General features: G+C 62.6%; 54 protein-coding genes (1 of these 54 cut by a window edge). 33 read left to right on the forward strand and 21 right to left on the reverse strand.

What is annotated here, in order from left to right; all coding sequences use genetic code 11:
- Positions 1–345, reverse strand: partial view of an SPW repeat protein gene (locus tag BUA38_RS23445; RefSeq protein WP_072821595.1) — the 5' portion only. Its footprint begins 72 nt before the window's first position; only the first 345 of its 417 coding nucleotides appear in the window; the start codon lies at positions 343–345; the stop codon falls past the left edge of the window.
- 243 nt (positions 346–588) lie between these two features.
- Here BUA38_RS23445 and BUA38_RS37005 point away from each other — a divergent pair, with 243 nt between their 5' ends.
- A complete protein-coding gene (locus tag BUA38_RS37005; protein WP_156898673.1) occupies positions 589–858 on the forward strand; it encodes a hypothetical protein in 270 nt (89 codons plus the stop codon).
- Positions 859–995: 137 nt separating this feature from the next.
- Here the strand turns inward: BUA38_RS37005 and BUA38_RS23455 are convergent, their stop codons facing one another.
- Complete coding sequence (locus BUA38_RS23455; protein ID WP_072821598.1) at positions 996–2,195, reverse strand: DUF2235 domain-containing protein; 1,200 nt, start codon at positions 2,193–2,195, stop codon at positions 996–998.
- Positions 2,196–2,442: 247 nt separating this feature from the next.
- Between BUA38_RS23455 and BUA38_RS23460 the strand changes: the two genes are divergently transcribed.
- Positions 2,443–3,648: a serine hydrolase domain-containing protein gene (locus BUA38_RS23460; protein WP_072821600.1), complete on the forward strand. Its 1,206-nt coding sequence runs from the start codon at positions 2,443–2,445 to the stop codon at positions 3,646–3,648.
- Positions 3,649–3,710: 62 nt separating this feature from the next.
- Here the strand turns inward: BUA38_RS23460 and BUA38_RS23465 are convergent, their stop codons facing one another.
- Positions 3,711–4,670, reverse strand: a complete 960-nt coding sequence (locus BUA38_RS23465) for an alpha/beta fold hydrolase (protein WP_072821602.1) — start codon at positions 4,668–4,670, stop codon at positions 3,711–3,713.
- Positions 4,671–4,824: 154 nt separating this feature from the next.
- Positions 4,825–5,298: a hypothetical protein gene (locus BUA38_RS23470; RefSeq protein ID WP_072821603.1), complete on the reverse strand. Its 474-nt coding sequence runs from the start codon at positions 5,296–5,298 to the stop codon at positions 4,825–4,827.
- A gap of 199 nt (positions 5,299–5,497) precedes the next feature.
- On the opposite strand from BUA38_RS23470, the gene BUA38_RS23475 reads away from it, so the two are divergent.
- The gene (locus BUA38_RS23475; protein WP_072821605.1) at positions 5,498–5,734 is read left to right on the forward strand and encodes a hypothetical protein; all 237 of its coding nucleotides are present in this window, start codon (positions 5,498–5,500) and stop codon (positions 5,732–5,734) included.
- A gap of 168 nt (positions 5,735–5,902) precedes the next feature.
- Here BUA38_RS23475 and BUA38_RS23480 read toward each other — a convergent pair whose 3' ends face one another.
- A complete protein-coding gene (locus BUA38_RS23480; protein WP_072821606.1) occupies positions 5,903–6,649 on the reverse strand; it encodes an SDR family NAD(P)-dependent oxidoreductase in 747 nt (248 codons plus the stop codon).
- Positions 6,650–6,836: 187 nt separating this feature from the next.
- On the opposite strand from BUA38_RS23480, the gene BUA38_RS23485 reads away from it, so the two are divergent.
- The 5 genes from BUA38_RS23485 to BUA38_RS23505 all read left to right on the forward strand — a co-directional run bounded on the left by BUA38_RS23485 (position 6,837) and on the right by BUA38_RS23505 (position 9,949).
- Complete coding sequence (locus BUA38_RS23485; protein ID WP_072821608.1) at positions 6,837–7,757, forward strand: LysR family transcriptional regulator; 921 nt, start codon at positions 6,837–6,839, stop codon at positions 7,755–7,757.
- A 75-nt stretch (positions 7,758–7,832) separates the two neighbouring features.
- Positions 7,833–8,228: a hypothetical protein gene (locus BUA38_RS23490; protein WP_072821609.1), complete on the forward strand. Its 396-nt coding sequence runs from the start codon at positions 7,833–7,835 to the stop codon at positions 8,226–8,228.
- Positions 8,229–8,298: 70 nt separating this feature from the next.
- Entirely contained in the window at positions 8,299–8,844 is a 546-nt protein-coding gene (locus BUA38_RS23495) for a hypothetical protein (RefSeq protein ID WP_072821610.1), read from the forward strand.
- Positions 8,845–8,888: 44 nt separating this feature from the next.
- Positions 8,889–9,413, forward strand: coding sequence for a hypothetical protein (locus BUA38_RS23500; protein ID WP_156898674.1), 525 nt, complete (start codon positions 8,889–8,891; stop codon positions 9,411–9,413).
- 104 nt (positions 9,414–9,517) lie between these two features.
- Positions 9,518–9,949, forward strand: a complete 432-nt coding sequence (locus BUA38_RS23505; protein WP_083587726.1) for a hypothetical protein — start codon at positions 9,518–9,520, stop codon at positions 9,947–9,949.
- 274 nt (positions 9,950–10,223) lie between these two features.
- Here the strand turns inward: BUA38_RS23505 and BUA38_RS23510 are convergent, their stop codons facing one another.
- Positions 10,224–11,219, reverse strand: a complete 996-nt coding sequence (locus BUA38_RS23510) for a DUF2778 domain-containing protein (RefSeq protein ID WP_072826367.1) — start codon at positions 11,217–11,219, stop codon at positions 10,224–10,226.
- A gap of 485 nt (positions 11,220–11,704) precedes the next feature.
- Here BUA38_RS23510 and BUA38_RS23515 point away from each other — a divergent pair, with 485 nt between their 5' ends.
- Complete coding sequence (locus BUA38_RS23515; protein WP_072821614.1) at positions 11,705–11,935, forward strand: hypothetical protein; 231 nt, start codon at positions 11,705–11,707, stop codon at positions 11,933–11,935.
- 52 nt (positions 11,936–11,987) lie between these two features.
- Here BUA38_RS23515 and BUA38_RS38520 read toward each other — a convergent pair whose 3' ends face one another.
- The 3 genes from BUA38_RS38520 to BUA38_RS23530 all read right to left on the reverse strand — a co-directional run bounded on the left by BUA38_RS38520 (position 11,988) and on the right by BUA38_RS23530 (position 14,936).
- Positions 11,988–12,905, reverse strand: coding sequence for a 3-hydroxybutyrate oligomer hydrolase family protein (locus BUA38_RS38520; protein ID WP_072821616.1), 918 nt, complete (start codon positions 12,903–12,905; stop codon positions 11,988–11,990).
- Between the two features lie 235 nt (positions 12,906–13,140).
- Positions 13,141–13,398, reverse strand: coding sequence for a hypothetical protein (locus BUA38_RS23525; RefSeq protein ID WP_072826368.1), 258 nt, complete (start codon positions 13,396–13,398; stop codon positions 13,141–13,143).
- Positions 13,399–13,487: 89 nt separating this feature from the next.
- On the reverse strand, positions 13,488–14,936 hold the full coding sequence (locus tag BUA38_RS23530) for a PLP-dependent aminotransferase family protein (RefSeq protein ID WP_072821618.1): 1,449 nt from the start codon (positions 14,934–14,936) through the stop codon (positions 13,488–13,490).
- 67 nt (positions 14,937–15,003) lie between these two features.
- Between BUA38_RS23530 and BUA38_RS23535 the strand changes: the two genes are divergently transcribed.
- Entirely contained in the window at positions 15,004–15,906 is a 903-nt protein-coding gene (locus BUA38_RS23535) for a DMT family transporter (RefSeq protein ID WP_072821619.1), read from the forward strand.
- Positions 15,907–16,016: 110 nt separating this feature from the next.
- Positions 16,017–17,663 (forward strand): acetolactate synthase large subunit, encoded by a 1,647-nt coding sequence (locus tag BUA38_RS23540; protein WP_072821621.1) that lies wholly within the window; start codon positions 16,017–16,019, stop codon positions 17,661–17,663.
- A 173-nt stretch (positions 17,664–17,836) separates the two neighbouring features.
- Here the strand turns inward: BUA38_RS23540 and BUA38_RS23545 are convergent, their stop codons facing one another.
- Positions 17,837–19,435: a porin gene (locus BUA38_RS23545; RefSeq protein WP_156898675.1), complete on the reverse strand. Its 1,599-nt coding sequence runs from the start codon at positions 19,433–19,435 to the stop codon at positions 17,837–17,839.
- 383 nt (positions 19,436–19,818) lie between these two features.
- On the opposite strand from BUA38_RS23545, the gene BUA38_RS23550 reads away from it, so the two are divergent.
- Both BUA38_RS23550 and BUA38_RS23555 read left to right on the forward strand, forming a co-directional pair.
- Positions 19,819–20,040 (forward strand): hypothetical protein, encoded by a 222-nt coding sequence (locus BUA38_RS23550; protein WP_072821623.1) that lies wholly within the window; start codon positions 19,819–19,821, stop codon positions 20,038–20,040.
- A 109-nt stretch (positions 20,041–20,149) separates the two neighbouring features.
- Positions 20,150–21,751: an ABC transporter substrate-binding protein gene (locus BUA38_RS23555; RefSeq protein ID WP_072821625.1), complete on the forward strand. Its 1,602-nt coding sequence runs from the start codon at positions 20,150–20,152 to the stop codon at positions 21,749–21,751.
- Between the two features lie 6 nt (positions 21,752–21,757).
- Here BUA38_RS23555 and BUA38_RS23560 read toward each other — a convergent pair whose 3' ends face one another.
- The 3 genes from BUA38_RS23560 to BUA38_RS23570 form a co-directional block, all read right to left on the reverse strand.
- Positions 21,758–22,723 carry a Bug family tripartite tricarboxylate transporter substrate binding protein gene (locus tag BUA38_RS23560; protein WP_072821627.1) on the reverse strand — a complete coding sequence of 322 codons (966 nt, stop codon included), beginning with the start codon at positions 22,721–22,723 and terminating at the stop codon, positions 21,758–21,760.
- A gap of 3 nt (positions 22,724–22,726) precedes the next feature.
- Positions 22,727–24,868, reverse strand: coding sequence for a carboxypeptidase-like regulatory domain-containing protein (locus BUA38_RS23565; protein WP_072821629.1), 2,142 nt, complete (start codon positions 24,866–24,868; stop codon positions 22,727–22,729).
- A 135-nt stretch (positions 24,869–25,003) separates the two neighbouring features.
- A complete protein-coding gene (locus BUA38_RS23570; RefSeq protein ID WP_072821631.1) occupies positions 25,004–27,349 on the reverse strand; it encodes a Tex family protein in 2,346 nt (781 codons plus the stop codon).
- Positions 27,350–27,750: 401 nt separating this feature from the next.
- Here BUA38_RS23570 and BUA38_RS23575 point away from each other — a divergent pair, with 401 nt between their 5' ends.
- Positions 27,751–29,004 (forward strand): Hsp70 family protein, encoded by a 1,254-nt coding sequence (locus tag BUA38_RS23575; protein WP_072821633.1) that lies wholly within the window; start codon positions 27,751–27,753, stop codon positions 29,002–29,004.
- A 139-nt stretch (positions 29,005–29,143) separates the two neighbouring features.
- Entirely contained in the window at positions 29,144–29,602 is a 459-nt protein-coding gene (locus BUA38_RS23580; protein WP_156898676.1) for a hypothetical protein, read from the forward strand.
- Between the two features lie 20 nt (positions 29,603–29,622).
- On the opposite strand, the gene BUA38_RS23585 is transcribed toward BUA38_RS23580, so the two are convergent.
- Positions 29,623–30,342 (reverse strand): FadR/GntR family transcriptional regulator, encoded by a 720-nt coding sequence (locus BUA38_RS23585; RefSeq protein ID WP_072821637.1) that lies wholly within the window; start codon positions 30,340–30,342, stop codon positions 29,623–29,625.
- 127 nt (positions 30,343–30,469) lie between these two features.
- Here BUA38_RS23585 and BUA38_RS23590 point away from each other — a divergent pair, with 127 nt between their 5' ends.
- The 11 genes from BUA38_RS23590 to BUA38_RS23640 all read left to right on the forward strand — a co-directional run bounded on the left by BUA38_RS23590 (position 30,470) and on the right by BUA38_RS23640 (position 39,737).
- Positions 30,470–31,858, forward strand: coding sequence for a UbiD family decarboxylase (locus BUA38_RS23590; RefSeq protein ID WP_072821639.1), 1,389 nt, complete (start codon positions 30,470–30,472; stop codon positions 31,856–31,858).
- 8 nt (positions 31,859–31,866) lie between these two features.
- Complete coding sequence (locus tag BUA38_RS23595; RefSeq protein ID WP_072821641.1) at positions 31,867–32,922, forward strand: ABC transporter substrate-binding protein; 1,056 nt, start codon at positions 31,867–31,869, stop codon at positions 32,920–32,922.
- A gap of 10 nt (positions 32,923–32,932) precedes the next feature.
- Positions 32,933–33,730 (forward strand): ABC transporter ATP-binding protein, encoded by a 798-nt coding sequence (locus BUA38_RS23600; RefSeq protein ID WP_072821643.1) that lies wholly within the window; start codon positions 32,933–32,935, stop codon positions 33,728–33,730.
- Complete coding sequence (locus BUA38_RS23605; RefSeq protein ID WP_072821645.1) at positions 33,730–34,512, forward strand: ABC transporter permease; 783 nt, start codon at positions 33,730–33,732, stop codon at positions 34,510–34,512. Before BUA38_RS23600 ends, BUA38_RS23605 begins: the two co-directional genes overlap by 1 nt.
- Before the next feature lie 89 nt (positions 34,513–34,601).
- Complete coding sequence (locus tag BUA38_RS23610) at positions 34,602–34,955, forward strand: cupin domain-containing protein (RefSeq protein WP_072826370.1); 354 nt, start codon at positions 34,602–34,604, stop codon at positions 34,953–34,955.
- 36 nt (positions 34,956–34,991) lie between these two features.
- A complete protein-coding gene (locus BUA38_RS23615) occupies positions 34,992–35,405 on the forward strand; it encodes a cupin domain-containing protein (RefSeq protein WP_072821647.1) in 414 nt (137 codons plus the stop codon).
- 180 nt (positions 35,406–35,585) lie between these two features.
- Complete coding sequence (locus tag BUA38_RS23620) at positions 35,586–36,320, forward strand: gluconate 2-dehydrogenase subunit 3 family protein (protein ID WP_072821648.1); 735 nt, start codon at positions 35,586–35,588, stop codon at positions 36,318–36,320.
- Between the two features lie 601 nt (positions 36,321–36,921).
- Positions 36,922–38,109 (forward strand): GMC oxidoreductase, encoded by a 1,188-nt coding sequence (locus BUA38_RS23625; protein ID WP_425304984.1) that lies wholly within the window; start codon positions 36,922–36,924, stop codon positions 38,107–38,109.
- A gap of 30 nt (positions 38,110–38,139) precedes the next feature.
- Entirely contained in the window at positions 38,140–38,502 is a 363-nt protein-coding gene (locus tag BUA38_RS23630) for a c-type cytochrome (protein ID WP_072821652.1), read from the forward strand.
- Positions 38,503–38,564: 62 nt separating this feature from the next.
- The gene (locus tag BUA38_RS23635; RefSeq protein ID WP_244553029.1) at positions 38,565–39,278 is read left to right on the forward strand and encodes a hypothetical protein; all 714 of its coding nucleotides are present in this window, start codon (positions 38,565–38,567) and stop codon (positions 39,276–39,278) included.
- An 18-nt stretch (positions 39,279–39,296) separates the two neighbouring features.
- Entirely contained in the window at positions 39,297–39,737 is a 441-nt protein-coding gene (locus tag BUA38_RS23640; RefSeq protein WP_072821656.1) for a hypothetical protein, read from the forward strand.
- Between the two features lie 15 nt (positions 39,738–39,752).
- Here BUA38_RS23640 and BUA38_RS23645 read toward each other — a convergent pair whose 3' ends face one another.
- The 3 genes from BUA38_RS23645 to BUA38_RS23655 all read right to left on the reverse strand — a co-directional run bounded on the left by BUA38_RS23645 (position 39,753) and on the right by BUA38_RS23655 (position 41,982).
- Positions 39,753–41,453: an alpha-amylase family protein gene (locus BUA38_RS23645; protein ID WP_072821658.1), complete on the reverse strand. Its 1,701-nt coding sequence runs from the start codon at positions 41,451–41,453 to the stop codon at positions 39,753–39,755.
- Between the two features lie 68 nt (positions 41,454–41,521).
- Positions 41,522–41,761, reverse strand: a complete 240-nt coding sequence (locus BUA38_RS23650) for a hypothetical protein (RefSeq protein ID WP_156898677.1) — start codon at positions 41,759–41,761, stop codon at positions 41,522–41,524.
- Complete coding sequence (locus BUA38_RS23655; RefSeq protein WP_156898678.1) at positions 41,758–41,982, reverse strand: hypothetical protein; 225 nt, start codon at positions 41,980–41,982, stop codon at positions 41,758–41,760. Before BUA38_RS23655 ends, BUA38_RS23650 begins: the two co-directional genes overlap by 4 nt.
- Positions 41,983–42,233: 251 nt before the next feature.
- Here BUA38_RS23655 and BUA38_RS23660 point away from each other — a divergent pair, with 251 nt between their 5' ends.
- The gene (locus BUA38_RS23660) at positions 42,234–43,172 is read left to right on the forward strand and encodes a L,D-transpeptidase family protein (RefSeq protein WP_072826371.1); all 939 of its coding nucleotides are present in this window, start codon (positions 42,234–42,236) and stop codon (positions 43,170–43,172) included.
- Between the two features lie 16 nt (positions 43,173–43,188).
- Here the strand turns inward: BUA38_RS23660 and BUA38_RS23665 are convergent, their stop codons facing one another.
- A complete protein-coding gene (locus BUA38_RS23665; protein ID WP_072821664.1) occupies positions 43,189–44,682 on the reverse strand; it encodes an MmgE/PrpD family protein in 1,494 nt (497 codons plus the stop codon).
- A gap of 195 nt (positions 44,683–44,877) precedes the next feature.
- On the opposite strand from BUA38_RS23665, the gene BUA38_RS23670 reads away from it, so the two are divergent.
- From BUA38_RS23670 to BUA38_RS23685, 4 genes are all read left to right on the forward strand, one after another.
- A complete protein-coding gene (locus tag BUA38_RS23670) occupies positions 44,878–45,312 on the forward strand; it encodes a MarR family winged helix-turn-helix transcriptional regulator (protein WP_072821666.1) in 435 nt (144 codons plus the stop codon).
- A gap of 75 nt (positions 45,313–45,387) precedes the next feature.
- The gene (locus BUA38_RS23675; RefSeq protein ID WP_072826372.1) at positions 45,388–45,897 is read left to right on the forward strand and encodes a (2Fe-2S)-binding protein; all 510 of its coding nucleotides are present in this window, start codon (positions 45,388–45,390) and stop codon (positions 45,895–45,897) included.
- Positions 45,894–46,880 (forward strand): FAD binding domain-containing protein, encoded by a 987-nt coding sequence (locus BUA38_RS23680; RefSeq protein ID WP_072821668.1) that lies wholly within the window; start codon positions 45,894–45,896, stop codon positions 46,878–46,880. Before BUA38_RS23675 ends, BUA38_RS23680 begins: the two co-directional genes overlap by 4 nt.
- Positions 46,877–49,195, forward strand: coding sequence for a xanthine dehydrogenase family protein molybdopterin-binding subunit (locus tag BUA38_RS23685; protein ID WP_072821670.1), 2,319 nt, complete (start codon positions 46,877–46,879; stop codon positions 49,193–49,195). The genes BUA38_RS23680 and BUA38_RS23685 overlap by 4 nt, the downstream gene beginning before the upstream one ends.
- 62 nt (positions 49,196–49,257) lie before the next feature.
- On the opposite strand, the gene BUA38_RS23690 is transcribed toward BUA38_RS23685, so the two are convergent.
- A complete protein-coding gene (locus BUA38_RS23690) occupies positions 49,258–49,542 on the reverse strand; it encodes a hypothetical protein (RefSeq protein WP_156898679.1) in 285 nt (94 codons plus the stop codon).
- A 57-nt stretch (positions 49,543–49,599) separates the two neighbouring features.
- Positions 49,600–52,929, reverse strand: a complete 3,330-nt coding sequence (locus BUA38_RS23695; RefSeq protein WP_072821674.1) for an AMP-binding protein — start codon at positions 52,927–52,929, stop codon at positions 49,600–49,602.
- Positions 52,930–53,177: 248 nt separating this feature from the next.
- Between BUA38_RS23695 and BUA38_RS23700 the strand changes: the two genes are divergently transcribed.
- Positions 53,178–54,968, forward strand: coding sequence for an adenylate/guanylate cyclase domain-containing protein (locus BUA38_RS23700; protein ID WP_072826373.1), 1,791 nt, complete (start codon positions 53,178–53,180; stop codon positions 54,966–54,968).
- Positions 54,969–55,086: 118 nt separating this feature from the next.
- Here BUA38_RS23700 and BUA38_RS23705 read toward each other — a convergent pair whose 3' ends face one another.
- Positions 55,087–55,896 carry a class I SAM-dependent methyltransferase gene (locus BUA38_RS23705; protein WP_072821676.1) on the reverse strand — a complete coding sequence of 270 codons (810 nt, stop codon included), beginning with the start codon at positions 55,894–55,896 and terminating at the stop codon, positions 55,087–55,089.
- A gap of 170 nt (positions 55,897–56,066) precedes the next feature.
- On the opposite strand from BUA38_RS23705, the gene BUA38_RS23710 reads away from it, so the two are divergent.
- On the forward strand, positions 56,067–56,513 hold the full coding sequence (locus BUA38_RS23710) for a DMT family transporter (RefSeq protein WP_072826374.1): 447 nt from the start codon (positions 56,067–56,069) through the stop codon (positions 56,511–56,513).
- The last annotated feature ends 1 nt before the right edge of the window (position 56,514 follow it).

Consider the following 56,514-nt stretch of genomic DNA (forward strand, 5'->3'; position numbering starts at 1 on the left):
CTCATGGCGCAGCCACAATTCGAGGCCGGCGAAAAACACGATCGCGGAGCCTATTCCAATGGCGAAGTGCATCGCCGGCGTATGGGCAAAGCCTAGCAGATAGGGCGAGACCACGAGCCACAGGCCGAGCGCCAGGTTGATCCACTCTTCCCAGGTCGAATAGGCGATCATCGCCGCGATCGAGACGACGATGATTGCCGCGGAACTCAGCCACAGGTCGAGGCCGGCGGTACGGCTCGCATGCGCAAAGAACCAGGGCGAGGCGAACAGCATCGCAGCCAGCAACAGGTTATAAAGATCGAGAACTGATTCGCTTTCGAGTCTGAGAATCGCGCGTCGCTGCATGGTATCTCTCCGGGGAAATCCGGTCTTGCCGGGAATCACCCGACTCATTCATGAAGTAATGCGGGAGAGATGCGTCCGTTCCGCCTTCGCACGGCTAGACTTTCGAACGAGGCGGATCAAAAGCGCGCGCGGACGTTGCCAGCCCACAACAGTCCACAGCAATTAGAAGCTGCAATTGATTCCGATGCAGACATCAGCGCCGGCCGCGCTAAATTCGAAAACGGGGAAAGTCGGCTGAGGTTCTTGACGAAAATGACGCATCATCTGCTCTTCAATCCGTTTCATTCGAAACAGGAAAACCACGAGCGTGCGCAGGATACGCGGCGCCACGTGCTGTCGACGCGAACCACGCCGGTGTGCGGCCATTGCCGTTCCGACGACATCACCTCGCAGGCGACCGTGCAGTGGAGCAATGAGAAGCAGGAGTGGGAGCTCGCCTCGACCTTCGCCCAGCCAGCGCACTGCAACACCTGCAACAAGCCGACCGAAATCGTCTGGTTGCCGTTGAACTAGGCGCACCCGGGCAGGCCGAGCCATGGCGAGGCCGTGGCGAACGGTGCAAACAAAAAAGCGCCGGCCTCATCCTTCGAGACGCGGCGCACGCCGCTCCTCAGGATGAGGGGAGCGTGCCACAGTATTTACGCTGCCCCTCACGTCACCGGCGCTACCGGATTGGGCTCGGCCGTATACGTCAAGGGCATGTTGACCGGCCGGTAGGACGGAACGCCCGCCATCCGGTCGATCACCGATTGATGGATGAGGGCGCCTTCGGGAATTGGCCGCGGTTCGCCGCGCGGCAGGTACCAGCCCAGAAAACACCGCCGCTCTTTCCACTCTCGCCATTTTTCCCGCTTCGGCAGCCATTCGAGAATCCACCACAGCCCGGTGAGGGAATCGTGCAGGGCTGCGGTCGCGCTCGGCGGGACATAGACGTGCGGGCTGCCCGGCTTCGGAAAACCCCAGCAGAGATGATTGACCATGTCGCGATCGACGCGCAGGCCGCACGCCACGGCCTGGTCGATCATCCATAGCAGCGGAAACTTCGAAGGCGCGCTTTCGGTTTCCGGATAACCGCCGCCGACGTCGCAATGCACGCCGGCGAACCAGACCTGGCGGATGTCCTGCTCGATCGCCGTCGAGCCGTCGAAAATATTCGGCCGGTATTTCTGCGGCTGGGTCCAGCGGTTGAGGCGGAACATTCGCCGCCGCTCGTCGATGGCGACGGCCTGGCGGAATGTCTTCACGCTCGGGTTGGTGCGCGTATAGACCAGCGTTTGCAGGTCGAACCAGAATTTGTCGGGCCGCGGCACGATCACGGAAGCGACCGTGTCCCACACGCCCATGAACTCGATTCCCACATGATAGCCGCCGGCGATGCGGCTGAAGTGCCAGGCCTCGTCGAGAAAATCCTTGTTGTCGCCTGCGCCCTGACTTTTGGCGCTGGCATTCTTGTAGGAGGTGAAGGCGTAAGCCGCGAGATCGATCTGGTCCGGCGGCAACAGCCCCATCACCTGAATGAAGGCGGCAAGCACGCGCACGGTGTAGGCGCCGCGGGAAAAGCCGAACAGCCAGATCCTGTCGCCCTTTTCGTACGTCTCGCACAGGAAACGATAGGCGGCGAGCGTGTCTTCATCGAGCCCTGCGCCGGTCGCAAGACCGCGGATGGCCCAGGCCTCCTGCTTGAACTGTCCCCAGGTGCTTTCCAGGCCGACGGTGCCGACGCCCGGGTGATAATAAACCCGCTGGCCCTCATCCTTTTGGACGAGGCGGAACAGCTTGAGCACATTCGAGATCGTGGTGTTGATCTCGTTGCCGGTGCCATCGCAGCAAATCACGATGTTCTTCGACATGATGCCCCCGCCAGACGTTTGAGCAGCGCATAAGGTCTGGCGACAAGTCGTAAGGCAACGCGCGGCCGGCATCAACCTGCAATTGAGGTATGCCGAGCTACCCCCGCGAAGTGGCGGACGCCGGTCATCTTGAATGCTATGGTCGCCGCCTCACGCAAGAACAGCGCCGGCTGGCAAAAACCGGGCGCGAGCAGGGGAGGCTTCCATGAACAGGACTGCCGTAATTATCTCGACGATAGGAGTAACGATGGCCGCATTGACCGGCACTGTAGCTGCGCAAACCTCGCCAGCATCAACCGCCCTCGATGCAAGCCTGAAAAGCGCGGTCGAACGCAAGGATATTCCGGGCGTGGTGGCGCTGGTGACCGACAAGAAAGGCGTGATCTATGAGGGCGCCTTCGGTGTCGCCGACGTTTCGAGCGGCCGTGCGCTGAAGACGGACGCGCTGTTTCGCATCGCTTCGATGACCAAGCCCATTACCTCGGTCGCGCTGATGCAGCTCGTCGAGCAGGGCAAGATTTCCCTCGACGATCCCGGCGAAAAATATTTGCCGGAGCTGAAAAATCCGATGGTCGTGACGTCGTTTGACGCCAAGACCGGCGACTACCAACTGCGCCCGGCCTCGAAGCCGGCAACGGTACGGAATTTCCTGACCCACACCTCGGGACTGGCCTATCCCTTCACCAGCGCGCTCTACCGCGACTTCAAGCCCAAGGCCGGCGAGACTTACGCGTTCGGTGGTCCGATGCTGTTCGATCCCGGCGAGCGCTGGCACTACTCGACCTCGACCGACGTCGTCGGCCGGCTGGTCGAAGTGGTTTCCGGCCAGAAGCTGGAGGATTACTTCCACGACCACATCTTCGTGCCGCTGAAGATGAACGACACCTCCTATAACGTGCCGGAAGCCAAGGGGCCGCGCCTCGTGGCCCAGCAGCAGCGCGACGGCGCCAAGATGGACGGACCCGTCGTGTTGCAGATCCCGCCGCTCGTAGGCCTCACGATCGCCAACCCGATCGGCGGCGGCGGACTGGCGTCGACCGCCGACGATTACGGCCGCTTCATGCGCATGGTCCTCAACGGCGGCGAACTCGACGGCGCGCGGATTCTGAAAGCCGAGACCATCGCGATGATGGAGCAAAATCAAATCGGCGCGGTGACGGTGCCGGCGCTCAAGACCGCGTTGCCGCGCAGCGCCGACTTCTCCTTCATCGCCGACGGCCGCGACAAATGGGGGCTCGGTTTCCTGATCACGGTGGACCAATTGCCCGGCATGCGCTCGCCTGGATCGTTGAGCTGGGGCGGCATCAACAACACCTACTTCTGGATCGATCCGGCGCGAGGGCTAGCCGGCACGATCATGATGCAGTATCTGCCGTTCGCCGACACCAAGGCGCTCGCCACCTATCGCACCTTCGAACTCGGCGCCTATCAATTGGCCAAGGCGGAGCGGTAAGAGGACTTACTATCGCCGGCCGGCGTCACGCCGGCCGGTGAAACATATGACACGCCGGCCGGTCAGAAGCCGCGATGTGACAAAAACTGCAAGATCAGCGCGGCGATCTCGTCGTTCTTCTCGTCGAGCGCGAAGTGCCCGGCGTCGAGCTGGTGGATTTCGGCCTCCGGCACGTCGCGCTTGTAGGCGTCGCCGCCGGCGGCGATGAACGACGGATCGTTCTTGCCCCACACCACGAGCGTCGGCGGCTTATGTTCGCGCAGCCAGGCCTGCCAGGCCGGATAGGCGGCGACGTTGGTGCGATAATCGTAGAAAAGGTCGGCCTGGATCTCGCGCTGGCCGGGCCGCGACAGAAAGGCGAATTCATCGGTCCACGTGTCGGGATTGTATCGCTCCGGATGCGAGGTGCCGAGCGTGTGGCGCTGTTCGGTGGTGGCGAACGAAGCAAAGCCTTCGATAACTTCCGGATGCGCCGCGCGGTCTTCCCAGTATTTCGCTCTCTCCGCCCACTTCGCGCCCAGCCCTTCCTGATAGGCGTTGGCATTGGAGACGATCAGGGCTGCAACGCGCTTCGGTTGCGCCATCATGACGCGGAAGCCGATCGGCCCGCCATAGTCGTGAAGGAAGAAGGCGCACTTCTCGATGCCAAGTTGGGTCAGGAAGTGATCGGTCGTCTCCGCCAGATGATCGAAGGTGTAGGTGTATTTGGACGGCGGCGGCACATCGCTGTGGCCGAAGCCCGGAAAATCTGGCGCAATGAGATGATAACGCGTGGCGAGCAGCGGGATCAGCGTGTCGAAACTGCGCGATGACGACGGAAAGCCGTGCAGCAGCACGATGGTCGCCGCATCCCTGGGGCCGGCCTCGCGGTAGAAGATCGTGAGGCCGTCGACGGTGGCGCGGTGATAGGTCGTCGTCGTGGAGTTCGATTCCATGGCTGATTCCGCGGGTCTGGCTGCGGCGTGGCCGGCCAGAAGTGATGCGGCGAAGGTTGCGGCGGCCACTGCGATTGGCTTTATCATCTGATAGCTCCCGGATGAAAGGCGAGTCGTCTAAGTCATCCGGTAGCACGGCAAGGCTCATCGCGCCGTGCCGGCTTTTGCAATTCTCAATTTCACATGGCGCGTGCTCTCGCGGTGCGCGCGCCCGCGATTTCCGCGCTTGCTTCGGTCGCGCTTACTTCTGCTCCTGCTTCTGTTCCTGCGGCGAAGGTGTCGGCTGCGCCGCAGCCGGACTGGCCTCGCGACGCTCAAGCGGAGCCGTCTGATCGCTGGCCTGGAGCCAGGTCGGCATGTGCACCAGCGAATTGTCGAGGTGATTGATGAGCCAGATGCCGCCGAGCGCAATCACGCCGGCGAGCATGACATGCGGCAGCGTGCGCACGAGAACGCCGAGCAGTTCGGCGAACGCGGCCAGGATCGCAGCGGCGGCGAAAAACAGTTCGCGGCCGACCCGATACAGCGCCCAGACCACGGCGGCGAGCACCAGCACGAGCAGGATTTCCTTCCACAGCGGCCATTGCTGCCATGGCGCGCTCGCCAGTCTGGAGATCTGGTCGACCGACCAGGTCCAGATCAGTTCGACGAAACGGAAGATCGCCGCGATACCGTCGTGCAGGAATTTCAGGAACTGTTCGAAAACCTGTTTCATGGTCGCACCTCGCTGCTGAACGAATGCGGGGAGGCGGGGTCGGGTTCCCTCAAGTTCGATATTGAATGATGGAACTTGGAGCGGTGGTGCTGCTTGCCCTTGATCCGACAAAATGGTGGCAGTAATTATCCCGTAAAGATCATCCGCTAAGCGAACGCCAAGTTTCGCGAGGATTGATTCGTACCATCGGGAGGACATCATGGAAAACGCACAGCAGTGCCGCGCGATCGCGCTGCTCTGCCGCCAGCAGGTAAGCTTTCATCCGCAGGATAGCTGGAAATGGCTGGCGCAGGCCGAACGCTGGGAACACCTGGCCGACGCGCGGCTGGTCGTGAGGGCCGAAACACCCATAGCTGCGAACTCCAAACCGGCGAGCTTAGCGCCCGCAAACCCTGTACCAGCGAACCCTGTCGGGACCGGCAGCGCCGCCGCCTAAATTCGCGTCATCATTTCTTCAGAATCCGCAGCTATGGTCCAACGCAAGTGATCGCTCGCCGGATGTACGCGGGTGGTTGGCGAGCCCCGGCATTTTGTGCTGGGGTTTTTCGTTTTTGTAGCTCGCCTGACTCCGGCATCGCGTGACGCTTTTGTTACGCCGTCTCTCTCACGACGCCGTCTTGCCGCCGTTGACGTCGATGATCTGTCCGGTGATGAACGCGGCCTTCTCCGAAGTGACGAACTGAATGGCGTCCGCGATCTCCTCCGGCCGGCCGAGCCGGTTCATCGGCACGGCCGCCTTCATGCCGGCCGTCTTGTCGGCGCCGCCGGTGAAGCGATCGAGCATGGCCGTTTCCACCGGCCCCGGCGCGATCGCGTTGACGCGGATGCCTGAGGCGGCCGCTTCCAGCGCCGCCGACTTCGTCAGTCCCTCGACCGCGTGCTTGCTGGCGGTATAGAGCGAGGCGTTCGCCGCGCCGCGATGGCCCATGGTCGAGGAGATGTTGACGATGCTGCCCGAGCCCTGCACCTGCATGACCCGCAACTCGTGCTTCATGCTGAGCAGTACGCCAAGCACGTTGGTGTCGAAGGTCGCGGCATAGCTTTCCGCATCCTGCGCGGTGATCGGACCGCGTACGCCTTCGGTGCCGGCATTGTTGACGGCGATATCGAGACGGCCGAACCGCGCGACGGCCTTGTCGACCAGCTTTTGCACGTCGCTTTCGTGACGAACGTCGGCCTGCACAAACTCGGCCTCCGCGCCGAGCGCGCGAAGCTCTTGCTCGAGCGCGCGTCCAGCCTCCTGCTTGCGGCCGGAGACGACGAGGCGCGCGCCTTGCTTGGCAAAGGCCAGCGCCGTGGCGCGGCCGATGCCGGTCAGGGCGCCGGTGATGAGAACAACTGATTGGGCCATGGTGTTCTTCCTTCTGCTATGCCTTTGGGGACTTTCGAGGCGGGTCTTGATTGGTTTGAACCGGTCGGCCCCTTGGGCGGATAATCGCTGCCATGGAAGGATAGATAGTTCGTGATGGCGACGAGCAGAAAGACTTTGTAGGGTTGAAGCCATACTTTTGAAGTCTGGCAACGTGGGTTATCTCCCAATGGAATTGCGTCACCTCCGGTATTTCGTGGCGGTCGCCGAGGAAGGCAGCCTGACGCTGGCGGCCGAAAAGCGGCTGCACACCGCGCAACCCTCGCTGAGCCGGCAAATTCACGATCTCGAACACGAGCTCGGCGTCGCGCTTCTGATCCGCGGGCCCCGCGGCATCGAATTGACCGCGGCGGGACGCGTGTTTCTCGATCATGCGCGCGTCGCGCTGTTACAGGTCGAGGCGGCGGCGGAAGCGGCGCGGCGTGCGGCGCATCCGGCACGGAACTCGTTTTCGATCGGCTTTCTGACCGGCTATGAACTCGACTGGCTGCCGGCGGTCATGGAAATCCTGCGCGAGGAACTCGCCTCTACCGAGGTCGTCATTCACAGCCAGGACTCGCCGGAACTTGCGACCGATCTGGTTCGCGGCCGGATCGATATCGCTTTCTTGCGGCCAGAGAAGCAGGCGCCGGGATTGAAATTCCAATTGCTGCGCAAGGATCCCTTGATGGTGCTGATGCCGCGCAATCATGCGCTGGCCTCGCGCGCCACCATTCGCCCGCGCGATCTCGCGGGCGAGACCTTCATCGGCGTGTCGGCGGTTCGCGCGCCGACCTTGCGCACGTTGATCGAGGATTATGCGCGGCAAAACGGCTTGCCGCTGAAAGCGGAACATCAGGCCGAGAATATCGCGATGGCGGTTTCGCTGGTCGCATCGACCGGCGGCGTCTGCCTGCTTCCGGCCTATGCGCAAAACCTGCTGCCGAAGACGGTCGTCGGCCGGCCGCTCCAGGGCGCGGCGCCGTCGATCGACCTCGTCATCGGCTATCGCGATGCGAACACGTCGCCGGTGCTGAAGTATCTCGTGTCGAAGGTCGACGAGTTGAAGTCGCGGGTGACGAAAGGCGGCAAGGAAGGAGGTAAGGCATAAGAAGCGGCCTATTTGGCTGGCATGGCGGGATCGGCCGCACTATAAATTCCCCGTGCACGCTGAATCGGAACATAGATGATCCGCCACACCGCATGGCGCCGTCTGAGCACGTGGCTGATCGGGCTATTTTTCCTGGCCCAGATCGGCGGCGTGGTTCAGATATTGGGCGAGCACACCGCGCATGTGACGGAAAGCCAGCTGACCGAGAGCCTGCTGACTGCGAGCCAGCTCGCGGTCGCGCAGGCGAGCGTCATCGCCAATGTGTCACACAGCCATCATCACGAGGGCGATGCGGATGGCGCCATTCAGCACCACGCGTTGCAGGACCTCAACGGCGCGCCGTTGCGCCTGATGCAGGCTTGCGAGCTGCCCATCACCGCCGCAATGGTCACGCCCGCCGTGCCGGACGTGCTCGCCGGCCGCAATCCCGTTCTCCCGGAGCGCCCGCCCAAATCTTTCCTGTCGGTCTGAACTGTTCGCCGCCCGCAAGCCTCAGCGCTCGCGGGTGTGAATGCTTGGAATCTTGACAGGATGATTACGCATGTTCGTCATTTACGGACTGGCACGCGCCTTCGCGCGCGTGCTTGGTCTTTCGTTTGGGCTTGCGCCTTTGCTGTTTGCGGGAGGCGCGCTAGCCCAAGACAAAGAGCCAAAGGAACCGTTCGCCATTCTTCAGTTTGGCGCCGGCGCCGAATGGGGGCTGAACGGCGGAAGCCCCGGCTTCGGCCCGAGCGTTGCGGTCGAATTCACGCCGATCAAGAACTGGCTCGAAGTCGAAACCGGCGTCGCCACTTCGTTCAGCAAGGGCAAGACCGAGTGGGACATGGATTTCATCTTCAAGAAGCCGTTTGATCTGTCGCGAACCATCGAATTCGAGCCGGGCATCGGCCCGGTCTGGATTCGCAACGTCAGCGGCGGCCGCACCAGCGACGCCATCGCCGCCGAGGCGGTGTTCGAATTCATGTTCTGGCCGGCCGCGGACCGGAAATACGGCTGGTTCCTCGAGCCGAGCTATACCTACTCGTTTGCGCGGGGCCACGACCAGTCGTTCGGCGTCAGCGGCGGCTTGCTAATCCCGATTCGATGAGCGAATGCTGTCGTGTTGCTAGCGGGAGACGAGGGAGTGGACCGTTGAGGAAATGGGCCTGGTGGCTGGCTTTGGCCATCGTCGCGTCGTCCGGCGCGGCGATGGCTGATGAATTTCAAAAGGTGCAATGCGGCGGCGACATCCCGAAGGCGGTGATCGGCCAACGCAGCGCGAACGGGCCGGTCGCAGCCACGGAAAAGAAATATAGCGGGATCGGACTCAAAGGCCTCGGCGGCGATGAAATCTCGGATTCATTGTCCTCAGTGAACTGGCTGATCTGCGGGGCCGAATATATCCTGCTGATCGATCACGGCGGAATGGTGCGGGACGTGCTGGCCTTTCCGAATCATTCCAGGACGTCGCCGGCCTTTTCCGGCACCTGCCGGTACGGCGGCAAGGATCTGCCCGGTGTTTACGTCGGGGTTCTGGATGGGCTGAAGCACGACGATTTCATCCCGGTTCGCTTCGCCTGGAAGATCGATCAGAAGCAGGCGAAATTCATCAATGTGCCGGGCGAGGGATTGCTTTGTCCGCGCAGCGGCATTCCGACCAGCGATGGCGGGCGCTGAAAGCTATTCGAAAATCGCTTTGAAAATGCCTTGCCGCCTTTTTGACGATGTTCGACCATAGGCCTTGCAACGATCAGGGGACCAGTGAGGGGACAAGGGGCGACATGCCATTGACATCAGATTTGCTGACCCGGCCAAAGCGCGGCCGCGGTGTGCTCGTGCGCTATATTGGCGCAGCCGGCGCGCTTGGCCTGCTCGCGGCTTCGGGTTTTCTGCTCGGGCCGACACTGCTCGGGTCCACTCTGCTTGCGTCAGTGGCGTTCGCCCAGAACATCGATGAAGGCAAATCCGCACCGCAGCTCTTTTCCGGGAGTTGCGTGACCTGTCACAAAAGCCCGAACAATCTCGCCAGGGGCCGCATGACGCCGACGCTGTTTCTGTTCTTGCAGGATCACTACACGACCAGCAAGAGCGACGCCTGGTCGCTGTCTTCCTATCTGACCTCGGTCGACACCAGCGGCCGGTCGCGCAGTGCCAAGTCGTCATCGTCCAAGAAGCGCAATCCGGCGCGTCCGCCGGCGCCAATTCCGAATTGATCCGTACGAATTTGATCTGCCTCAATTGAACTCTGGCGACATCGGCAGAAACAATTTTCGACACTCGCTAACAGAGGCGCGCGCTAGGCTCGCGTTGATCCTCTTGTGTCGCCTCACCCCTCAAGCGGATTAACCGGCTCCAGTTCTCCATCGCTGGGGCCGGTTTTGTTTTGGGGGGACTCGATCCTCATCAGCCGACCACGCGCATCAAAGCGTTTTCGCGTTTAGAAAACGCGTCAAACCAGATTGGCCACTTGATCGCTGTGAAGATTGCCTAGCCCGGGTCGGCCTGCGCGGCCAAAGTCTCGGCCACCGCCTTCAGGCTGGGGACGACGGCGATGTGCGTGAACTGGCCGTCGTTATAGGCTTTGAGGAAACGGTCGTAATCCTTGACCGAGATGCAGCCGTTCGAGTCGCCGTTGGGGCCGAGCATGAAGGAGTGCACCAGGAGGCCCGAGCGGCCGTTGATGTCGGTGCCGTCGGCAACGGCCATGCGCAGCGCGGCGACGCCATGAAAATCCCGCTCGCGCGGCTTCAACGAATAGACTGCCGGTGGCGTCGCGCCCTGCATCCGCACGTCGACGTGTTCGGGATCGTCGCGCAGCACGCCCATGCCCGAATGCGCCTCGAACACCGTGCCGTTCGGCAGGTAAACGGCGCGCGCCTTGATGTCGTAGACGGCGGTGGCACCGTCATAGCCGAACACCGAGAGGTCCGGGCCCTTGCCGAACAGGTTGGGGCCCGTAGAGACCATCGCCATCCGGTTCGGCGTCACCATGTCCGAGAGCTTCTGCATCAGCGAGCGCTCGGCCGGCCGGTTCGGCGGCGCGGCGGCGAGAGCGAGCGCCTGGCTCGTGATCTGCGCGGTCTGGTCGGCGGTGGTCGGACGGGATCGCGGCAGCGGAATGCCGTTGGTCGAGACGGCGGCCGTGACGGTGGGCGCCGGGGGCGGCGCGCCGATCGTCGGCAGAACGAGCTGGGTGGCGTCGTTGTCGCTGATGCTGGCGCGGAAATCCGTCGGCATCCACCGCGACGCCAGCGCTTCGCGCGCCGTCGTCGCGGTCGTCTCCGGCTCGACTCTCGCCATCACGTAACGCTTGAACGGCTGTAACGCAGCGCTCTCGGCATTCCTCGCCGAGAGGAAGAAGCGATCGGCGAAGCTCGCGCGCTCGCTGCCCGGCAGCGCGGCGGAAGCGAGCGACGAAACGCCGGAATTGGTGACGAAGGCGGCGACGCTCAAGGCAAGACCGACGGCAGCTAGCACCAGCATGGCTGTCGATCCGCGGCGCGAACGCCGCTTTGTCTGATGTCCTTGGGCTTGGCGCGCTTGCGCCGCGTCTCGGGCTAACGCCGCTTCACGTGCTTGAGCGGCTTGCGCGTGCATGGCGTGAATGCCGGTCGCGGGTGCGGCCTCAGCGTAGGCAGCTTCGGCGTATTCGGAGTGGCCGGATTTCGAATAACCAGATTTGGCGTTCACGGATTTGGTATTGGGCCTCGCGCCCACGGCCCTTGAGGCAACAGGCTGCGCACCCACATGGTGGGTGTCTGCCGGCCTGACGCCAGCAGTTTTGGGGCCCCTTGATCTGGAGCCCGCAATTTCACCTCGACGAGGTCGCAACCGAATCCCCCAAGGATCAGGCGAGAAGCCGATAATAGCCCCTAAAACTAAGGCATAATCGAGACAATTGATAGTGGTATGGGATGGTATAGGAGCTTGAGTCTGGGGTAAATCGGCCGGTTGAAGGAGACGTGTGAATGCGAGTTGGTGGTATCCTGACGATCCTGTTTGCCCTGGTCCCCGCGGTCGCGGTGGCCGACGAGACGCCGAAGCGGGGCGAATCGGCGCCGTTGGTCGCCCGGAAGTGGCCCAATCCGGCCGACGTCGTGGCCCCCGGCGTCTGGCGGCAGGACCTGTTCGACCGGCGTAACCCGGCCAACGTGCGTCACGACTACCCGGCGCCGCCCGCCCAGAGCGGCCAGTACTGAACGGCCAATCGGCCAGTATTCCCTTGGGAATACTGGCAATTGAACCGCCGTACTAGTCCGGAATCCTCAATCCGGAATCCTCACTTGGCCGCCTGCGAAGGTGATCTGCACATTGGCCGCCGGGGCGTCCGCGATCGGCGGCACGTTGGTGAGCGTGATCGGCGGCGCGCCCGCACCGCGCGGCGTCGTGTGCACGACCTGGCTCGGCGGCAGCGCCCGTCCGTTCCGCAAGTGGTCGTACATCAGGTCCATTGCCTGGATGAAGTAGCGATGCAGCGGAATCAACAGCGCGTTGTAGCCGGGGAACTGATTGAAGCTGTCGAGGTGCTGGGCGTTGGTCACTTCGTAATAGGATCAGGTCGACGGTATTGTTCTGCAAATCGTCCGCGCCGGTGCCGGTGCCCTTGTCGGTGTAGGCGACCGCACAGCCGTGCTTGAGACCCCATTCGCCGGCGGTCGCGATCGCGCCGTAAACGCCGCGCGAGCCGGATGAGGGTGCTGCGATAATGCAGGCTGCGGTGGGTGAGAAGCTGTCAGGCACCTGCACCATCATGGTGACGCGGGTGCGGCCGCCTGCGTGCTTTTCGAAGGCGATATATTCGTCGCCCGCGATCAGGCCCTCGCTCGTCGTCACCGTGCCGTCGGCTTTTACGTTCGGCCCGTAAAGCAAGCCGTATCCGCCGCCCGCCGTCGGATCGACCAGCGCGCGGTAGTTGTTGTAGATCGCCGAGCGGCGCAGTTCTTCCGTCGTCGGATTGAGCGGATTTGCGAAAGTGGGCTGCGTCGCGGCGCCCAGCCCCGATTTGCCAAGCCCGGCCGTCAAGAGATCGTTGGTCACGCCGTCATAATGGGTATGGATCACGCCTTCGTCCGAATCCGCCACGGCGCGCGTGCTCGGCATCACGACGGCGAATGCGAGCGCGGAAGCGGTTGCGAAATAGATGGCGGGAAGTCGGGTAATCCTGAGCATGAATATCTCTCCCTGCGTTGCTGGCTCTGACGTCCAGCCTCGACGCAAGTCTGATCCAGCTTTGCATGCGAATTTGTGACAGCTTTTCGAGTGCGTCGGTCACGCGGGAAACAATGTGGGGTCGACTGGCAATACATTTTTACACCGCGGCACGCGCGTCGAGGCCGGGCTGCAAGCTTTGCGGCGAAAATCAGTATTCAGTTGCCAGAGGCATGAGGCCTTTCGACGCGGCCGATCAGCGGTCGTCGTTACCCCACCGCCACCGCGGCGGTTCGCCCTTCAGCCAGCAAATCGCGGTCAGCACCACCGTCAGCGCAATCACATAGCCGACGAAGGCCGGCATCGATTGCTGCGGCGGCACCAGGAAAATACCGGCGACGACCAGCGCGAAAAAGGTCGCGACCACGATCCAGCCTTCCCAGGTGGTGGGCGGACCCCAGCCCCAGCCATAGCGCTTGGCGGGAAACCAGTATCTGGGATCATCGGACGGCATCTGACCCTCCTTGAGCACGTTCGAGACGGCAAAAGATTCCCTCAACCTTCAGACGCCGGAGCACCCGCCAAGGTTCAATGTTAGGAGCTTCAGCGCATCTGACGGCCAATGACGCGAGCGCCGGCCTCGATCTCGGCGTGGTTCCAGGCCGCAAAGCCGAGAAAGAGCCCGCGCTCGCGCGAACGATGATAGAGCATTTCCGACAGCGGACGCGCAACGACGCCGCTTTTTCTCAAATCGCGCGACAGCGCGGCGTCGTCAATTGAAGGTTTGCAGCGCGCCAGCAGTTGCATGCCGCCGGCGGGAACATCGACCGCAAGCTTTGTCTCAGCAGTCAGCGCTGCCACCAGGCGATCGCGCCGGCTGCGGTAAAGCCGCGTCATCTTGCGAACATGCGAGCGGTAGGCGCCTTCCGAAATGAAGTCGGCGAGCGCCACCTGTAGGGCGACCGCAACCAGGAGGCCGAGATGCCGCTGGGCCAGTGCGAAGGTGGGCGCGAGCCGCTCGGGCACGATCAGATAGCCGGCGCGAATATCGGCAAACATCGCTTTGGCAAACGTGCCGAGATAGATCGTGGCGTCGTCGGGCTGGAGCGCGGCGAGTGCGGCGACCGGGCGGCCGTCATAGTGAAACTCGCCGTCGTAATCGTCCTCGACGATCACCGCGCCGTTTCGGCTCGCAAACTGTAGCAGTTCGAGCCGCCGGCCGATCGGCATCAGGCCGCCGCTCGGATATTGATGCGACGGGGTGACGAAGATCAGCCGCGGCTTTTTTCGTTTGCCGTTGATCTTCAATCCATCCGCATCGATCGGCATGCCGATCACGTCCGCGTTCGCCGCACGCAGCGCCGCCAGCGCCCCGCCATAGCCGGGACTTTCGATCCAGGCGATATCGCCAGCCTCGATCATGACGCTCGCGATCAGCGCGATGGCCGACTGCGCCGTCGGGAGAACGATGACCTGTTCGGGCTTCGCGCGGATGCCGCGATGTTCGGTGACATGCCCAAGCAAAGCCTGTTGCAGCCGCGCCTCGTTGGGTCCGCGATCCCTTTGGCGCAGCGCGTGGCTGGCGGTGCGGCGAAGGCAGCGCGCCCAGATCTCGTGCGGAAATTCGCGCTCGTCGGCGAGCCCGGGCTGAAAGGCGCGCGGCCGCTCGGGATAGACCGGCGGCCAGTTGGTGTGCGGCAACGACCGCGCCCAGGAAGACATTTTCAAGCGCGACATCTTCAACTTCGGCGAGGGCGATTTCGCTTCCCGCACCGGTTTGGCGGTGACGAGCGAGAGGCTTTCGGCGACCGCGGGCCTCTTGCCACGCGCGACGCTGAGATAGCCCTCGGCCGCGAGCTGCTCGATCGCGAGCGTGACCGTGTTGCGCGAAACCTCCAGCGAGCGCGCCATCGTCCGGCTGGAGGGCAGCCGCTGTCCCGGCCGCAAGCGGCGGCCGGCAATCAGCGATCGCAGATGATTGGCCAACTCGCGCGTCAGCGGCTCGCGGCTTTGGCGCGACAGATCGAGCAGGCCGGACAACAGGTCATCCATCAACTGGACCGGAAAATTTGAGAAAACTGGAACTTTTGTAGGGCCAGTTGACGGGGTAGGCAAGGCCATGCCGCAGCCAACCCTCTCTTACGCCCGCGCGCTGGCGCTGCTTGCCGTCGTCGTGCTGGCCTGGGGATTCAACTGGCCGGTGACCAAGACGATCGTGCGCGAGATGTCGCCGCTGTGGTCGACCACGGCGCGCGCCGCGATCGCCACGATCGCACTCGCGGTGCTGTTGTGGTGGCGCGGCGAGTTCATCATTCCCAAACGCGGCGACGTGCCGGTCGTGCTGTCGACGTCGCTGCTGCACATGACGGCCTATTCGGCGCTGGTCGCGGCGGGCATACAATATTTGCCCGCCGGCCGCGCCATCGTGCTCGGCTACACCACGCCGATCTGGGTCACGCTCGGCGCGCGGGTTTTTCTTGGCGAGGCGATTTCGTTGGGCCGCGCCATCGGCGCCGGCCTTGGCCTTGCCGGACTGTTGCTGATCTTCAGTCCGGCCTCGCTCGACTGGCACGACAAGGCCGCGATGATCGGCAGCGGGATCATCACGCTCGCGGCGATCTGCTGGGCGGCGAATATTGTTTACGTCCGCGCGCATCGCTGGATCTCGACGCCGTTCCAGCTCGTGTTCTGGCAACTGCTGCTCTCCACGCTGGTGCTCGCAGGCACCGCGATGCTGGTTGACGGCATGCCGCATGTCGCCCGGACGCCGCGCCTTGTCGCGCTGTTGTCGTTCAGCGGGCTGATCTGCACGGCGCTGGCGCATTGGGCGATGCTCGTGGTCAATCGCAGCCTGCCGGCGGTGACGACCTCGCTTGGCCTATTGGCGACGCCCGCCATCGGCATCTTGTGCGGCGTGGCGTTTCTCGGTGAGGCCTTCGACCCGTCGCTGTCCATGGCGCTAGTCCTGATTGCGGGCGGCATCGCCACCGGCATCCTCAGCGACCGGCCGCGTTCCCGCTGACGTCTCAAGATTCAAAGACCGCAAAGCGCATTCAATAAAGCCGATCCTGCGCTATAGTCACAGGTCCGACGTTGGCGCTGACTACACTCCGCGTTCCAAGGAGACCCCAAATGCCCAAAGGTTCTGACCTGCTCGTTGCGGCGCTGGCCAATGAAGGCGTGACGCGGATCTTCGGAGTGCCGGGTGAGGAAAATCTCGATGTTGTCGAGTCGCTTCGAGGCTCGAAGATCGAGCTCGTCGTCACCCGTCATGAGCAGGCCGCGGCCTTTATGGCCGCGACATACGGCCGGCTCACCGGAAAGCCCGGCGTCTGCATGACGACCCTGGGACCTGGCGCACTCAATCTGACGACCGGCGCGGCTTACGCCCTGCTGGGCGCGATGCCGATGGTCATGATCACCGGACAAAAGGGTATCATGAAGAGTCAGCAAGCCGGCTTTCAGATCGTCGACGTCGTCTCTGCCTTCAGGCCGCTCACCAAGATGTCGCGCCAGATCGTGTCCACAGCCACCATTCCCACATTGGTGAGGGAAGCGTTCCGGATCGCGACGGAGGAGCGGCCGGGCCCGATCTTGCTGGAACTGCCGGAAGACATTGCCGGCGAGGACGCAGAGCCGGCCGCGATGGTTCCGCAGCATCCGATCGAAATTCCCATTGCCAACAGAGCGTCGCTCGACCGCGCGGCGGAAATGATCCTGGCGGCGAAGCGGCCGCTGATCATGCTGGGCGCGGCGGCGTCGCGACCGCGAAGCACCGCCGGCATCGGCGACTTTGTGCGGCGGACGCGGATTCCGTTTTTCAACACCCAGATGGGAAAGGGCACGGTGCCGGGCGGGACCAACCTCTATATGGGAACGGCGGCGCTCAGTGAGCGCGACTACGTGCACGAGGCAGTCGACCAGGCCGACCTCATTATTGCGATCGGCCACGACACCATCGAGAAACCGCCCTTCATCATGGGTCCGAAAGGGCCACTGGTCATCCATGTCAGCTACACGCCCGCCAATGTCGAGCAGGTCTATTTCCCGCAATGCGAGGTGGTCGGCAACGTCGGGCCGAGTCTGGAACTGCTCGCTGATCGCGTCGAAGGGCGATTGCCCGACGCCGGTGCGCTGATCGGCTTGCGCGAAAGCATCTTGAGCCGCATCGGCGACCGCAGCACCGAAGACCGCTGGCCGATGACACCGCAGCGCATCGTTCACGACGTCAGGCAAGTCATTCCGGAGGATGGAATCATTGCGCTGGATAATGGGATGTACAAGATCTGGTTCGCCCGCAACTATCGCACCTACGTCGCCAACACCGTGTTGCTCGACAATGCGCTCGCGACCATGGGTGCTGGTCTGCCGTCCGCGATGATGGCCTCCATCCTCTACCCGGAACGGCGGGTCATGGCTGTCTGCGGCGACGGCGGCTTCATGATGAATTCACAGGAGATGGAGACTGCGGTTCGCCTCAAGCTCAATCTCGTCATTCTTATTCTCGAGGACTCCGCTTACGGCATGATCCGGTGGAAGCAGGCCGTCGACGGTTTCCCTGATTTTGGCTTGACCTTCGGGAATCCGGATTTCGTGAAATATGCAGAGAGCTATGGCGCGAAAGGTTCCCGGGTGACCTCGTGCAACGATCTTATTCCGACGTTAGAGGCCGCCTTCAGGGGACGCGGCGTCCATCTCGTCGTCGTGCCGATCGATTACTCTGAAAACAAGCGGGTTCTCGTCGACGAACTCCGCGCCAAAGTAAAACCGGTCCAATAGTCTCGGAACGGATCCGGGATGATTGGAGATCCCGGATCGCCGATAACCTGTTTCGAGGCCCAGCACGCTCGCCGTTGTTCTTGGCCTCGTTCTTGGCGCTGGTCCTGATCGCGGGCGGCATCGCCACCGGCATCGTCAGCGACCGGCCGCGCTCCGGCTAACGGTTGCGCTCCTCAGAACTGGTAGCGCAGGCCGATGCCCGGATCGTACGAAGAGGCCTTGTTGGGGCCGCCGATGATCGTGCCACCGGCGTTGGTTCCGTTGGCCTGCAGGAAGCCGCTCGCCAGGCCGTTCTGCGCCTGGGACCACATCACGCCGGCATAAAAGTCCATATGTTTGGCGAAGCGCCAATCCAGCACCAGCGAGACCGCATCCAGCGAGCCCGAGCATTGCGAAGCGCGCGCATCGTTGCACCCGGTATTGACGCCGGTCGCAAAGCTGTTCTGCCACTCATGGTAAAAGGCGCCCGTGACGTCGAGCGCCGACGTGATCGAGTACCTCACGCCGATCCAGCCGGTTTGCAGCACTCTTTCGTTGGTGAAGTTGGTGTTGTTGATCGCGCCGCCGGCGCCGAGGATGTAGCCGCCGGTGACGAACGCGCCCGGCACCAGCGGATTGTCCGGATTGGCGAAGTGGACGTTCTCGTAGCCGCCGTAGAACTTCCACGGACCGATGACGTATTTGGCGCCGACCTGGAATACGGTGTTGTCCGACACCGTCCCCGCGATAATGCCGTTACCGTTGGCGACCGTGGTGATCGATGCCGCAAGCTGGGCCGGCGACAACGGCGCAGCCGCGACGGCGTCGTAGATCTTGCCGCCGACGAAATCCATCGACAGCCCCATGTAGTCGAAGCCGATGTCGCCCTGGAAGGCGTTGCCGGTCGAACTGTTGCCTCCGTTGCGGAGCTGGGCGATCGCCGCCAAACGCACCGGGCCGACCTCGACGCGATATTCGTATGAATTGTCGTAGACGCGATCCTCGGTGTCGCCGCCGCCGCCGTTCGCGCCCTGGAAGGCGAGCAGCGAGAAGGCGCTTGCGCCGCTGAGGGCATCATAGTTGCTCACGAGATCCGCACTCAGCGGCGACTGGCGGCCCATGGTGAAGGTACCGTAGGTCGGCGAGCTGATGCCGAAGTAGGCCGCCTGGTTGAACATCTGGCCGGCCTTTGACGAGTCCCCGAACGAGTTCTGGAGTCCCAGATTCGTCGTCAGGCCGTTGTTTTGCGCGATGCTGCCGGGGCCGCTCATGGCGATGCCGCTCCCCGGATCGAAATAGGTTTGCAGGTTGAACACGACATAAAGGTTGTCACCGATCTCCTGCTTGCCTTTGAGGCCGATGAACGAGGTGGAGAGCTGGTTCGCACCAGCACCGAAATACGCGCCGTTCGAATTCTTCGAGATCAGGTAGTTGAGCGGAGGCGTGGCGATCGCGTTCAACGGCGCGCCGTGCTGGATGTACGACAGACCCATGTCGAAATTGCCGTAGACGCAAATGCCCTTGATGCAGATGTCGTCGTTCTCGACCGGCCTGGCCTTGACCGCGGCCTTGTAGGGCAGGTCGGCCGCCATCGCATCGACCGGGCTGATGGCGGGCACCTGCGCCTTCTGTTGTGCCTCAAGGGCCTTTTGCCGCTTTTCGAGATCAGCAAGACGCTTGCTCATCTGTTCGCGAAGCTGCTTGGCCTGGGCCTGGATGTCGGAGAGTTCGTCGGCGTGAGCCGCAGCCGAAAACGCCAGGATTGCCGTTGCCGAGATGAAAATTCTCTTCACGTTGGCCTCCATGATTTTGAGACGGTTAGCACTCCGCGTCGCAAGAGTTCCAAAGTTATGGAATCTGCGCCGGGCACTCAGTTCCCGCCTTGTGTGACTCAACGGGCCGCCGATGGCTGTAACTCGTTAGCCACACCGTGGGGCAAAGGAGTATGGCGATCATATAAAGCGGAACTCGCGGGGGAGTGCGCGCGCGCCCTTGTCCGAAATTTCAGGTTGAGATGATAATTTGTCGGGATGGGATGACATTTTGTCGCGCGCGTCCCGCGCTCCGAGTTCCTGGCACGAAGCTCGCTTCGCTTGCGTCGGGAATATCTCGCTTGGCGTTCCCTTGGCGTTTTCGCTGCAACTTCCAGACGTCAGGCTAACCGGAAGACCGGCAAATGATATTTTTTGCGAAATTGTTGTTTGGCTCTTTGCGCGGCATCGATCCGCTTATTCTTCTGGCACTGATCTGCCTCGGATTGAGCGCCTGTTTCATGGCGCTTTTCGTGGAACTCGAGAAGGTCAGGACACGCTGGCGCGACAACGCGATGAAACGCCGTTCGCAGGCGCCGGCGTCGCCCGTTGTGTCCGAACTGCGGCGGCGCGATCGCCAGAACTAGATGGCTATCCCAGCGGCATCCTGGCCGATGCCACTGATGTTGATGGATTCATTGCGCCCGGCGACCTAAGCTGGCGCGGACATCTCGATGTCTGATGTAGGGGGCCGCGATGCATCGACGGGCATTCCTGAAGTCGTTCACCGGCGCCGGCATCGTGGCCGCGTCCGGCGGCCTCGCCACCCCGGCGATCTCGCAGCGCGCCGCGGCGCGCGCCGTGCGGCTGGTACCGCACGCCGATCTCGCCAATTTCGATCCGATCTGGACTTCTTCCTACATCGCCCGCAACGCCGGCCTTCTGGTATGGGACACGCTTTACGGCGTCGACGCCAACTTCAAAATTCAGCGCCAGATGGTTGAGGCAGAAGAGGTTTCGTCCGACGGCCTCACCTGGAACTTCCGCTTGCGGGAGGGGCTCAAATTCCACGACGGCGATCCGGTCACGGCCAAGGACGCGGTCGTCAGCATCAACCGCTGGGCGGCGCGCGACACCATCGGGCAGTCGATCAAGGCGGTCGAGCAGGAGCTTGTCGCCGTCGACGATCGCTCGTTCCGCTGGGTGCTGAGGAAGCCCTATCCGAGGATGCTGCTCGCGCTCGGCAAGATCTCGACGCCGTGCTGTTTCATCATGCCGGCCAGAATTGCCGCCACCGATCCGTTCAAGCAAATCAACGAGTATATCGGCTCGGGCCCGATGCGGTTCGTGCGCTCGGACTGGGTGCCGGGCGCAAAGTCGGTGTTCGAACGCTTTGCCGATTACGTGCCGCGCGCCGAAGACGCTTCATGGATGGCGGGCGGAAAACGCATCGTGGCCGACCGAATCGAATGGATCACCATGTCGGATGCGGCAACCGTTGCCGCCGCGCTCCAGAACCGCGAGGTCGACTGGTGGGAGCTTCCGCTGCCCGACCTGGTGCCGATGCTGCGCAAGAACCGCAATGTCGTGGTCGATATCCAGGACCGCTACGGCAATATCGGCGTGCTCGCGCTGAACCACCTGTTTCCGCCGTTCAACGATCCGCGCGCCCGCCGCGCGATCCTGATGGCGCTGAACCAGGAAGAATACATGCGTTCCTATGTCGGCGACGATCCAGCAATGCGAAAACCGATGCCCGGCTATTTCACGCCCGGTTCTCTCTATTATACGGAGCAGGGCGGTGAGATTCTCAAAGGCCCGCGCAATCTCGATGAGGCCCGCCGCCTGCTCGCCGAGAGCGGCTATAACGGCGAGCCGATCGTTTGCCTAGCCGCGCAGGACCTCGCCAACCACAAGGCATGGGGCGATGTCACCGCCGACCTGTTGAAGCAACTCGGCATGACCGTAGATTTTGCGGCGGTCGATTGGGGGACGGTCGTGGCCCGCCGCAGCCAGAAGAACCCGCCTGCGAAAGGCGGCTGGCACATGTATCACACCAGCGTCTACGGCGTGGACTGGATCTATCCCACCAGTCCCTTCATCCAGGCGGCCGGCTTGGCGGCGATCGATGGCTGGGCCAAGAGTCCCAAAGTCGAAGCCGAGATCGCCAACTGGTTCGCGGCCGACAACCTCGAGGACGAACGATCGGCCGCCGGGCGGATCAACGAGGCAGCGCTGAACGAGGTGATGTGCGCGCCGCTCGGCTGGTATCTGCGCTATTACGCTTGGACAAAAGAACTTGCGGGCGTCACGCAGGGACCGCTGCCGTTCTTCTGGGGCGTCAGCAAGACGGTGTGAGGCGCGCTACTCGACGTGCATGCCGGACTTGGCGACGACTGACTTGAAAATCGCCAGTTCCTTCTGCTGCCGCGCCGCCAGCTCGGCTGGTGTCGAGGGGATTACCTGCGCGCCGCCGGAGGCGAAGCGTTCTTTAATCTCTGGCGAATTGAGCGCCTTGACCACGTCGGCATTCAGCTTGTCGATGATCTCTCGCGGCGTGCCCTTCGGCGCAAACAACGCCGTCCAGTTCGACGCGTCGACCTCGGTGATGCCTTGCTCGCGCAAGGTCGGCCAATCCGGGTTGAGTGTGGAGCGTGCGGTCGAGGTGACGCCGAGCACACGCAGCGATCCGTCCTGCACGTAAGGAGCAGCGGAAGAACTGGCGAGGATCGCGAGCGGCACCACGCCGGAAATCAACGCCTGCACCGCAGGTCCACCGCCCTTGAAAGGCACGTTCTGGAATTTGGTGCCGGCGCTCAAGGCGAGCCACTCCAGCACGAGATGCGTGATGCTGCCGACGCCGGGCGTGCCGATATCGATAGAGCCGGGCTTGGCCCTGGCGGCCGCAATGACGTCGGCTACCGAATGAAAGGGACTGCGGCTCGAGGCGGCGAGCACGATCGGCGCGTCGCTGACGCCGGAGATCGGAACAAGATCGCGCTCGACGTCGTAGGGCATTTTCTCCAGCAGCGCCGGGTTCAACGAAACGTCGCCGCCGCTCGCCATGGCCAGCGTATAGCCGTCGGGATCGGCTTTCACCACGGCCGACATCGCGATGAGGCCGTTGCCGCCGGATCTGTTTTCCACGACCACCTGATGGCCCCAGGCCTCGCCGAGTTTCGCGCCGAGGATGCGCGCGGCGATATCGGTGATGCCGCCGGGCGCATAGGGAACGAGGATGCGGACGGGACGGTCCGGATATGTTTGCGCGTTGGCCGCGGAGGCGGCCACGGCAAACAGAAGCGCGATCGCGCAGGCAATTTTACGCATCGTTCAGTGCGCCAACGGATCGGGACGAAGCTGTAGTTTTACCGCGCGCGGGCGATTGGCCGTGCCGCCTTCCAGGTGAAACATCGCGCGCGTGCCGTAGGTCGACCATAGCGCGGTGCCTTTCCAGCCCGTGGCGGGATCATCGACCCGGCCGTCGACGTTCTTCGGGAAGAAGCCCATCGGATACGGCACGGTGAAATTGACGAACTTGCCGTCGACGATCGCGAAGATCGAACTGTTTAAATTGCCCATCACGATCGGCACGTTCTTGCCAAGGCCAAACGTGTTGAACCAGTCGACCCAGACGTAATAGCTCGCTTCCGCGCTGCCGCCGTCCTGCACGTCGCGCATCTGCGGGCCGGGCAGTTGATACAGCGTCCAGCCCTCCGGACAATGCTTGCCCAAGGCAGTTGGCCCGTTCAGCACCTTGCACTTGCGACGGTCGAAGCTGCCGACATGGCCGCTTGCGAGCGCCACCCAGTACACGCCTTCGGCGTCGATGTCGCCGCCGCGCGGGCCATAGCCGGGCAGCGGCGGCTCGTAGATTTCCGACAGCGCCGTCTCTTCCGGGTTCGCCCCGAGCACGGTGCGTACGATCGAGCCGGGATAGCCGATCACCGTGCCCCACACCGAGCCGTCGACAGGACTGACCGCGACCGCATATTCGTTGACGGCGAGGCGCTTGTCCTTGCCGGGCTGCAACGCTTCGTTCGGCTCGACATAGTCGCCGCGCTTGCCGTCACCGGACGTGTCCACCACGAACGGCGTCCAGCGTTGCGACTGCACTTCGTCATGGGTCGCTTCGAACTTCTTGACATCCAGCCAGCCGAGCACGGCCGGGCCGACGACGCCGGCGCTGAAGAACAATTGCGCGTGGTCGCGCGAGAAGGCGAGGTGGTGGGTCGGGAAACACGTCGAGAGCAGCGTGAATTTTTCCGACGCCGGGTCATACATCGCGATGTTGCGGTTCGACTGCTTGATCGGAAACGCCTTGGCGGAGGGATGCGCCGATCCGGCCTTGCACCAGTCGGGGTTTTCGGGTGCGCGGATTTGCGAGGTCATCCAGACGCGCCCTTTTTCGTCCATCATCGGATTATGCGTGATGGTCTGGCTGTTCCAGATCGCGTTCGGTCCCCAGGACGGCGAGAAACCATGCGGCCGCGCCGTGACATTCGGCGTGTTCGGATCGCGCACGGGAATTTTGACCTCGCTGTCCGTGTGGGTCGATGGATCGAGGATCGGCATATAGTCGGTTGAGTCCTCGGCCGAGCCGTAGAGCTTGCCCTTGGCGTTGACGGAGGGATCCCACCGGTCGGTCGAGATCTCGTCATGCAGATAGGCGGTGGTATCGCTCCACTCCCATTCGGTGACGACGATGTTGCGCGAAATGCCGCTCGGACGTTCGGGGGTCGCAAACGGCAGTTCGCCGGCCGCGATGCCGTCGGTCCATTGGCCGAACAGCTTCAGCGCTTCCTCGGTGCCGAGCCGGGTGATGTCGCGCGCCATGAAGGCCTGCGCGCTGCCGGCCTCCAGCCGCACCGTCCAGGCATCGGCGGAGTTCTTGAACGTGCCGAGGCGCTTGCTGATGGTTCGCGTGCCGGGCGTGCCGAGCGCATGACAGGATTGGCAGGCGCCGCTCTTGATGACGTTGAGCCACTCGCCCTGGCTCTTGATCTGCTCCATCGGGAACGCGCTCTTCGGCGGCAGGTGCAGCAGCGAGAACCAGTAGATCGGCGGATAAACTTGCGCGGCCGCGGCCGGCGTCGGCGCAGGGACGGCGGTCAAATCGAGCGTTGCGCCAGGATTCGCCTGAACCTTTGCCGAATCGATCAGGCCATAGCCGCGAACCCAGACCTGGTAGTTGGCCTTTGGCAGATCCGGAATCAGGAAGCGGCCGGAATCGTCGGTGACGACGATCTTGGTATATCGCGTCGGCGTGTCGGTGGTCTCGGCAATGACCCAGACGCCGGCCTCGGCGCCTTTTGCGCTTTTGACGGTGCCCGCGAGATCGCCGCTACCTGGCGTCGCCGCATCGGCGCCCGCGCCTTGCGCGCAAGCGCCCGTGAGCGTGACGGCTTGCGCCAATGAGACCGAAAGGATCAAGGCGGCAAGAGATGATCGCGCCGCAAACGCCTGTTTTTTCATGTTGTGTACCCCCACGCGATGATTCTGGCGCGCGAGGGTCACATTGTCCATGGCCGCTGTTGCAGAGAGACTTTGCGTGCAGGTATGGGCTGTTCTCTGCGATTTGCGCCGATCAAGACAATCCGGCGGCGAGTGCTACTTCGCCTTTCCCGCATTGCGTTCCGCGGCGCGGCGCATCGCCTCGGCCAATGCGCCGCCGTTGTCGTCCTTGGCCTGCTTGGCCGGTCCACGCGACGTCATCTGCTTGTCGTTGAAACGCGGGCCGCGATCGGGTTGCGGCCGATCCGCTTTGGCGCCCACGGGATCATCCATGCGTAAAGTCAGCGCGATGCGCTTGCGGGCGACGTCCACCTCCAGCACCTTCACCTTGACGATATCGCCAGGCTTCACGACCTCGCGCGGGTCCTTGATGAAGGTCTTCGACATCGCCGAGATGTGCACCAAACCATCCTGGTGCACGCCGATGTCGACGAAAGCGCCAAAGGCGGCGACGTTGGTGACGGCGCCTTCAAGCACCATCCCCGGCTTCAGGTCGCTCACCTTCTCGACGCCTTCCATGAACACCGCGGCCTTGAAGGCGGGGCGGGGATCGCGGCCGGGCTTTTCGAGTTCGCGCAGGATGTCGGTGACGGTCGGCAGCCCGAACGTGTCGTCGACGAAGGTTTTGGGCTGCACCTTGCGCAAGGTCTCGACATTGCCGATCAGCGCCTTGATGTCGCTCTTGGTGGCTAGCAGGATCTTCCGCACCAGCGGATAGGCTTCCGGATGCACGCCGGATTTGTCGAGCGGGTCCTCGCCGTCATGGATGCGCAGGAAGCCGGCGCATTGCTCGAACGCCTTGGGGCCGAGCCGCGGTACCTTCTTCAGCGCCTTGCGCGACTTGAATGGGCCGTTGGCGTCGCGATGCTTGACGATGCTCTGCGCCAACCCGGTACCGATGCCGGAGACGCGGGCGAGCAGCGGGGCGGACGCCGTATTGACGTCGACGCCGACGCTGTTGACGCAGTCTTCCACCACGGCATCGAGCGAGCGGGCGAGTTTGGATTCGCCGAGATCATGTTGGTATTGCCCGACACCGATCGCCTTCGGATCGATCTTCACAAGTTCCGCGAGCGGATCCTGCAAGCGCCGCGCGATCGACACCGCGCCGCGCAAGGTGACATCGAGTTCGGGCAATTCCTCGGACGCAAACGCGGACGCCGAATAGACCGACGCGCCGGCCTCCGACACCACGATCTTGGACATCTTCAGATCGGGCAGCAGCTTGACCAGGTCCGACGCCAGTTTGTCGGTCTCGCGCGACGCCGTGCCGTTGCCGATCGCGATCAAATCGACTTTATGCGCGACAGCGAGCTTGCCGAGCACGGCCAGCGACGCATCCCAGGCGCGCTGCGGTTCATGCGGATAGATCGTCGTGGTCGCGACCACCTTGCCGGTGGCATCGACGATCGCGGTCTTCACGCCGGAGCGGTAGCCGGGATCGAGCCCCATGGTGACGCGTTCGCCGGCGGGCGCGGCCAGCAGGAGGTCGCGCAGGTTGGAGGCAAACACGCGCACGCCTTCTTCCTCGGCGGCGGTCCACAGCCGCGTCCGCATGTCGATATTGAGATGCATCTGGATCTTGGTGCGCCAGGCCCAGCGCGCCGTTTCCGCCAGCCACTTGTCGCCGGCACGGCCTCGGTCGGAAATATTGAAGCGCTGCATGATCTTCAGTTCATAGGAATTCGGCGTGGATGCGGGCGCGGGTGTCGCGGCGACCGGCTCCGGCTGCATCGCGAGATCGAGCACCTCTTCCTTCTCGCCGCGGAACAGCGCCAGGATACGATGCGACGGCAGCTTGTGCAGCGGCTCGCTGAAGTCGAAATAGTCCTTGAACTTCTCGCCTTCGGCCTTCTTGTCGGCGCGCACGGTCGCCGACATCTGGCCCTGCGACCACATTTGCTCTCGAAGCGCGCCGATCAGGTCGGCGTCTTCCCCAAAGCGCTCGACCAGGATCGAGCGCGCGCCGTCGAGGGCTGCGGCAACGTCGGCAACCTGCTTGTCGGGATCGATGAAGCCTTCGGCAATTTTCTTCGGATCGTTCTGCGGCTCGGTGAGCAGCAATTCCGATAGCGGCTCGAGGCCAGCTTCTTTGGCAATTTCCGCCTTGGTGCGGCGCTTCGGCTTGAACGGCAAATAGATATCTTCCAGCCGGCCTTTATTGTCGGCCGCCATGATCGAGGCTTCGAGCGCGGCGTCGAGCTTGCCCTGGTCGCGGATCGAATCCAGAATCACGGTGCGGCGCTCTTCGAGTTCGCGCAAATAGGTCAGCCGCTCTTCCAGCGTGCGCAGTTGCGCGTCATCGAGGCCGCCGGTGATTTCCTTGCGGTAGCGCGCGACGAACGGCACCGTCGCGCCGCCGTCGAGCAGTTCCACCGTTGCCGCGACCTGTTGTTCGCGGACGCCAAGTTCTTCAGCGATCTTCAGATTGATATTTGCCACGCGCGCGTCTTCCTTAAATCGAGCGGCGAGTCACGCCGCTGTCGTATTCCGTTATGGACAGATGCGAACCGATTCATCAAGTCAGCGCGTTAGAGTCGAATGTTCTGTGGATCGCGCGGTTTTGTTTTGAAAATTCCGGTGGTTTCGGTGTCCGCCCGACATGTTGTCGTCCAAAAATATAATGCTGGTGTGGCGGTTCGGAAGTCCGCATCAGGGTTGCCGCGAGTTTGTCATGCGGACTTCCGAACCAAAGCCACACCAGATCAATTAATTAGCTAGTGCCCTATCGATTCCGAAGTTCGAAACGTGGCTCCGAAAATTTATACGAACTTCGGAATCGGGGCACTAGATCGCGCGCCGCAAACTGTGTAGACGGACGTTCCTTTTTTGCCGGGACAATCATGTCGATTTGCGGGCTGGATTTCGGGACGTCGAACACGACGCTTGGCACCGTCATGTCGGATGTTCCGGTGCTGGCGGCGCTCGAGGGCGATCACGTCACGATTCCGAGCGCGATTTTCTATAAAGCCGATGGCGGCGCCCATATCGGCCGTCGCGCCATCGAAGCCTATGTCGAGGGCGACAATGGCCGGCTGATGCGCAGCCTCAAATCGGTGCTCGGCACCTCGCTGATCGACGAGACCACGCGGGTGGGGCGCGAGCGCGTCAAGTTCCGCGATGTCATCGCCTATTACATCGCTGCGGTGAAGCGGCGCGCGGAGCAAACGGTCGGATACGAGCTGCGGCAGGTTGTGCACGGCCGCCCGGTGCACTTCGTCGACGACAACCCGGACGGGGATGCCAAAGCGGAAACCGCGCTGCGCGGCATCGCCGAGGCGGCCGGCTTTCGTGATATCTCGTTTCAGTTCGAGCCGATCGCAGCGGCGCTGGATTACGAGCGCCACATCGGCTCGGAAGAGATTGCGCTGATCGCCGACATCGGCGGCGGCACGTCGGATTTTTCGATCGTGCGGCTATCGCCGGAGCGCCATCGTCACACCGAACGCAAGGACGATATCCTCGCCAATGACGGCGTTCGCATCGGCGGCACGGATTTCGACCGTTATCTCAGCCTTGGCGTGGTGATGCCGCTGCTCGGCTATCGCTCGGCGATGAAGCGCGCGGGTCTCGACGTTCCTTCCGGCTATTTCCACGACCTTGCCACCTGGTCGAGCATCAACAGCATGTATGACCCGAAGGTCATCCGCGAAATCCGTCAGGTGCGTTACGAAGCTTCGCGACCGGAATTGCTCGATCGACTGGTGCGCGTGCTCGACGAGCAGCGCGGTCATACGCTGGCGATGGAGGTCGAAGGCGCCAAGATCAGCCTTTCAGAAAAGCCGAAATCGTCCATTGCGCTCGACTGGATTGAGAAGGGCCTTGAAGCCGGCATCGGGCGCAAGGATCTCGTCAATCACACCCAGCGTCTCGCGACCCGCATCGAGGCGCGGATCGATATCTGCCTGAAGCAGGCCGGCCTTAAAGGAGACGACATCGACGCGGTGTTCCTGACCGGCGGCTCGGTGCAATTGGCGCATGTGCGCAAGGCCATCACGTCGAAACTGAAGGCGGCCCGCGCCATCGACGGCGATACCTTCGGGGCGGTTGGCAAGGGGCTGACCATCGAGGCGGCGCGGCGTTACGGCACCCCTTGATCTTGCGATGTCCATCCCCTCGTCGATATGCTTGAATTCTACGGCGGAAGCGGGAGGCGGGCGGCGCGTCCCCTGGGGATCAAGGTGCTGTCTTGTCCGTTCCGCTCAATGAGGCTGCATCGGAAACAGTGGTGCCGACATGAATTCTGTAATTGCCTTGACTCTGGCGCTGTTGCTCTCGGTCCCCGCAATGGCGGCCGAGACGCCTGCGATGTTCGCCAAAGGCATCATTGCCGAGCCCGGCCTGCATCCCTGGACGATCGTCACGCTCCCCGATGAAACCCTGGTGGTCGAGTTCAGCCTGGATCCCTTCGTGGCCAAGCAGCGCGACCTCCGAAGCGAGTTCGGCGCGATCGTGCGCAAGGTCGTGCCCGCAAGCCTCGACAAATACCCCAAGCTGAAGAGCGTTCAGGTGACCGGTCTGATCACGACCCACGACAAGCGCGGCAACGACCGCGAGGCGCAGGCCGTCATGGTGAAGTTTTACCGGGCCACGTCGGCGAAGATAAAGTGGGACGCGATCGAACCTGCCGACGTGATCGATCTTTCCGACAAGAAAACCGTTTCACCGACGCTCGCAGCGCCCGTTGCGCGATAGACGATGGGCTTTCGCCAAGCCTAGGCTTCGTCCTGCTCCTTCTCCAGGCGCCGCAGGCTTCGCTCCAATACGCGGCGGGTCGCGCGTCGCGCGCCGGCAGGATCTGAAGCCGCGATCGCCTCATAGATCGCCGTATGATCTTTATAAACAATCTGCGTCGTCTGTGCTTTCCGCGCTGAACTGGCGCGCGCCTTCGAGATCGACTCGTAGAGGTGCGGTTGCAGAAACTGCATGAAGCTGAAGATCAATGGATTTTGCGTCGCGCGGGCAATCGACAGATGGAAGGCGATATCGGCGACAAGCGCCTGCTCGAAACTGTTCTTGTTGGGCTCCATCTGCTTCAGGCAGTCCGACATCGCGCGCAGGTCGGCGGGCTTTCGTCGTTCCGCGGCGAGTGTGGCCGCCTGGAGTTCGACGCCCATCCGCAACTCGAAGATATGACGCAGCGAGCGACCGGGGCCCTCGGAAGTCGCGAGCCGGAATGGCCGTGCTTTGGCGTCGTCCTCGACAAATACGCCCTTGCCCTGATGGGAAGCGATGAGGCCGTCCGATTTGAGGCGCGACAGCGCTTCGCGGATGACGGTGATGCTGACGCCAAAGGCTTCACCGAGATCCTTGCCGGCCGGAAGCCGCTCGCCCGGTTCGTATTTGCCGCGCACGATATCGTCGCGCAGCATCAAGGTGATGCGATCGGTCAGGTTGTTCGGGCCGGTTGAACGGCGTACTTGGCGATAGCTCATCGTCGGGGCTCTCGGCGAAAGCCGGCCTCATCCTGTTGCGTGGGCTGCTGGAATTTTAGGCAGCTTCCCCTGAACTTATCATATAAGATGATAAGGAGGAAGCGGAGCAAATAAAAGGGAGGCCGGCGTGTCGACAGACAATCAAAGCTTGCGCGCTTTTGTCGAGCAAACCGAGAAGAACGATCCGGCCAATGTGTTGCGGATCAGAGAGCAGGTCAGCCAGCAGTTAGAGATGACGGCGACCGTGTTCGAACTCGATCGCCTCAATAAAAGCCCGGTCGTGATCTTTGAGAAGGTCGAAGGTTTCGGCATGCCGGTCGTGACCAATGTGGCCGGCAATCGCCAGTTATTGGCGCGGTGCCTCGGCGCCACGGTCGAAAACCTGCCGACCGCCTTTCGCGAGCGCTGCCAGAAATACATTCCGTCCGAAATCGTCTCGAAGCCCGCCTGGGACGAGGTGGTGTTCGAGGGAGACGAGCTGGATCTCACAAAATTGCCGATACCGTTTCAGTTCACCGTGGATGCCGCGCCCTATATCACCGCGGGCCAGATCACCGCGCGCGATCCGGAGACCGGCGTCGATACCACGGGTTTCCATCGCCTGATGCTCAAGAGCAAGAACCGCCTCGGTGTTTCCTTGCACTCGCGCCGCCGCATGTACGAATATCACCGCCGCGCCGAGGCGAGGGGACACTCGCTGCCGGCCGCGATCGTGATCGGCACTCACCCGCTGCATTACATGGGCTCGATGGTTTACGCCTATCCGCCGAATGTGCGGAAGTACGACATCATCGGCGGCTTGTTCGGCGAGCCCTATCGTCTCGCCCGCTGCGGCATCGAAAATCTCGAAGTGCCTGCGAGCGCCGAGATCGTCATCGAGGGCGAAATTCTGGCCGGCGTGCACGAGCCAGAAGGTCCGTTCGGCGAATTCACCGGCTATGCGTCGCACCGAAGCACGCAGAACGTCTTTGTTGCCAAGCGCGTCCGCATGCGCCGCGATGCCTGGTACCACAGCGTCGTCTCCGGCATGTCGCGCGATCATATCCTGATCTCATGCATCACCCGCGAGGGCGAGATCCTCAATGCTCTGAAGCGAAACCTGCCGAACGTCCGCGCGGTGCATGTGCCGCACAAAACCTGTGGCGCGTTTCTTGCAATCGTTTCGATGAAGAAGATTGCGGAAGGCGAACCAAGGATGGCGATGCTCACGGCGCTCGGTACCGAGCTCTACACCAAGCAGGTGATCGTCGTGGACGAAGATGTCGATATCTACGACATGGAGGATGTGATGTGGGCGATGGCGACCCGCGTCAGGGCGGAGAAGGACGTTCTCATGGTGCCGGGCGTGAAATCGGCGATCATCGATCCGACCTCCGATCCCTTAACCTTCACCGTCACCAAGATGGGGATCGACGCGACCATGCCCCTGAAAGAGGATTTCGCCCAGCGCCTGATCATCTCGCCCGAGCAGCGTTCGCGCGCCCGCGACATTCTCGCCGCCGCCAACGTGATCTGAGAGGCGATATGAAGTCAGTTCGGTTTGCCGCCGTTGTTCTTCTCGTGCTTGGCACGATCGCCGTATCTGGCACGGCCAGCGCCCAGACCAAGGTCCGCTTTACGCTCGACTGGATTCCCGGCGCGACGCATGGCGCATTCCTGATCGCCTTGCAGAAGGGCTACTACAAGGCCGAAGGCCTCGACGTCACCATGGACCGCGGCAAGGGATCGGCCGAAGTGGTGCGCCAGCTTGCCGCCGGCGTGTACGACATGGGTTTTCCCGACATCAACACGGTGATGGATTTCGATTCCCGGAATCCGGACGCCGCATTCCCGGTCGTGATGATCGGCTACGAGGAAGCGCCGGCCGCGATCGTGACGCTGAAGTCGAGCGGCATCACCGAGCCGAAGCAGTTGAACGGCAAGAAGCTCGGTTCGGCCCCGAACGATTCCACCTTCAAGCTGTTCCCGATCTTCGCGCGCAAGACCGGCATTGACGCGGCAAGCGTGGAGTTTCAGACCATCGATCCTGCCTTGCGCGAAGTATTGCTGGTGCAGAAGAAGGTCGACGCGATTCCCGGCCAGATCTTCAACGCGTTGCTGGAGTTGAAGGCCAAGGGCGTCCCGGCGAGCGATGTCCGGTACTTCATGTACAAGGATTACGGCCTGCTGCTCTACGCCAATTCGGTGGCGGCGTCATCGCGCTTCCTGAAAGAACACCCCGATAGCGTGCGCGGCTTCCTGCGCGCGACGCTCAAAGGCCTGAAGGACATGGCCCGCGATCCGGAGTTAGCTGTCGATGCAGCGGTCGCCTTTGAGCCGCTGCTCAACCCGGATATCGAACGCGAGCGGCTGAAGGTCGCGCTCGAATGTTGCATCCTGACCGAGACGGTGCGGAAGAAAGGTTTTGGCGACATCGACCGGGAGCGGCTGGAAACCAACATCACGGAGATTGCGGAAGCCTATAACCTGCCGCGCCGGCCGAAGCTGGAAGAGATCTTCGATGCCGCTTATTTGCCGGACGAGAAGGAGAGGCTGATCGAGACGGTATTGCCGGCGCAGCGTTTCAAGAAGTCCGAATAAAGCGAGAGTGATGCCGTTCATCGAGCTCAGCAACGTCGATCTCATCTACGGCACGGCGTCGCAGGATGCGGCGAGCCAGACGCTCGCGGTTTCCTCGGCCACGCTCGCGATCGAACACGGTGAGTTCCTGGCGATCGTCGGCCCCAGCGGTTGTGGCAAGTCGACACTCCTGAAGCTGATTTCCGGTCTGGTGCAGCCGAGCCGGGGCACGGTGACCGTCGACGGCAAGAAGGTGGTGCAGCCGCTGAAAACTGTTGGCATGGCGTTCCAGAACGCCACGCTGCTGCCATGGCGCAACATCCGCGACAACGTCATGCTGCCGCTCGAAATCGTTGAGCCCTATCGCAGCCGCCAGAAGATCGACCGCGACAAGCACCGGCAAGCCGCCGATGTCCTGCTGGAGAAGGTCGGGCTTGCCGGATTCGGCGACCGCATGCCCTGGCAGCTTTCCGGCGGAATGCAGCAGCGTGCCCAGCTCTGCCGCGCCTTGATCCACGAGCCTTCGATCCTGTTGCTTGATGAACCCTTCGCCGCACTCGACACCTTCACGCGCGAAGAGCTCTGGGCGGTGCTGCAAGACCTGTGGTCGTTCCGCAAATGCACCGTCATCCTGGTGACGCATGAGCTGCGGGAGGCGGTCTATCTGGCGCAAACCGTCCACGTCATGAGCGCGCGGCCCGGCCGCATCCTCAAGTCTTCAGTGATCGACATTCCCCGCCCGCGCACGCTGGAAAGCACCTTCGAACCCGGTTTCGTCGACCTGGTGCACGATTTGCGTCACCATATCGGTCTGGGGAAGCAGCAGTGATGCGGAAACTTCAGGAGAGGCTCGCTCCCTGGGTCTTGACGCTGGCCTTGATCGCGGCGTGGTGGCTGCTGATCTACCTGTTCGACATCAAGAGCTTCATCCTGCCGACGCCGTGGGAGACGTTGCAGGCGATCTACAAATTCCGCTACCCGCTGTTCCTGCACGGCATGTCGACGCTCGCCACGACCCTGATCGGCTTCGTGGCCGCCGTGGTGTTCGGCTTGGCGCTCGGCATTCTCGTGGGCTCGTCGCGCCTCGCCTACAGCGGGGTCTACCCGCTCCTGATCGGCTTCAACAGCGTGCCGAAGGCGGCCTTGGTGCCGGTCTTCGTGATCTGGTTCGGCGCCGGCACCATTCCGGCGGTGTGTACGGCGTTCATGCTGTCGTTCTTTCCGGTCGTTGCCAATGTGGCGACCGCGTTTGCGACCATCGAGCCGGAGCTTTTCGAGGTGATGCGCTCGCTCGGCGCCACGCGCTGGGACATCACGCGCAAGATCGGCATTCCGCGCTCGCTGCCGTTCTTTTTCGCCTCGCTGAAGATTGCGGTGACGCTTGCCTTTGTCGGCTCGGTGATCGCGGAGATCGTGGCCGGCAACAACGGCATCGGCAATGTCATGCTGGTGGCGAGCTCCAACTTCAACGTGCCGCTGGTGTTCGCCGCGCTCGTGGTCGTCGGCGTGCTCGGCGTCGGCATGTATGCGATCTTCGATTTCTTTGAACGCCGCATGACCGCATGGTCGATCCGCGGCGGAGACGCGCTGGTGCAAACCATCGGCGGATAGGCTGCATCGCCTGTGATCCGAACTTGCAACGCGCCGGTCGCGTGTCCAATATCGCGACGGGCCGGTCTCTCGAAAACAAGGCAAGCGTCATGAAGGCACCCGCCAATCTCGCCGCCAAGCTCGCGACGTTCAACGATCGTTTCTCGCCGCGCACCGTCGCGACCTATAACGACAATGACATCATGGTCGCCAAGCTCGAAGGTCCGTTCCACTGGCACAAACACGACGACACCGATGATTTCTTTCTTGTGCTCGACGGGACGCTCGACATCGAACTTCGCGATCGCACGGTGACGCTGAGCGCCGGTGAGGTCTTTGTGGTGCCCAAGGGCGTCGAGCACCGGCCCGTGGCGCATGGAGAGGTGCATATCCTCTTGATTGAGCCAACAGGGACGCCGAACACTGGCGATAAAGCAACTGCCGCGCCGCGCATCGTCGCGTGACGCTGTCCGAAGTTTCAGGGGAGGGAGGGCAAGCCGATGCACAATCACCTACGCGCCGCCGTGTTGGTCACAGGCGGAATTCTGCTCGGCCTCGGATCATCAGAGGTGATCCACGCGCAGATGCCGGGTCTTGCGACCAAGCAGATCTTCAAGACCGATCTTTCAAACCTGCCGGGCCAGGAAGCCATCATCTATGCCTCCGAGTGGCCGCCCGGCTTCCGCCTGCCATTGCACAAGCATGAAGGCGGTCACGAGTTTGTCTACGTGATCGAGGGCGAGCAGACTTTCGAGATCGACGGCGTCGGCACCAAAATCGTGAAGGCCGGCGAGATCGTCTACACGCCGCCAGATACCGCGCATTTCGGACGTAACGCCACCGACAGGATTTCAAAGACGCTGGTCATCCGGATCAAGGACAAGGACAAGCCGGTCACGACCGAGGTGAAATGATGCGAGCGCCGCCCTTGAGGGAAGTGGAATTCCCCTCGAGCAAGCGAATGGGGCCATGCAATCCCTGCGACGGGAAATGCTTGCCGCCGTCTTGAGCGGTGCTAACCTGCCAATCAACAAATCCGGAGCCGTTTGTGAACGCATGAACGCATAAGCGATATAAATCTGGGGAGGACGGTCATGGCAGAAGACCCGAAAATCGGGCGCCGTGAATTTCTGACAGCCGCGGGTGCTGCGGCAGCGGTGCTTGCACCTGCACAGCTCGCGGAAGCGCAGCAAGCTCAACCCGTTACGCCATCTGCAACGGCGCCCGTGGCCGCGCCAGCTGCGCCGCCGGCGGACGAGCCATTGCTGACCTTGACGGCAACCGAGCACGCCTTCTTCGCCGCCGCGGCCGACACGATCATTCCGGCCGACAATCTCTCGCCCTCCGGCAGCGACTGCGGCGTCGCCAATTTCATCGACCGGCAGCTCGCGGGCGCCTACGGCACCGGCGCGCGGCTCTACCGGCAGGGGCCATTCCCGAAAGGCAAACCCGAACAGGGCTATCAGCTCTCGCTCAATCCGCGCGAGTTCTTCCGCGCCGGCATTGCGTCGGCTAACGAGTTCACGCGCAAGAGCTGGGCTAAGGACTTCGACCGGCTGAACGAAGAGCAAAGGATCGCCGCGCTCCAGGCGATGGAGGCGGGCAAGGCCGAGTTCAAGGGATTTGGCAGCGCGATGTTTTTCAACGCGCTGTTGCAGATCACCATGGAAGGCTTCTTCGCCGATCCGATGTATGGCGGCAACCGCGACATGGCGGCGTGGAAGATGGTCGGCTATCCCGGTTTGCCGGCGACCTATCGCCACGACATCAAGAAATATCTCGGCAAGGTCTACGACAAGCCGCCGCGTTCAATCGCGGATTTCTCGTGAAGGAGTCCGCGTCATGACAACGATCCTCAAGGAAGTCGATGCGGTCGTCATCGGCGTCGGTTGGACCGGCAGCATCATGGCCCGCGAACTCACCAAGGCCGGACTCACTGTTGTTGGTCTTGAGCGCGGCGCCAAGCGCATGCCAAGCGAAGACTTCACGCTGCCGAACGTGCGCGACGATCTCAAATACGCCGTGCGCCAGGAGCTGTTTCAGGACGCACAGGAGGAGACGGTTAGTTTCCGCCATTCGCCGTCGGAAACGGCGTTGCCGGTTCGCAGGCTGGGCTCGTTTCTGCCGGGCACCGGGCTCGGCGGCGCGGGCTCGCACTGGAACGGCCTGACCTGGCGGATATTGCCATCGGATCACAAGCTCCGCTCCCATCTCACGGAGCGTTATGGCCGCAACGCTATTCCGTCGGAGATGACGATCGAGGATTTCCCCGTCAGCTATGACGAGCTCGAACCCTATTACGATCACTTCGAGAAGATCTGCGGCGTCTCCGGCAAGGCCGGCAATCTGCGCGGGCAAAAGATCGTCGGCGGCAACATGTTCGAAGGGCCGCGGCAAAACGAATATCCGAACAAGCCTCTCACCCAGACCATGGCCGGCTCGATCATGGAGAAAGCCTGCAAGGATCTCGGCTACAGCACCTTCTCGGGTCCCTCGGCGAATTCGAGCGAGGTCTACACCAACCCGGAAGGACTGACGTTGGGAGCCTGCGAGTTCTGCGGCCATTGCGAGCGCTTCGGCTGCGAGGCCAACGCCAAAGCCTCGCCCAACGTCTGCATCCTGCCGAATCTCTTTAGCGAGCCGAAGTTCGAGCTGCGCAACTACGCTTATGTGAAAGAACTGGTCTACGACAGGCAGGCGAAGAAGGTGAAAGCCGTGCGCTACGTCGATACGCGCACCGGCGAGGAGTACGAACAGCCGGCCGGCCTCGTCGTGCTCGGCGCGTATGTGTTCAACAACAACCTGTTGATGATGACGGCGGGGATCGGCGAGCAATATGATCCCGCGACCGGCAAGGGCGCGCTGGGGCGCAACTATTGCTACCAGCTCTCCGGCAACACCGTCACCGTGTTCTTCGAGGACAAGGTGATCAACCCGTTCATGGCGTCCGGCGCGCACACCACGAATATCGACGACTTCAACGGCGACAATTTCGACCACGGCGGTCTCGGTTTCTTCGGTGGCGCGATCATCGCCGCCGGCACCACCAACGGCCGTCCGATCCAGACGCGGCCGGTGCCTTCAGGCACGCCGCGCTGGGGCCGCGAATGGAAGCAGGCCACCGCGAAGTGGTACAACCACGCCTTCAACATCGGCGCGTCCGGGTGCAGCTACGCCCACCGCGAGAATTTCCTCGACCTCGATCCGACCTACAAGGACGTGCTCGGCCGGCCGCTGGTGCGAATGACCTACAACTTCCGCGAAAACGACCACAAGCTCGTGGAATATATCGGCGCCCAGATGGAGCGGATCGGGCGCGCGATGAATCCGACCAAGATCGGTCCGGCATCGGTGCGGCGGGGCAATTACAGCGTCGTGCCGTACCAGTCGACGCACAACACCGGCGGCACCATCACGGGCTCCGATCCGAAGACCAGCGTCGTGAACCGGTACTTGCAGGCGTGGCAGGCCGACAATCTCTTTGTCATGGGCGCCTCGGTGTTCCCGCAAAACGCCTCCTACAACCCGACAGGTTTGGTCGGCGCGCTGGCCTACTGGTCGGCGGAGGCGATCACCAAGCGCTACATCAAGAACCCCGGTCCGCTGGTGCCGGTGTGATTTCGAATTCTGTTCGTGCGAAGGATTTCCATGCGACGTGTTTTGCTTGCTCTCGGTGCCGCGATATCGGCGGCATCACTCACACCTGCGCTTTCCGCCGACGCCGAGCACGGCAAGGCGCTCTATGCCGCCTGCGCGACGTGCCATCAGGACAAGCCCGATGCGCTCGGGCCAAGCCTCAAAGGCGTATTCGGCCGCAAGTCCGCCGCGCTCGACGACTTCCGCTATTCCAACCCGATGAAGCGGGCCAATCTCGTCTGGGACGAAGCCAATTTGCGGGATTACATCGCCGATCCGCAAGCCAAGGTGAGGGGCAACCGGATGCCCTTCGACGGCCTGCACGATCCTAGGGACGTCGATGACATCGTCGAATATATCAAGACGTATAAATAGCGCGCGTCTTCTTCGACGTTTGAACCGACACCCCCTGACAGGCGACTAGTAATGAATTCGCCATGTCAGACGGATTTCGGATGCGCGCGCCCGGCATTGGTCTGCTGTTTCTCGCAACGCTGCTGTCTGCGGTGCCGGCATCGGCTTATGACGCCGAGGATCCGAAGAACTGCAACGGTGTCGGCTGGGACAACAAGTCGCCCTGGGTGATCGCGAAGGTGACGGCGAAGCCGCGCGTCAATTTCATCAAGAGCCCGTACGACGACGACTTCAAGGCGGAAAGCTGCCCGGCGCTGACCGATGCCTGCCGCCGCAACGCCTATCTCGTCACCGATGATCTTGTGTTCGTCGGCGCGACGCAGGGCGCGTTCACCTGCATCAATTACCAGTCGCCGCTGGCGAAGAAGCAGATCGGGGCGACCGGCTGGCTGCCGAGCGCGGCGCTGACGCCGGTGGCGCGGATGTCGCCGACCAGGGCGTCCGACTGGATCGGCAAATGGTTTCATCCCGGCGGCCCGATCGAGATCACCCAAGGCGCGGGCGGCAAATTGCATGTCGAGGGCGGCATCACCGTTCCGACCGCGCGCGATTTTCATACCGGCGAGTTCGCGGGCGATGTCGTGCCGAAAGACGACATGCTCGATTTCGCCGACGGTGATGACGGAGGCTGCCACGTACAGATGCAGCGCATCGGGGCCTGGCTCATGGTCGGCGACAACGGCGGCTGCGGCGGCGCCGGCGTGACGTTCCAGGGACTCTATCGCCGCACCAAATAGCTCGCCATCGAGGCTGCCATGGAGTTCCTGATCTCCGCGATCGTTCTGATTGGAAAAATCCTGATCGGTCTGGTCGTCCTGATCGTTATCCTGGTCGGCGGCTGGCTGGCCTGGGCCGCCATCGTCAGGGCCCGCATCACACACGAGCCGGTCGAATATTATCGCGGCTGGGACGGCTACTGGCACCCGATCAGCCTCGCCCACAAGATCAGCAAGGAGGAGGCCGACGCGTGTCATGCGGAAGGCAGCGTCTATCTGATCGGCTACTATCGCGACCGAAAGCTGACGCGGGTCACCAAGATGCTCAAGGGCGCGGTGTTCTTCGACTTCGAATACAGCTATCACCCCAATGGCAGGTGCGCGAGCGTCAAGACCACGAACGCGAATGGCGTGGTGAAAGTCCGGTACTATGATCGGCGCGGCCGCGGCCTCCCTGAAAATCCGCGCGGCTTCTGGTGATGCGCCGACCAGACCTCAGGCCGGGTGCCCGGCTTTTCCCGTCGCGTTGGTGTCGATGTCGGCCCGCTTCAGGAGATAGTCCAGTCCGCCGACGCGATACCAGCGATAGCCGTAGCCTTCCAGCAGCAGTCTATGATGGCCGCCATCATTGCTGCGGCTGTGGTCCTCGCTGAGCAGATTGACAAGCAATTTTCCGGCTTCACCGGGAAGGCCGACCCGGAACGAGATTTCGCGGGGTTGCTCATTCAGATTATGAACGAACAACACCGAGTTGTTTCGCCAGTCGTAACGAACGATCAGAATCGCCGGATCGCGCGTCGTGATGACCTTGAAGTCGCCCCATCCAACCTCGGGGACTTCCTTGCGCATGCGGATGATGCGCTCGGTCCAGTTCAGCATCGAGTTGGCGTCGCGGCGTTGCTTGGCTGCGTTGACGTGTTCGTAGCCGTAGGGTCCCTCGTCGATCACGGGCAGGTTCGGCTTGCCGCCCTTGGTGAAGCCGCCCTGCGGCTCGGTCGACCACTGCATGGGGGTGCGCGCGCAATTGCGCTCGGGCAGGCTCAGATCGTCGCCCATCGCGATCTCGTCGCCGTAGCGGATCACCGGCGTGCCGGGCAGCGTGAACATCAGGCTGTAAGCGAGTTCAAGGCGGCGGCGGTCTCCGCCCAGCATCGGCGCCAAGCGCCGGCGGATGCCGCGGTCGTAGAGCTGCATGTCCTTGTCGGGTCCGAATGCGTCGAAAACCGCCTTCTGCTGCGGCTTCGTTAGTCGGCCGAGATCGAGCTCGTCATGGTTGCGCAGGAAGAGGCCCCATTGCGCCGAGGCGGGCCGTGGCCTGGTCGCCGCAAGCGCCTTCGCCAGCGGGCGGACGTCGGCCGCTGCAAGCGCATAGAAGAGATGCTGGTTGACCTGAAAATTGAACATCATGTGCATGCGACCGCCGTCGCGGCCAAAATATTCCATGTCGGTCTTGGGCAGCACATTGGCTTCGGCGAGGATGATGGCGTCGCCTTCGCGCCATTGCAGGAATTCGCGAAAGGCGCGCAACATGTCGTATTGCTCGACCGACTTCTTCACCTTCGCCCCCTTGGTTGCGATCACGAAGGGCACCGCATCCATGCGGAAGCCGGAGACGCCGAGCTGAATCCAGAAGCCCATGATCTTGAGGATTTCCGCCTGCACCATCGGGTTCGACGTGTTGAGGTCGGGCTGGAAATCGTAGAAGCGGTGGAAGTACCAGGCGCCGGCTTCCTTGTCGTGCGTCCATGTCGATTTCTGAACACCGGGAAACACCATGCCCTTGCTGGCATTGGCGGGCTTTCGATCGGCCCAGACATACCAGTCGCGGTAGGGCGAATCCTTTGCGCTCCGTGCCGACTTGAACCAGGCATGTTCGTTCGAGGTGTGATTGACGACGAGGTCGATGATCAGGCGGATGCCGCGCTGCTTGCAGCCGTGGGTAAACTCGACAAAGTCGCCAAGCGTGCCATAGCGGGAATCGACGCCGTAATAATCGGAGATGTCGTAGCCGTCATCCTTGCAGGGAGAAGGCTGGAAGGGCATCAGCCAGATCGTGGTGATGCCAAGGCCTTGCAGGTAGTCGAGGCGGCGCAACAATCCCTTGAAGTCACCGATCCCGTCGCCGTTGGCGTCCATGTAGGAGCCGACCGAGAGGCAATAGATGATGCTGTTCTTGTACCAGAGGTCGTCGATCATCTGAAATCACTGCATGCGGATTGATGTGCAGCGATAAGCCAGAGGGACGGCTTCCGTTCCGCGGGGGCTCAATCGTCGTCAAGGTCCGTCAGCTGTCCCTGGCAGTCCACGACCCTGCCGTCCTGCATGATCGGCACGTAGATGCACGAGCGCCCTTTGGCGTCGATCAGCTTGATGGCCTGCGGCATCGTATCGGGATATTCGCCGCCATGATCCATGGTTTCAAAGCGAAGGCTCTTGCCGTCCAGTCTCGGATCTTGCGGCCTGCGCTCGGGCGCCAAAGGAGCGAACCGGCGAGTCAGTCTCATGGCAGGCGAGCTTGCTGCAATTGAGGGGTCGGCCAGCGGGACAGTCTGAGATCGGTTCGAAGCTCCAGACCTTCTCCGCTCACGCTTCGCGCCGTCCGGACTGTGGGATTGCTGGCGGCTTTCACGGCTCGGCTTTCGATATAGAGCTGCGCCGCGATCAGCATCCCCGCCGCAAAGACAAGGGTGGCCATGGCGCTGGCCAGTTGGGACATCTCGTTCATGTACTCAGCCTCTTTACGCTAGCCCTTCTCGTTTCGGCCCAACTCGGAGCCGCAAGCGATGTTCCGCGAAATTGCCGAATCTTCCCGGTGAGAGGCACCGCTGCGACGGCCTGTCGCGGTCGAGCCCTTAAGCTTCAGGTCCGAGGAACGCGTAGGCGCCGCGCTTGTTTCACCTTTGCGGGCAGCGGTTGGAGGCAACGGATGTGGCCGGGAAAACGAAGCAAATCTACGTAGCGTTGACGGTCGCCGTGATGACGACTGCTGCGTTTGGCGCCGAGATGGGGCCGGAGGCGATTAACAGCGCTGCGCCGGCTGGCAAGACCATTCCGAACGACAAGCCAACTCCGTTCGTGGTCAGGCTCGAGGTTCTGCTGGACCGCGCACATTTCTCGCCGGGAGAGATCGACGGCAAATTCGGACAGAACGCAAGGAAGGCTCTCCGCGCCTACGCAGAGGCTCAACGACTACCGAGTTCTGACGCCGTGACCGAGGATGTCTGGAAACGGCTTCAGGCCGACGATCGGCAGACGACCGTGAACTACACGCTCACCGAAAAAGATGTCGCCGGTCCCTTCCTTCGCAGGCTGCCGTCGAAAATGGAGGCGATGAAGGACATTCCGCACCTGAGTTTTGCGAGCGCGCGGGAAGGGCTGGCGGAAAAGTTTCACATGAGCGAGCAGTTGCTTTCGATGCTCAATCCCAGGCAGCATTTCGATCGCGTGGGCGATACTATCGTCGTCGTCGACACAACTCGCGACTCGGCTTCGCTGAAGGCGGAGCGGGTGGAAGTCAACAAAAGCGGGCAAACCGTGAAGCTTTTCGACAAGTCGAACGCGCTGATCGGATTTTTCCCGGCGACCGTCGGCAGCGAAGAGAAGCCGTCCCCGACCGGCACCTTGAGGGTGACCGAAATCGATCGTAACCCCACCTACCGCTATAATCCCGATTATCATTTCAAGGGCGTGCATACCCGCAAACCCTTCACCATCAAGCCAGGTCCCAACAACCCTGTCGGCACGGTCTGGATCAACCTCTCTGCTGATGGCTATGGCATCCATGGCACGCCGTCACCGGGTGATGTCTCCAAGGCAGAATCTCACGGCTGTGTGCGTCTGACGAACTGGGACGCCGAAACGGTTGCAGACAGCGTCGCGAAAGGCACGAGAGTGACGTTTGTCGACGAGCCATGATGATGCGGCTTTCGGCCTACGCGACAGCCAGGTTGCCGAGCAGTGCGCCAATGTCGCTCGCCTGATCGATCGCCCAGAGCGATTTCAAATTTGCTTCGGTCTGCGCCTTTGGCCAATGCGCGCCGACATTGCCGCGGAATTTCCGCTCGACGTCGGCCCTTGTCATCGGTCTGGCCGCAAAGCCCGGCGCGTGATCGACCTCGCGCGTGATCGTCTTACCGCTGGCCAGGGTCGCGGTGATGCGCGTCGGCACCGCGCCGCCGGTGCGTGCCGTCAGTGCAGGGTCCTCGGTAACTTTGATCTTCTGCATGAAGGCGAGAATTTTTGGATCGCGGAATTTGGCTTCCGCAAAACTTTCGGGCGTGATGTCGCCGTCGAGCATGGCGCGTGCGATCATGTAGGGCAGGCTGTGGTCGGCGGTTTCCCGCGTCTTGGGGTCCCATTTCTCCGGCTCGCTGCCGGTTCTCTGATAACCGCTGCGCGTGGTCGCGACGTCGATTCCCGTGATCTGGTCGAGTGCGCCGATTTCCTTGGCGGCTTCGATCGCCGCGACGATCGCCGTCTGGGTGTAGATCACGGCCGGATAGGGTTTCAGGATGCAGTCGTTCATCCGGAACGGCTTGTCGCGTCCGCCGAAGCTTGCGACGTCGATGTCGGCTGCGCCAGTCACCTGCTGGAACAGGCCGGCCTTGCCTTCGAAGATCGGCGCGGGGCCGGTCAGGCCGGCGCGCGCCAGCCTGGTTGCGAACACGGCATTGCGGCCGGCTTCAGCCACCGCGACGCCTTTCCACTCCGAGAGGTCGCCGGCGCGCGTCAGTCCGAGCGGAATGTGATCGTTGATGGCAAGCCCGACGGCGTGTGTCAGTTGTTCGCCCGTGAGCTTCATCAGCCGCCCGGTCGCGAGCGCCACGGCGGGCAGGCCAAAAATCGGCGGGTCCCAGCCGCGCGCGGAGATGTCGAACGCATCGGTGAGCCGGCAATTCACCTCATAGCCGATGACGATCACCGTGATCAGCTCCTGCGCGCTGGCGTGTTCGACTTCCGCGACCGCAAGGCACGGCGCGATGTTGTCGCTCGGATGTACCGCAAAAGTCTTGCCGGCATAGGTATCGTTGAAGTCGAGATAGCGGATGGCGGCGCCATTGGCAAAGGCCGCAAGCTCGGCCGTGGTACGGCTGGCGGTGCCGATGACGGTGGAAGGTCCGGAGACCGGCAGCGCGATCTCGCGGCAGATGCGCACGGCGCCCTCGTTCAGCGCGGCGATGCCGCAGCCCAGTGAATCGATCAGGTGAATCCTGACCCGCTCGATCGTCGCAGAATCGAGGTCCTCGTAGCGCAGGCCAAGCGCATAGTCGGCGAGCCGCCGGGCGAGGGGAGGCGCGCCATTTGCTGCCGGAATAGTGGCGGCTTCCGCGTGTTGCGACGCGAGGATCGCCGGCATCGTCACGGCGAACGGAAGCGCGGTCGCGCCGGCGCCAAGATGCAGGACTCTGCGGCGGGTCAGCTTCATGTGTTCCTCCCCCGAAAGATGTGACGAACCTTGTTTTGCGGCCGATTGAAACACGCTCGCGGAGGCAAGCCAACCTGGCGGTCGGATTCTAGCATTCGCATCCCATGCGCAGCCGCGACTTTTACGAATGTCAAATCCGCTCCACCGAGCGGCCGCTCTGCTGGAATCGTTCCGCCGAACATGCTTTGCTGTCGCATGACCGAGCCGACCCAAGAGCAAGTCGACCAGCTGACGCGCGCTTTCGAGCTGTTCACGCGCCGCTTCAAGGTGGCGGAGGCGGCGGCCGCGGCCGACAATGCGCTCAACGCGCTGGACGCCCAGACGCTGGTGTTCATCGGCGACAATCCCGGTTGCGGCATCGGCGATGTCGCGCGTTATCTCAACGTTGCGATGACGACGATGTCATCCGCCATCGACCGGCTGGTGCGGAAAGATCTGGTCGAGCGCGGGCGGCCCGAGGAAGATCGCCGTTCGGCGGCGCTGACCGCAACCGGCGCGGGACGGCAGGCGATCGAGGATCACATCGCGGCCTATCGCGAAGCCTGCCGCATGATGCTGCGTTCGCTCGATCCAAAGGAACAACGCGAACTGATCCGGCTGACGGAAAAGATCTCCAGATCGGGGTCTTGAATACTACGAAGTTCGTACTATCCTGAAAGTCCTCCCCGGCTCGCTATCCAAGCGGCCTTGCGAATGGAGGTGCCGATGGCGATCGTCATCAATGGGACAGAATATCCATGCCCTGACGATGTCAGGGTTTCGCTGCTCGATCTCCTGCGCGAGCGGATCGGACTGACCGGTACCAAGCTCGGCTGCAATCAGGGCGGTTGCGGTGCATGCACCGTCATCGTCGATGGCGCGCGGGTGCTGTCGTGCCTGACGCTCGCGGTGCAGGCTGACGGGCGCGAGGTGCAAACCATCGAGGGCATGGCCGCCGCGGACGGCGGGCTTCATCCGCTTCAGGAAGCTTTCATCGAGCATGAGGGATTTCAGTGCGGCTACTGCACGCCGGGCCAGATCTGCTCGGCGATTGCCATGGTCGCGGAATTTCGCCGCGGCGACCCCAGCTACGTGACGTCCGATCTCGCGAGCGGGCCTGACGGCGTGACGCGCCAGGAAATCCGCGAACGCATGAGCGGCAACCTGTGCCGGTGCGGTGCGCATAACGGGATTGTTGAAGCGATCGAAGAGATGCTGGCGGGAGGCGTGGCATGAGGCCGTTCGAGTATCGGCGCGCCGCCGAACCCGCTGAAGCCCTTTCCATCACAGGCGCCGAGCCGGCACGCTATCTCGGCGGCGGCACCAATCTGGTCGACCTGATGCGGCAGAACATCGAGGCGCCGGCTGCGCTGATCGACGTATCGCGTTTGCCGGGCACGATCGAAGATACACCGAATGGCGGCCTGATGATCAGCGCGGCGGTTCGCAACAGCGAGCTTGCGGCGCATCCGGCCGTGCGCACGCGGTTTCCGATGCTGTCGCGCGCGGTTCTGGCGGGCGCATCCGCACAGATCCGCAACATGGCAACCGTCGGCGGCAACATCCTGCAGCGAACACGCTGCCCTTATTTCTACGACGCGTCAGGCGCGCGCTGTAACAAGCGCGAGCCAGGCACCGGCTGCGACGCCATCGAGGGCTTCAACCGCTACCATGCGATTTTCGGCGCGTCCGAGCATTGTATCGCGACGCATCCATCCGACATGTGCGTGGCGCTTGCCGCGCTCGGCGCGACGGTGCATCTCGCCGGTTCGGCCGGCGCGCGCAGCGTGCCGCTGCTCGATTTCCACCGGCTGCCGGGCGACCATCCGGAAATCGAGACGGTGTTGCGGCCGGGCGAACTGATCACGGCGATCGAACTCACTGCCAGCTCCGCGGCCGCCAATTCAGTCTACCGGAAAGTCCGCGACCGTTCGAGTTACGCGTTTGCGCTGGTCTCGGTCGCCGCGGGGGTCGAAGTCGCCGGCGGGAAAATCGAGGACGTGCGGATTGCGCTCGGCGGTGTCGCGCCAAAGCCGTGGCGCGCCACCAAGGCCGAGGAATTGTTGCGCGGGCAGGCGCCTGCGAAAGCGCGCTTCCTTGCCGCGGCCGACGCCGAACTTGCCGCGGCCAAAACTTTCGAGGGCAACGCCTTCAAGGTCGAACTCGTCAGACGAACCATCGCCGCCGTGCTCGGCGAACTCACGGGAGTGGACGCATGAGCAAGCTGCAAAACGCCATCGTCGGCGGGGTTCGCTCCGCCATCAGCTATGTGCCCACGAGCTGGTTGCCGGGCGCGACGCCGGACCCGCTGATCGACAAACGCGTGAGCCTCGGCACGCAGCAATCGCGGGTCGATGGTTCCGACAAGGTGCGCGGTGCGGCGCGCTTTGCGGCCGAAGTGAAGATGGACCGGCTGCTCTACGCGGCTTGCGTCCATTCGACGATTGCGCGCGGCCGTATCACGGAGCTTGACGTTGCCGCCGCCGAGACCGCGGCTGGCGTCGCGCTGGTCATGACCCATCGCAACGCGCCGAAGATGGCGATGCCGCCGCCGATCGGTCTCACCAATCTCAAGGCCGCGGGCAGCAACATCGTGCCGGTCATGCAGGATCCTGACGTCCGCTGGAACGGTCAGGTGGTTGCGGTCGTGCTCGCCGAGACGCAAGAGCAGGCCGACCATGCCGCCTCGCTGATCAAGGTGCGTTACGAGGCGGCGCCGGCGCGCACGCGGTTCGAGGAAGCCAAGGCCAGCGCGCACACGCCCGAGTCGCTTCTGATCGAACGAAACCGGCTCAAACGAGGAGATAGCGAAGCGGCCTTCGAGGCTGCTTCACACAAGGTCGATGCGACCTACCGCACGCCCTGGCACAACCATAATCCGATCGAGCCGAATGCGACGACGATTGCCTGGGAAGGCGACCGCCTGATCGTGCATGATGCGACGCAGATGCTGTACGGCACCGCCGGTTCGCTCGCCAAGGTGTTCGGCATCAAGGAAACGCAGGTCTTCGTCAGTTCGCCCTTTGTCGGCGGCGGTTTTGGCGGCAAGGCGTTCTGGGATCACCAGATCCTGGGCGCGGCCGCGGCGAAACTGGCCGGGCGTCCGGTGCGGATCGCGCTGTCGCGCGCCAGCATGCACCGCCTGATCGGCGGCCGGTCGCAGACCGAGCAGCGCGTCGCGCTCGCGGCTGACGGAGGCGGAAAACTCAAGGCGCTGCTGCATCACGGCTTCTCGGTGAAGCCGTCGTCCAGCGTCTGCGACGAGGCCTTCACGCTGACCAGCCGCTCGCTCTATGCCAGCGAAAGCTACGATATCGTCCAGCACACGGTCGACCTCGACGTGCTGGCCAACACCTTCATGCGCGCGCCCGGCGAGGCTCCCGGCACCTTTGCGGTCGAGAGCGCGATGGACGAACTGGCGCATGCGCTTCAGATCGACCCGATCGAGCTGCGGCGGCGAAACATCGCCGACAAGGATCCGCTGACCGGCGCGCCGCATTCCCAGAGCGACCTGATGCTGGCCTATGATCTCGGCGCCAAACGTTTCGGCTGGGAGCGCCGCGCGGCCAAGCCGCGGGCGCGCCGCGACGGCGAATGGCTCATCGGCATGGGCTGCGCCAGCGGCTCCTTTCCTTATATGCGGCTGCCCGGCACGTCGGTGCGGATCACGATCGACGGCAACGGACAGGCGATGGTTTCAAGCGCCGCGCACGAGATGGGCATGGGCACAGTGACCGTGCAACGGCAGATCGCGGCCGATCGTCTTGGTCTGCCGCTGGAAAGTGTCACGGTGCGGATCGGCGATACCAGTCTGCCCTTCGGCGCCATGGCGGGCGGTTCGTCGCAGACGGCTTCGCTCGGTGCTGCGACCACCGCGGCGAGCGTCAAACTCGCCGGCGACCTGCTGCGTCTTGCCGGCAACGACACGCCGCTCGCGGGCTTGAGGCCAAGCGAGATCGAATTCGCCGACTCTGGCTTGCGCAAGATCGGCGATCCTTCGCGGCACGAAAGCTTCGTGTCAATTCTTGGCCGCGCGGCGCGCAGCGAGGTCAGCGCGACCGGCGAGAGCAGCGCGCCGCTGGAGCTCTTGAAATTCTCGATGCATTCGCGCTCGGCGGTGTTTTGCGAGCTTCGTGTCAGCGACGTGACCGGTGAAATCCGCATCGACCGTCTGGTCGGCGCGTTCGACTGCGGCCGCATCCTCAATCCCAAGACCGCGGCGAGCCAGTTTCGCGGCGGCATGATCATGGGCATCGGCATGGCGCTGACCGAGGAAACCGTGTTCGACGAGCGCAAGGGGCGGATCATGAGCGCCTCGATCGCGGACTATCATGTGCCGGTGCATCTCGACGTGCCCGATATCGAGGTGCTGTGGACCGACATTCCCGATCCCCGCACGCCGATGGGCGCGCGCGGCATCGGCGAGATCGGCATTACTGGCGTTGCGGCTGCGATCGCCAATGCCGCCTTCAACGCCACCGGAAAACGTGTTCGCGATCTGCCGCTGACGCCGGACAAGTTTTTGTCGGTCTGATCGCATCGCGCGAGCGAAGGGCGACGAAGATCAAGCCGTGCACCGGGGTTACTCCGGTGTGATCAGCGCTTCGCTTTTTTCGCCGACTTTTTTGCGCTCTTCTTCTGCATGATGACGAGCGCCTTTTCGATGCCCTTGAGCGACCTATCGGCGTCCCTGATCAAGGCTTGATAGTCGGCCTTTTTCTTCTTGTAATTTTTCAAAAGAGCCTTCTTTTGCGCAGGTGTCAGCTTATCGAAGTCGATCAAGTTCACCGTGAAACCGCACATCGCTCCGCTCCCTGAAATAGATTTGAGCCAACAAACTTGTCCAACGCTGAATAGCTTAGGTTCGATAGTATCAATCAAGCTGCATTATCGCCGGATTGTCAAACATTTTGGGCCGGAGCGACCGGACGCATATCCTCAGATCTCGGCCAGTCGGCCAAGCTGCCAATGCGGCTTGGCGACCGCCTTTGCCAGGAATTTTCTGTAATCCTTGACCCAGTCCAGCGTGGCCTTGGTTTTGAGCAGCTCGTCCTTGTGCTCGCACAGGCCGGTAATCCCCGGCGAGGTCTCTCTCAATGTCATCGAAAGCCAGGCGCGGTCGATCGGCATCACGGTTCGGCCCTCCTGATGAATGAACCGTCGGACGGTTATGTTCGAGAGCTTGAGCGGCCGGCGAAAGCCAACCTGGAGAACGAAGTAGATTTGAACAAGCGAGGAAGGAGAAAGGCCGGTTTCTTCCGCCAGCCGGGCCGCAAGGATGTCGAAAGGCAGCTCCTGCTTGTTGTAGGCCTCGGAAACCGCCTGGCGTACGCGACCGAGCGCCTCGCCGAACGTCAAATTCGGATCAATCCGGGTCCGGATCAGCGTTGTGCCGGCAAATGGACCGATAACCCGTTCCCTTCCAAGCTCGGCGCGATTGGCCATCAGGGTCGCCACGCAGATGTCGTCGCGCCCGCTGCGCAACGACAGCAGCGCCTTGAATGCGGTGAGCAAACTCGTGAACAGCGTCACGCCTTGATCGTGGCTCAGGCCCCTCAGTTGCGCGGCAAGAGCGCTCGAAATCTGAAACGGCTGCGCGATCACGCGGGAGACCAGTTCGTCGCCAATGCCGATCGCCGGATCGCCGAACAGCGGTGAGAACCCTTCCAGGTTTCCCTTCCATTGCGCGAGCTGCCGCTTTGCAGCGTTGCTGGTGGACCACTCGCGTTGCCAATCGGCGAAATCGAAAAACTGGAATTTGGCTTCGCCCAGCGCCGCGTCCCGGCCGTCGACCTCGGCGGAATAAAGCTCGGAAAGCTCTTCCATGAAGACCGTCACCGACCAGCCGTCGATGATGATGTCATGGAAAACCAGAAGCAGAACGTGCTCTTCCGCATCGAGCCGGAACAGGGAGGCGCGAAATAGCGGTGCCTGATCGGTGTCGATGCGCTTCAGGGATTTTTGCTCGATTTCGAGCTTCGCCTTCAGCAGCAGAAGCCTTTTTACCCGAGCGCTTTTCTTAAGCGTTCGCAGCGAAAGATCTTTTACCGTCAATCTGGCCTTGACCTCGCCTTCCGGCATGACGAGCGCGACGGGCACTCCCTTCCGCCAGCCAAACGCCGTGCGCAGCGAGGCGTGACGGCGCATGACGCTGGCGAGGCTTCGTTTGAGCGCGGCAACGTCAAGCGGGCCTTGCAGCCGATAGGCGAAAGGGAGGTTGAATTGCGGCAGACCGGGAAGCTTGCGCTCGATCCTCAGCATGCGTTCCTGAACGATCGACAGTGGTTGTATGCCATGTCGCTTGGCGCGCACGCTCCCCTCGGGAAGATCGCCCGATCGCGCCGGCTGGCAGCGAGAGCGTTTTTGCGAGGACTCCACGCGGAGCGCCAGGGCTGCCACCGTCGGCGCCTCGAAGATGTCGTCGAAGGTAAACTCGACGCCAAAATCCTCCTTGATGCGAAGGATCATCTGGGTCATGGCAAGTGAATCGACGCCGAGTGCCAAGACGTCCTGATCGAAGCCGATGTGACCGACGTCCAGGATTTCTGCCCACGCGCTGGCAAGTTTTTGCTCGAGCGTCGAACGGCGCGGCGCGGTTTCGACGGTCTGCCGGTCCTCCGTGGATGACGAAAACGCCGCCTGTAGCTCGCCGCGTTTGATCTTGCCGCCAGCGCCTTTGGGGATCTCCGTGGCAATCCGGATGACGCCCGGGACCTTGAAGCCGGCCAGATGTTCGCGGGCGAAGTCGCGCAGTCCCTGGACATCCGCTTTCGCGCCGGGGCGCAGGACGACCGCAGCGGCGACATCCGAGCCAAGCCGGTCATGGGGTACGGCGAAAACCGCGGCATCGGCCACATCGGGATGACCCAGCAACGCCGCCTCGACCTCGGCGGGGGCGACCTTCTGCGCGCCCTTGTGGATGATTTCCTTCAGCCGGCCGACGATGAAGAGGTAGGCGTCCGTGTCCAGATATCCGATGTCGCCGGTTCGAAACCATCCGTTCTGGAACGATGAGGCTGTTGCGGCCGGGTCGTTGTCGTAGCCGCGGGTGATCGTGGGACCACGCAGCGCCAGCTCGCCCCGTTTGCCGGCCGGCAATTGCCGGCCCTGGCTGTCGAGAATTGCGATTTCTGGTCCGGCGGCCGGCCCGACGGAGCCCGGCTTTCGCCGATGCGGCGGGTTGGCAGCAACCTGCGTGGCGGCCTCTGTCATGCCGAAGGTGTCGACAACCGGAACGCCGAACAAGGCTTCAAGCCCGTTCAGAGTTTGCCGAGCCAGGGACGTGGAAGCCGATCGAACGAGCCGCAATGAAGATCGCTTTGCGGCCTCCCTGTGGGGAGCCGCCACCGCTAATATCGCCTGATGAATCGCAGGCACCGCCGTGTACCAGCTTGGCCGGAATTCGGCGAGCCAGTCGAAAAACCTTGTCGCGTCGAAGCCTGGCGTGCACACCACGCTCGAGCCCGCAACGAGCGCGGCCAGCAGGCCCGAGATCAAGCCGTGTCCATGGTACAGCGGCAGCACGTTCAGTAGCCGATCCCGCGGTCCAAGCGACAGATTGTCGCCCACATTGCCGGCCGACAGGCAGACGCTCGCATGCGTCAGCGGCACGGTCTTCGGCGACGACGTGCTGCCCGAGGTCAAGAGGATGAACGCATCGTCCGTGCCTGAGGCAAATTCGCCGTCACTCGGTCGCGGCGCGGTCTCGCCGGCGATGCGGAACGAACCGGCCCCCTGATTGGTTTGCGGCAATATATCGATGACGGAAATGCCCATTGCCTGCGCAACGCGCCGGCCGGCCGGATTCGCATCGGCGGATGTCAGCAGCGCCTTGAGGCGCAATTCGCCAAGATAGCGGCCGTATTCGTCTTCTGTGAGAGCTTGATTGAGGGGTACACAGACCGAACTGGCGGCAACGGTAACCATGGCGACCGCGGCCTCAGGTCCGCCCGGCAGCACGACCGCGACGCGATCGGTTCGGCCGACACCGAGGTTTCGCAGCGCGCGAACGACGTCGCGGGTTTGTGTCCACAACGCCCCGTGTGTCATCGGGTCGCGGCCGGGAGCCAGAATCGCGGCGCGGTCGGGCGAGGTTTGCCCGTGATCGAAGAGCAGGTCCGCGATAGCGGCATACCTCCCTCCATCTTTAACCAGATCGTCGCGCTTCGATTGTATGGAGATCTCCGACAAATCTGCCCCAATTCGACATTGCCCCGTCGCATTCGGACCCTTCACGTCAATGGTGCCGGTATTTTCCGCAGCGATCATGGAATTCGATTATCCGGGGCGCCGATCGGTCGGTCCAGTCTGATAGCGGCGTCCGATGTGCCCTCTCTGGCGAAAATTTTAGCGGTCGAATTAATCGTCATGAAGCCTCCCACAGCTCCGGGCAATCATATCGTCAGCTTGCCGAACGTCAGGTCAACCTGCGGTGTGACTGATCTGATCAACCTACTTGTGGTTCTTGGCGCTCGATTGGATTTTATCGTACTTTGGGCCGCAGCAGGTTATCCATGATGGTCCAGGAACATTCCGCCCGGCTTGAACGCAGGTTAGTCGCCATATTGGCGGCGGACGTGGCCGGCTATTCCCGGCTCATGCATGCCGAGGAAGAGGCGACGCATACGCGTTTGACCTCGCTTCTGGCGGAAGTGGTCGTCCCGGCGATTGCCGAGCATGGCGGACGGGTCGTAAAAAATACCGGGGACGGGCTGCTTGCGGAGTTCCCAAGCGCTGTCGAAGCGACCCGGGCGGCGTTGCAATTCCAGAATCGGATCGCGGAAGTTTCAGTCAAAGATCCGGAAGATCAGCGAATCCTGATCCGCGTGGGCGTCAATATCGGCGACGTCATTGTCGAACCCCATGACATTTTCGGAGACGACGTCAACGTCACGGCGCGGCTTGAGAGCATCTCCGCGCCGGGCGGCATCTGCCTCTCTGCGGCTGCCTACGATCAGGTCAGCAGCAAGCTGGCTGTCGAATTCGACGACATGGGAGAGCAGTTCTTCAAGAACATCGCTCGCCCAACGCGAGCTTATGCCTGGCCACGATCAGGCGCCGAAGCGGGGACATCATACGGTTTTGCGGTGCGCGGCCCGGTATCCCCGCCGTACCTCTCCATGGTCGTGTTGCCGTTTGCGAATTTCGGTGACGACCCGGAACAGGAATATTTCGCCGACGGGGTGACCGAGAGCCTCACCACGGACCTGTCGCGCATCGACGGATCGTTCGTGATCGCCCGCAACACCGCGTTCACCTTCAAGGGCAAGGCCGTCAATGTGAAGCAGATCGGGCGCGAGCTGAACGTTCGCTACGCGCTCGAGGGATCAGTGCAGCGGGGCAGCAAACGGCTTCGCGTCAATGTACAGTTGATCGACGCGGAAACCGGCAAGCACATTTGGGCTGAGCGCTTCGAAAAGCCGATCGCCGATCTGTACGACATGCAGGACGAGATTGTCGCACGGCTGGCCCAGGCATTGGACGCCCAGCTTATTTTGGCTGAAGCACGACGGGCGGAGCGTTCGAGAAACCCTGACGCCATGGAACTCGTCTTTCAGGGCACCGCCTGTCTCTACAAGGGGCCGACCTCCGAACCGCTAACGCAGGCCAGACGCTTTTTCGAGCGTGCGCTGCAAATTGATTCCCGAAATGTCGGGGCGCTTGTCGGCCTTGCGAACGTCGACGCCACGGCCGGCGCCTACATATTAACGGACGACCGGTCGGCGCTGCTGGCGATGGCCGAAGCGAATGCGATCAGGGCGCTCTCACTGGATCCGGACCGGGCGCTGGCGCACAGGGTTCTCGGTACCATCTACAACATGACGAACCGCAATGTGCAGGCAATAGCGGAATGTGAGCAGGCATTGACGCTGGATCGCAATTTGGCCGATGCCCATGCCGTTATCGGGATGGCTAAATATTACCTGGGTCGCGCCAGCGAAACCGAAGGCCACATACTCGAGGCGTTCCGACTCTCGCCCCGCGATATTTTTGCTCATCGGTGGATGCATTTTCTAGGCATGAGCAAGATACAACTCGGTCTGGACACGGAGGCCGTAGAGTGGTTCCGGCGAAGCATTGAGGCTAATCGTAATTCTCCTTTTACGCACTTTGCGCTGGCCGCAGCTTTGGGCTTGCAAGGCTCACTCGACGAGGCACGTCTGGCCGCCGCGGCGGGGTTCGCGCTCAATCCGGGCTTCACGATCCGCCGCATGCGGGCTTCGCAACCGAGCGACAACAAGGGCTTTCTTGACGGGCGAGAACGCTTTTATGGAGGCCTGTTGCTCGCCGGGGTGCCAGACGCGTGACGGAAAGAAACGTCAAGCGGCTTGCCGCCCTGCCGACCGGCTTGCCGGCATGCGGCATCGCGCCGGTCGCGGAGCGGGCTGCACCACGGAGTTCGTTGTGGTTTTCGCCAGGCGAGGGCTACCGTGAAGCGGTAATGACGAGCGCCCGGATGCGGCCTTCGATGACGCCTTCGCCAAATCGCCGCGCCAAGGCGTCCGCCGCCCGCTGCGTCGCCTCTTCCAGCCGCGAGGCGTCGCGGGTGACAATTTCGTTCTGCAACGGCGTGCCCTGGCAGTAGGCGACCGCGGCATCGCGCGGGGAGGCGGCCTTGCTCGTTCGCGAGACCGTTTCAATCGAAACCGTGCCAAATCCCGCCGCGTTCAAGTGCCGGCGGATCTGCCCGGCATCGTGATAGCCATGTGGAATTCGCGCCATGAAGCGGGGCGGATCGTCAGGAAACAAGACTGCCAGTTCTTCGGTCACGACGTCGGCAAAGTCGTTTTCGGCGATATCGTCCCAGACGTTGAAGAAGAAATGGCCGCGCGGCTTCAGAACGCGCAGCGCCTCCGCGTAGCCATGAACCTTGTCGGGAAAGAACATCGCGCCGAACTGGCAGGCCACGGCATCGAAGCTTTGGTCTGCAAACGGCAGCGCCAGCGCATCGGCCTGCCGCCACTCCACCCGATGATCGCCGAGCCGCGTTTTCGCGTGATCGAGCATCGACTGGTTGAGGTCGGTTGCCACGATGCGCGCGGTCGCTGGGAGTTGCGAGGCGATCGCTCGCGTCAGAACCCCGGTGCCTGCTGCGGTCTCCAGGATGTCTCGCGGCGCGGTCCTGGCCAGCCGGTTGGCGAGATCGAGCGCATAGGGCTCGAAAATGAGCGGGACCATCAGCCGCTCGTAGATTTCGGGAATCGATCCTGCGAATTTCCTGTCGGTCGCCTCCATCGCGCTGCTCCCGTTGCCTGATTCCACCGATCATATTGGCAGGGGTGGGGCGCCGTGAAACGAGCATAACGTCGCGGCGGTGAGGGCTCGGAAGCTGGTGGCGCGGTGGTTGGCTTCGGCCGATAATCCGGCGCTAGTGGTCCGATTCAGTGAAATACCGGAACTATCAGATGTTGAAATTGGCGATTCCCGTGATCCTGGCCGCGACGGCCGGGATCAGTCTTGTGGTGCAGCAGGCGCTGAACGCGAATTTGCGCGCCGCGCTCAACTCGGCCGCCTGGTCGGGCTTCATGAGCTACTTCATCGGCGTCATCTGCATGGTGGTGCTCGCGCTGGTGTTGCAGGACCCGGTTCCATCCATGGTGACGGCGGCGCGCATTCCCTGGTTCGCCTGGAGCGGCGGCCTGTTCGGCGCGATCTTCGTTGCGCTTGCCATCTTTCTCGTCCCGCAACTCGGCGCCGCGGCGTTCTTCGCGCTGCTCATCGCCGGCCAGATGCTGGGATCGATCGTCTTCGACCATTATGGCTTGCTGGGCGTGCCGGTTCACCCCGTCAGCGCGATCCGGGTCGTCGGCGCGGCGTTGTTGGTCGGCGGCGTGGTCTTGATACGCCTGTAGC

Source organism: Bradyrhizobium erythrophlei (assembly GCF_900142985.1).
Classification (GTDB): domain Bacteria; phylum Pseudomonadota; class Alphaproteobacteria; order Rhizobiales; family Xanthobacteraceae; genus Bradyrhizobium; species Bradyrhizobium erythrophlei_B.

Coding starts and splice junctions, on each gene's coding strand:
- BUA38_RS23455 (WP_072821598.1), bottom strand. CDS start 2,195: ATGTCGAAGAACATCGTGATTTGCTGCGATGGCACCGGCAACGAGATC.
- BUA38_RS23460 (WP_072821600.1), top strand. CDS start 2,443: ATGGCCGCATTGACCGGCACTGTAGCTGCGCAAACCTCGCCAGCATCA.
- BUA38_RS23465 (WP_072821602.1), bottom strand. CDS start 4,670: ATGATAAAGCCAATCGCAGTGGCCGCCGCAACCTTCGCCGCATCACTT.
- BUA38_RS23470 (WP_072821603.1), bottom strand. CDS start 5,298: ATGAAACAGGTTTTCGAACAGTTCCTGAAATTCCTGCACGACGGTATC.
- BUA38_RS23475 (WP_072821605.1), top strand. CDS start 5,498: ATGGAAAACGCACAGCAGTGCCGCGCGATCGCGCTGCTCTGCCGCCAG.
- BUA38_RS23480 (WP_072821606.1), bottom strand. CDS start 6,649: ATGGCCCAATCAGTTGTTCTCATCACCGGCGCCCTGACCGGCATCGGC.
- BUA38_RS23485 (WP_072821608.1), top strand. CDS start 6,837: ATGGAATTGCGTCACCTCCGGTATTTCGTGGCGGTCGCCGAGGAAGGC.
- BUA38_RS23490 (WP_072821609.1), top strand. CDS start 7,833: ATGATCCGCCACACCGCATGGCGCCGTCTGAGCACGTGGCTGATCGGG.
- BUA38_RS23495 (WP_072821610.1), top strand. CDS start 8,299: ATGTTCGTCATTTACGGACTGGCACGCGCCTTCGCGCGCGTGCTTGGT.
- BUA38_RS23505 (WP_083587726.1), top strand. CDS start 9,518: ATGCCATTGACATCAGATTTGCTGACCCGGCCAAAGCGCGGCCGCGGT.
- BUA38_RS23510 (WP_072826367.1), bottom strand. CDS start 11,219: ATGCTGGTGCTAGCTGCCGTCGGTCTTGCCTTGAGCGTCGCCGCCTTC.
- BUA38_RS23515 (WP_072821614.1), top strand. CDS start 11,705: ATGCGAGTTGGTGGTATCCTGACGATCCTGTTTGCCCTGGTCCCCGCG.
- BUA38_RS38520 (WP_072821616.1), bottom strand. CDS start 12,905: ATGCTCAGGATTACCCGACTTCCCGCCATCTATTTCGCAACCGCTTCC.
- BUA38_RS23525 (WP_072826368.1), bottom strand. CDS start 13,398: ATGCCGTCCGATGATCCCAGATACTGGTTTCCCGCCAAGCGCTATGGC.
- BUA38_RS23530 (WP_072821618.1), bottom strand. CDS start 14,936: ATGGATGACCTGTTGTCCGGCCTGCTCGATCTGTCGCGCCAAAGCCGC.
- BUA38_RS23535 (WP_072821619.1), top strand. CDS start 15,004: ATGCCGCAGCCAACCCTCTCTTACGCCCGCGCGCTGGCGCTGCTTGCC.
- BUA38_RS23540 (WP_072821621.1), top strand. CDS start 16,017: ATGCCCAAAGGTTCTGACCTGCTCGTTGCGGCGCTGGCCAATGAAGGC.
- BUA38_RS23550 (WP_072821623.1), top strand. CDS start 19,819: ATGATATTTTTTGCGAAATTGTTGTTTGGCTCTTTGCGCGGCATCGAT.
- BUA38_RS23555 (WP_072821625.1), top strand. CDS start 20,150: ATGCATCGACGGGCATTCCTGAAGTCGTTCACCGGCGCCGGCATCGTG.
- BUA38_RS23560 (WP_072821627.1), bottom strand. CDS start 22,723: ATGCGTAAAATTGCCTGCGCGATCGCGCTTCTGTTTGCCGTGGCCGCC.
- BUA38_RS23565 (WP_072821629.1), bottom strand. CDS start 24,868: ATGAAAAAACAGGCGTTTGCGGCGCGATCATCTCTTGCCGCCTTGATC.
- BUA38_RS23575 (WP_072821633.1), top strand. CDS start 27,751: ATGTCGATTTGCGGGCTGGATTTCGGGACGTCGAACACGACGCTTGGC.
- BUA38_RS23580 (WP_156898676.1), top strand. CDS start 29,144: ATGAATTCTGTAATTGCCTTGACTCTGGCGCTGTTGCTCTCGGTCCCC.
- BUA38_RS23585 (WP_072821637.1), bottom strand. CDS start 30,342: ATGAGCTATCGCCAAGTACGCCGTTCAACCGGCCCGAACAACCTGACC.
- BUA38_RS23595 (WP_072821641.1), top strand. CDS start 31,867: ATGAAGTCAGTTCGGTTTGCCGCCGTTGTTCTTCTCGTGCTTGGCACG.
- BUA38_RS23600 (WP_072821643.1), top strand. CDS start 32,933: ATGCCGTTCATCGAGCTCAGCAACGTCGATCTCATCTACGGCACGGCG.
- BUA38_RS23605 (WP_072821645.1), top strand. CDS start 33,730: ATGCGGAAACTTCAGGAGAGGCTCGCTCCCTGGGTCTTGACGCTGGCC.
- BUA38_RS23610 (WP_072826370.1), top strand. CDS start 34,602: ATGAAGGCACCCGCCAATCTCGCCGCCAAGCTCGCGACGTTCAACGAT.
- BUA38_RS23615 (WP_072821647.1), top strand. CDS start 34,992: ATGCACAATCACCTACGCGCCGCCGTGTTGGTCACAGGCGGAATTCTG.
- BUA38_RS23620 (WP_072821648.1), top strand. CDS start 35,586: ATGGCAGAAGACCCGAAAATCGGGCGCCGTGAATTTCTGACAGCCGCG.
- BUA38_RS23625 (WP_425304984.1), top strand. CDS start 36,922: ATGGCCGGCTCGATCATGGAGAAAGCCTGCAAGGATCTCGGCTACAGC.
- BUA38_RS23630 (WP_072821652.1), top strand. CDS start 38,140: ATGCGACGTGTTTTGCTTGCTCTCGGTGCCGCGATATCGGCGGCATCA.
- BUA38_RS23635 (WP_244553029.1), top strand. CDS start 38,565: ATGTCAGACGGATTTCGGATGCGCGCGCCCGGCATTGGTCTGCTGTTT.
- BUA38_RS23640 (WP_072821656.1), top strand. CDS start 39,297: ATGGAGTTCCTGATCTCCGCGATCGTTCTGATTGGAAAAATCCTGATC.
- BUA38_RS23645 (WP_072821658.1), bottom strand. CDS start 41,453: ATGATCGACGACCTCTGGTACAAGAACAGCATCATCTATTGCCTCTCG.
- BUA38_RS23650 (WP_156898677.1), bottom strand. CDS start 41,761: ATGAGACTGACTCGCCGGTTCGCTCCTTTGGCGCCCGAGCGCAGGCCG.
- BUA38_RS23655 (WP_156898678.1), bottom strand. CDS start 41,982: ATGAACGAGATGTCCCAACTGGCCAGCGCCATGGCCACCCTTGTCTTT.
- BUA38_RS23660 (WP_072826371.1), top strand. CDS start 42,234: ATGACGACTGCTGCGTTTGGCGCCGAGATGGGGCCGGAGGCGATTAAC.
- BUA38_RS23665 (WP_072821664.1), bottom strand. CDS start 44,682: ATGAAGCTGACCCGCCGCAGAGTCCTGCATCTTGGCGCCGGCGCGACC.
- BUA38_RS23670 (WP_072821666.1), top strand. CDS start 44,878: ATGACCGAGCCGACCCAAGAGCAAGTCGACCAGCTGACGCGCGCTTTC.
- BUA38_RS23675 (WP_072826372.1), top strand. CDS start 45,388: ATGGCGATCGTCATCAATGGGACAGAATATCCATGCCCTGACGATGTC.
- BUA38_RS23680 (WP_072821668.1), top strand. CDS start 45,894: ATGAGGCCGTTCGAGTATCGGCGCGCCGCCGAACCCGCTGAAGCCCTT.
- BUA38_RS23685 (WP_072821670.1), top strand. CDS start 46,877: ATGAGCAAGCTGCAAAACGCCATCGTCGGCGGGGTTCGCTCCGCCATC.
- BUA38_RS23695 (WP_072821674.1), bottom strand. CDS start 52,929: ATGATCGCTGCGGAAAATACCGGCACCATTGACGTGAAGGGTCCGAAT.
- BUA38_RS23700 (WP_072826373.1), top strand. CDS start 53,178: ATGGTCCAGGAACATTCCGCCCGGCTTGAACGCAGGTTAGTCGCCATA.
- BUA38_RS23705 (WP_072821676.1), bottom strand. CDS start 55,896: ATGGAGGCGACCGACAGGAAATTCGCAGGATCGATTCCCGAAATCTAC.
- BUA38_RS23710 (WP_072826374.1), top strand. CDS start 56,067: ATGTTGAAATTGGCGATTCCCGTGATCCTGGCCGCGACGGCCGGGATC.